67 protein-coding genes, 3 tRNA genes and 3 pseudogenes (2 of these 73 only partly in view) are annotated in these 56,219 nt (G+C 36.4%); 48 read left to right on the top strand and 25 right to left on the bottom strand.

Annotation, left to right across the window (positions count from 1 at the left end; translation table 11 throughout):
- Nucleotides 1–318, bottom strand: partial view of an endolytic transglycosylase MltG gene (mltG, locus tag MIDI_RS04645; protein WP_013951425.1) — the 5' end (the start) only. 708 nt of this gene lie to the left of the window's left edge; the window shows 318 of its 1,026 coding nt (coding positions 1–318); the start codon lies at nt 316–318; its stop codon lies off the left edge, out of view.
- Nucleotides 319–397: 79 nt separating this feature from the next.
- Here mltG and xseA point away from each other — a divergent pair, with 79 nt between their 5' ends.
- Genes xseA through MIDI_RS04630 form a run of 3 tightly spaced genes read left to right on the top strand, consistent with a single transcriptional unit; the run spans nt 398 to nt 4,582 of the window.
- Nucleotides 398–1,609, top strand: coding sequence for an exodeoxyribonuclease VII large subunit (gene xseA / locus MIDI_RS04640; RefSeq protein ID WP_013951424.1), 1,212 nt, complete (start codon nt 398–400; stop codon nt 1,607–1,609).
- 2 nt (nt 1,610–1,611) lie between these two features.
- Nucleotides 1,612–3,489: a heme lyase CcmF/NrfE family subunit gene (locus MIDI_RS04635; RefSeq protein ID WP_013951423.1), complete on the top strand. Its 1,878-nt coding sequence runs from the start codon at nt 1,612–1,614 to the stop codon at nt 3,487–3,489.
- Nucleotide 3,490: 1 nt separating this feature from the next.
- Complete coding sequence (locus MIDI_RS04630) at nt 3,491–4,582, top strand: LptF/LptG family permease (RefSeq protein WP_013951422.1); 1,092 nt, start codon at nt 3,491–3,493, stop codon at nt 4,580–4,582.
- Between the two features lie 824 nt (nt 4,583–5,406).
- On the opposite strand, the gene MIDI_RS08040 is transcribed toward MIDI_RS04630, so the two are convergent.
- Nucleotides 5,407–5,646, bottom strand: a complete 240-nt coding sequence (locus tag MIDI_RS08040) for a hypothetical protein (protein WP_041185509.1) — start codon at nt 5,644–5,646, stop codon at nt 5,407–5,409.
- Nucleotides 5,647–5,654: 8 nt separating this feature from the next.
- Here MIDI_RS08040 and MIDI_RS08690 point away from each other — a divergent pair, with 8 nt between their 5' ends.
- Nucleotides 5,655–5,831 (top strand): hypothetical protein, encoded by a 177-nt coding sequence (locus MIDI_RS08690; protein WP_160162270.1) that lies wholly within the window; start codon nt 5,655–5,657, stop codon nt 5,829–5,831.
- A gap of 218 nt (nt 5,832–6,049) precedes the next feature.
- Here MIDI_RS08690 and MIDI_RS04620 read toward each other — a convergent pair whose 3' ends face one another.
- Both MIDI_RS04620 and MIDI_RS04615 read right to left on the bottom strand, forming a co-directional pair.
- Complete coding sequence (locus MIDI_RS04620) at nt 6,050–6,235, bottom strand: hypothetical protein (RefSeq protein WP_148234156.1); 186 nt, start codon at nt 6,233–6,235, stop codon at nt 6,050–6,052.
- 13 nt (nt 6,236–6,248) lie between these two features.
- Nucleotides 6,249–7,445 carry an aspartate kinase gene (locus MIDI_RS04615; protein ID WP_013951419.1) on the bottom strand — a complete coding sequence of 399 codons (1,197 nt, stop codon included), beginning with the start codon at nt 7,443–7,445 and terminating at the stop codon, nt 6,249–6,251.
- A gap of 118 nt (nt 7,446–7,563) precedes the next feature.
- Here MIDI_RS04615 and MIDI_RS04610 point away from each other — a divergent pair, with 118 nt between their 5' ends.
- From MIDI_RS04610 to MIDI_RS09840, 14 genes and pseudogenes are all read left to right on the top strand, one after another.
- Entirely contained in the window at nt 7,564–8,976 is a 1,413-nt protein-coding gene (locus tag MIDI_RS04610) for a hypothetical protein (protein ID WP_148234155.1), read from the top strand.
- Nucleotides 8,977–8,992: 16 nt separating this feature from the next.
- Nucleotides 8,993–10,411, top strand: coding sequence for a flagellin hook IN motif-containing protein (locus tag MIDI_RS04605; RefSeq protein WP_041185506.1), 1,419 nt, complete (start codon nt 8,993–8,995; stop codon nt 10,409–10,411).
- A 9-nt stretch (nt 10,412–10,420) separates the two neighbouring features.
- On the top strand, nt 10,421–10,990 hold the full coding sequence (locus MIDI_RS04600) for a hypothetical protein (protein WP_013951416.1): 570 nt from the start codon (nt 10,421–10,423) through the stop codon (nt 10,988–10,990).
- A complete protein-coding gene (folK, locus tag MIDI_RS04595) occupies nt 10,990–11,484 on the top strand; it encodes a 2-amino-4-hydroxy-6-hydroxymethyldihydropteridine diphosphokinase (RefSeq protein WP_041185505.1) in 495 nt (164 codons plus the stop codon). Before MIDI_RS04600 ends, folK begins: the two co-directional genes overlap by 1 nt.
- Nucleotides 11,474–12,262: a dihydropteroate synthase gene (gene folP, locus MIDI_RS04590; RefSeq protein WP_013951414.1), complete on the top strand. Its 789-nt coding sequence runs from the start codon at nt 11,474–11,476 to the stop codon at nt 12,260–12,262. The genes folK and folP overlap by 11 nt, the downstream gene beginning before the upstream one ends.
- A 620-nt stretch (nt 12,263–12,882) precedes the next feature.
- Entirely contained in the window at nt 12,883–13,149 is a 267-nt protein-coding gene (locus MIDI_RS04585) for a hypothetical protein (RefSeq protein WP_013951412.1), read from the top strand.
- Between the two features lie 70 nt (nt 13,150–13,219).
- Nucleotides 13,220–13,504: a hypothetical protein gene (locus MIDI_RS04580; RefSeq protein WP_041185504.1), complete on the top strand. Its 285-nt coding sequence runs from the start codon at nt 13,220–13,222 to the stop codon at nt 13,502–13,504.
- Between the two features lie 347 nt (nt 13,505–13,851).
- Nucleotides 13,852–15,029: pseudogene (locus MIDI_RS04575) on the top strand (acetyl-CoA C-acetyltransferase).
- 21 nt (nt 15,030–15,050) lie between these two features.
- Nucleotides 15,051–15,592 (top strand): annotated as a pseudogene (locus tag MIDI_RS10375) (SDR family NAD(P)-dependent oxidoreductase).
- A gap of 1 nt (nt 15,593) precedes the next feature.
- Nucleotides 15,594–15,767 (top strand): SDR family oxidoreductase, encoded by a 174-nt coding sequence (locus tag MIDI_RS09400; RefSeq protein ID WP_237697342.1) that lies wholly within the window; start codon nt 15,594–15,596, stop codon nt 15,765–15,767.
- Between the two features lie 6 nt (nt 15,768–15,773).
- A complete protein-coding gene (gene bcp / locus MIDI_RS04565) occupies nt 15,774–16,232 on the top strand; it encodes a thioredoxin-dependent thiol peroxidase (protein WP_013951410.1) in 459 nt (152 codons plus the stop codon).
- A 1,274-nt stretch (nt 16,233–17,506) separates the two neighbouring features.
- Complete coding sequence (locus MIDI_RS04560) at nt 17,507–17,710, top strand: hypothetical protein (RefSeq protein ID WP_013951409.1); 204 nt, start codon at nt 17,507–17,509, stop codon at nt 17,708–17,710.
- Between the two features lie 305 nt (nt 17,711–18,015).
- Nucleotides 18,016–18,092, top strand: a tRNA-Pro gene (locus tag MIDI_RS04555).
- 275 nt (nt 18,093–18,367) lie between these two features.
- Nucleotides 18,368–18,502, top strand: coding sequence for a hypothetical protein (locus tag MIDI_RS09840; protein WP_272940947.1), 135 nt, complete (start codon nt 18,368–18,370; stop codon nt 18,500–18,502).
- A gap of 245 nt (nt 18,503–18,747) precedes the next feature.
- Here MIDI_RS09840 and MIDI_RS08030 read toward each other — a convergent pair whose 3' ends face one another.
- Nucleotides 18,748–19,206 (bottom strand): hypothetical protein, encoded by a 459-nt coding sequence (locus tag MIDI_RS08030; protein WP_148234154.1) that lies wholly within the window; start codon nt 19,204–19,206, stop codon nt 18,748–18,750.
- A 157-nt stretch (nt 19,207–19,363) separates the two neighbouring features.
- On the opposite strand from MIDI_RS08030, the gene MIDI_RS10605 reads away from it, so the two are divergent.
- Entirely contained in the window at nt 19,364–19,912 is a 549-nt protein-coding gene (locus MIDI_RS10605) for a transposase (protein WP_041185503.1), read from the top strand.
- Between the two features lie 72 nt (nt 19,913–19,984).
- Entirely contained in the window at nt 19,985–20,116 is a 132-nt protein-coding gene (locus MIDI_RS09835) for a hypothetical protein (protein WP_272940946.1), read from the top strand.
- Between the two features lie 33 nt (nt 20,117–20,149).
- Here MIDI_RS09835 and MIDI_RS10360 read toward each other — a convergent pair whose 3' ends face one another.
- From MIDI_RS10360 to mdh, 5 genes are all read right to left on the bottom strand, one after another.
- Nucleotides 20,150–20,209 carry a hypothetical protein gene (locus tag MIDI_RS10360; RefSeq protein ID WP_148234203.1) on the bottom strand — a complete coding sequence of 20 codons (60 nt, stop codon included), beginning with the start codon at nt 20,207–20,209 and terminating at the stop codon, nt 20,150–20,152.
- A 1-nt stretch (nt 20,210) separates the two neighbouring features.
- Entirely contained in the window at nt 20,211–20,312 is a 102-nt protein-coding gene (locus MIDI_RS10355; protein ID WP_148234202.1) for a hypothetical protein, read from the bottom strand.
- Nucleotides 20,308–20,403, bottom strand: a complete 96-nt coding sequence (locus tag MIDI_RS10350; RefSeq protein ID WP_148234201.1) for a hypothetical protein — start codon at nt 20,401–20,403, stop codon at nt 20,308–20,310. The genes MIDI_RS10355 and MIDI_RS10350 overlap by 5 nt, the downstream gene beginning before the upstream one ends.
- A 101-nt stretch (nt 20,404–20,504) precedes the next feature.
- Nucleotides 20,505–20,645, bottom strand: coding sequence for a hypothetical protein (locus MIDI_RS10345; RefSeq protein WP_148234153.1), 141 nt, complete (start codon nt 20,643–20,645; stop codon nt 20,505–20,507).
- Nucleotides 20,646–20,699: 54 nt separating this feature from the next.
- Entirely contained in the window at nt 20,700–21,653 is a 954-nt protein-coding gene (gene mdh, locus MIDI_RS04540; protein ID WP_013951406.1) for a malate dehydrogenase, read from the bottom strand.
- A 239-nt stretch (nt 21,654–21,892) separates the two neighbouring features.
- On the opposite strand from mdh, the gene MIDI_RS04535 reads away from it, so the two are divergent.
- From MIDI_RS04535 to MIDI_RS04515, 5 genes are all read left to right on the top strand, one after another.
- Complete coding sequence (locus tag MIDI_RS04535) at nt 21,893–22,444, top strand: nucleotide exchange factor GrpE (protein ID WP_013951405.1); 552 nt, start codon at nt 21,893–21,895, stop codon at nt 22,442–22,444.
- Nucleotides 22,445–22,601: 157 nt separating this feature from the next.
- Entirely contained in the window at nt 22,602–24,365 is a 1,764-nt protein-coding gene (gene recJ, locus MIDI_RS04530) for a single-stranded-DNA-specific exonuclease RecJ (RefSeq protein ID WP_160162268.1), read from the top strand.
- Complete coding sequence (locus MIDI_RS04525) at nt 24,349–25,338, top strand: NAD(P)H-dependent glycerol-3-phosphate dehydrogenase (protein ID WP_083809645.1); 990 nt, start codon at nt 24,349–24,351, stop codon at nt 25,336–25,338. Before recJ ends, MIDI_RS04525 begins: the two co-directional genes overlap by 17 nt.
- Nucleotides 25,339–25,395: 57 nt before the next feature.
- Complete coding sequence (locus MIDI_RS04520) at nt 25,396–25,719, top strand: hypothetical protein (protein ID WP_013951402.1); 324 nt, start codon at nt 25,396–25,398, stop codon at nt 25,717–25,719.
- A 92-nt stretch (nt 25,720–25,811) separates the two neighbouring features.
- Nucleotides 25,812–28,511, top strand: a complete 2,700-nt coding sequence (locus MIDI_RS04515; protein WP_041185501.1) for a hypothetical protein — start codon at nt 25,812–25,814, stop codon at nt 28,509–28,511.
- A gap of 1,085 nt (nt 28,512–29,596) precedes the next feature.
- Here the strand turns inward: MIDI_RS04515 and MIDI_RS04505 are convergent.
- The 3 genes from MIDI_RS04505 to MIDI_RS04490 all read right to left on the bottom strand — a co-directional run bounded on the left by MIDI_RS04505 (nt 29,597) and on the right by MIDI_RS04490 (nt 32,068).
- Nucleotides 29,597–29,971, bottom strand: a complete 375-nt coding sequence (locus tag MIDI_RS04505; RefSeq protein WP_013951398.1) for a hypothetical protein — start codon at nt 29,969–29,971, stop codon at nt 29,597–29,599.
- A gap of 640 nt (nt 29,972–30,611) precedes the next feature.
- Nucleotides 30,612–31,553: a methionyl-tRNA formyltransferase gene (gene fmt / locus MIDI_RS04495; protein WP_013951396.1), complete on the bottom strand. Its 942-nt coding sequence runs from the start codon at nt 31,551–31,553 to the stop codon at nt 30,612–30,614.
- A gap of 2 nt (nt 31,554–31,555) precedes the next feature.
- Nucleotides 31,556–32,068: an SspB family protein gene (locus MIDI_RS04490; protein ID WP_041185714.1), complete on the bottom strand. Its 513-nt coding sequence runs from the start codon at nt 32,066–32,068 to the stop codon at nt 31,556–31,558.
- 1,087 nt (nt 32,069–33,155) lie between these two features.
- On the opposite strand from MIDI_RS04490, the gene MIDI_RS08940 reads away from it, so the two are divergent.
- From MIDI_RS08940 to MIDI_RS04460, 8 genes are all read left to right on the top strand, one after another.
- Nucleotides 33,156–33,473 carry a hypothetical protein gene (locus tag MIDI_RS08940; protein ID WP_041185499.1) on the top strand — a complete coding sequence of 106 codons (318 nt, stop codon included), beginning with the start codon at nt 33,156–33,158 and terminating at the stop codon, nt 33,471–33,473.
- The gene (locus tag MIDI_RS10340; RefSeq protein ID WP_410517907.1) at nt 33,454–33,558 is read left to right on the top strand and encodes a transposase; all 105 of its coding nucleotides are present in this window, start codon (nt 33,454–33,456) and stop codon (nt 33,556–33,558) included. Before MIDI_RS08940 ends, MIDI_RS10340 begins: the two co-directional genes overlap by 20 nt.
- Before the next feature lie 13 nt (nt 33,559–33,571).
- Nucleotides 33,572–33,685, top strand: coding sequence for a transposase (locus MIDI_RS10335; RefSeq protein ID WP_013951378.1), 114 nt, complete (start codon nt 33,572–33,574; stop codon nt 33,683–33,685).
- A complete protein-coding gene (locus MIDI_RS08935; RefSeq protein WP_041185498.1) occupies nt 33,664–33,891 on the top strand; it encodes a hypothetical protein in 228 nt (75 codons plus the stop codon). Before MIDI_RS10335 ends, MIDI_RS08935 begins: the two co-directional genes overlap by 22 nt.
- A gap of 238 nt (nt 33,892–34,129) precedes the next feature.
- Nucleotides 34,130–34,579, top strand: a complete 450-nt coding sequence (gene rplM, locus MIDI_RS04475) for a 50S ribosomal protein L13 (protein WP_013951393.1) — start codon at nt 34,130–34,132, stop codon at nt 34,577–34,579.
- Between the two features lie 21 nt (nt 34,580–34,600).
- Entirely contained in the window at nt 34,601–35,041 is a 441-nt protein-coding gene (gene rpsI, locus MIDI_RS04470) for a 30S ribosomal protein S9 (protein ID WP_013951392.1), read from the top strand.
- 1,222 nt (nt 35,042–36,263) lie between these two features.
- Nucleotides 36,264–36,482: a hypothetical protein gene (locus tag MIDI_RS04465; protein ID WP_013951391.1), complete on the top strand. Its 219-nt coding sequence runs from the start codon at nt 36,264–36,266 to the stop codon at nt 36,480–36,482.
- A gap of 432 nt (nt 36,483–36,914) precedes the next feature.
- On the top strand, nt 36,915–37,103 hold the full coding sequence (locus tag MIDI_RS04460; protein WP_013951390.1) for a hypothetical protein: 189 nt from the start codon (nt 36,915–36,917) through the stop codon (nt 37,101–37,103).
- A gap of 264 nt (nt 37,104–37,367) precedes the next feature.
- On the opposite strand, the pseudogene MIDI_RS09395 reads toward MIDI_RS04460, so the two are convergent.
- The 5 genes and pseudogenes from MIDI_RS09395 to MIDI_RS04445 all read right to left on the bottom strand — a co-directional run bounded on the left by MIDI_RS09395 (nt 37,368) and on the right by MIDI_RS04445 (nt 39,723).
- Nucleotides 37,368–37,674, bottom strand: a pseudogene (locus MIDI_RS09395) (transposase).
- A complete protein-coding gene (locus MIDI_RS09390; protein ID WP_237697341.1) occupies nt 37,634–37,756 on the bottom strand; it encodes a transposase in 123 nt (40 codons plus the stop codon). Before MIDI_RS09390 ends, MIDI_RS09395 begins: the two are co-directional and overlap by 41 nt.
- Nucleotides 37,719–38,039: a hypothetical protein gene (locus tag MIDI_RS08925; RefSeq protein ID WP_052567706.1), complete on the bottom strand. Its 321-nt coding sequence runs from the start codon at nt 38,037–38,039 to the stop codon at nt 37,719–37,721. The genes MIDI_RS09390 and MIDI_RS08925 overlap by 38 nt, the downstream gene beginning before the upstream one ends.
- Before the next feature lie 321 nt (nt 38,040–38,360).
- The gene (locus MIDI_RS04450) at nt 38,361–39,275 is read right to left on the bottom strand and encodes an SPFH domain-containing protein (protein WP_013951387.1); all 915 of its coding nucleotides are present in this window, start codon (nt 39,273–39,275) and stop codon (nt 38,361–38,363) included.
- Nucleotides 39,276–39,282: 7 nt separating this feature from the next.
- Nucleotides 39,283–39,723 carry an NfeD family protein gene (locus MIDI_RS04445; protein WP_041185495.1) on the bottom strand — a complete coding sequence of 147 codons (441 nt, stop codon included), beginning with the start codon at nt 39,721–39,723 and terminating at the stop codon, nt 39,283–39,285.
- A 98-nt stretch (nt 39,724–39,821) separates the two neighbouring features.
- Here MIDI_RS04445 and MIDI_RS04440 point away from each other — a divergent pair, with 98 nt between their 5' ends.
- The 10 genes from MIDI_RS04440 to MIDI_RS04405 all read left to right on the top strand — a co-directional run bounded on the left by MIDI_RS04440 (nt 39,822) and on the right by MIDI_RS04405 (nt 46,542).
- Nucleotides 39,822–41,024, top strand: a complete 1,203-nt coding sequence (locus MIDI_RS04440) for a CCA tRNA nucleotidyltransferase (protein WP_013951385.1) — start codon at nt 39,822–39,824, stop codon at nt 41,022–41,024.
- Nucleotides 41,025–41,071: 47 nt separating this feature from the next.
- Nucleotides 41,072–41,470, top strand: coding sequence for a flagellar assembly protein FliX (locus tag MIDI_RS04435; protein ID WP_013951384.1), 399 nt, complete (start codon nt 41,072–41,074; stop codon nt 41,468–41,470).
- A gap of 83 nt (nt 41,471–41,553) precedes the next feature.
- Nucleotides 41,554–42,327 carry an AEC family transporter gene (locus MIDI_RS04430; RefSeq protein ID WP_148234151.1) on the top strand — a complete coding sequence of 258 codons (774 nt, stop codon included), beginning with the start codon at nt 41,554–41,556 and terminating at the stop codon, nt 42,325–42,327.
- 104 nt (nt 42,328–42,431) lie between these two features.
- Complete coding sequence (locus MIDI_RS04425) at nt 42,432–43,094, top strand: HdaA/DnaA family protein (protein WP_013951382.1); 663 nt, start codon at nt 42,432–42,434, stop codon at nt 43,092–43,094.
- Nucleotides 43,087–44,151: an SAM-dependent methyltransferase gene (locus MIDI_RS04420; protein ID WP_013951381.1), complete on the top strand. Its 1,065-nt coding sequence runs from the start codon at nt 43,087–43,089 to the stop codon at nt 44,149–44,151. The genes MIDI_RS04425 and MIDI_RS04420 overlap by 8 nt, the downstream gene beginning before the upstream one ends.
- A gap of 108 nt (nt 44,152–44,259) precedes the next feature.
- A complete protein-coding gene (locus MIDI_RS04415) occupies nt 44,260–44,970 on the top strand; it encodes a VirB8/TrbF family protein (RefSeq protein ID WP_013951380.1) in 711 nt (236 codons plus the stop codon).
- A 3-nt stretch (nt 44,971–44,973) separates the two neighbouring features.
- On the top strand, nt 44,974–45,753 hold the full coding sequence (gene virB9, locus MIDI_RS04410) for a P-type conjugative transfer protein VirB9 (protein ID WP_013951379.1): 780 nt from the start codon (nt 44,974–44,976) through the stop codon (nt 45,751–45,753).
- A gap of 230 nt (nt 45,754–45,983) precedes the next feature.
- Nucleotides 45,984–46,238, top strand: coding sequence for a hypothetical protein (locus tag MIDI_RS09385; RefSeq protein ID WP_237697340.1), 255 nt, complete (start codon nt 45,984–45,986; stop codon nt 46,236–46,238).
- The gene (locus MIDI_RS07280; RefSeq protein WP_320408583.1) at nt 46,148–46,336 is read left to right on the top strand and encodes a transposase; all 189 of its coding nucleotides are present in this window, start codon (nt 46,148–46,150) and stop codon (nt 46,334–46,336) included. The genes MIDI_RS09385 and MIDI_RS07280 overlap by 91 nt, the downstream gene beginning before the upstream one ends.
- Entirely contained in the window at nt 46,315–46,542 is a 228-nt protein-coding gene (locus MIDI_RS04405; RefSeq protein ID WP_041185493.1) for a hypothetical protein, read from the top strand. The genes MIDI_RS07280 and MIDI_RS04405 overlap by 22 nt, the downstream gene beginning before the upstream one ends.
- A gap of 272 nt (nt 46,543–46,814) precedes the next feature.
- Here the strand turns inward: MIDI_RS04405 and MIDI_RS04400 are convergent, their stop codons facing one another.
- The 3 genes from MIDI_RS04400 to MIDI_RS04390 form a co-directional block, all read right to left on the bottom strand.
- Complete coding sequence (locus MIDI_RS04400; protein WP_013951377.1) at nt 46,815–48,131, bottom strand: citrate synthase; 1,317 nt, start codon at nt 48,129–48,131, stop codon at nt 46,815–46,817.
- Nucleotides 48,132–48,360: 229 nt separating this feature from the next.
- Nucleotides 48,361–49,662, bottom strand: a complete 1,302-nt coding sequence (locus tag MIDI_RS04395; RefSeq protein WP_013951376.1) for an AarF/UbiB family protein — start codon at nt 49,660–49,662, stop codon at nt 48,361–48,363.
- Nucleotides 49,663–49,666: 4 nt separating this feature from the next.
- On the bottom strand, nt 49,667–50,431 hold the full coding sequence (locus MIDI_RS04390) for a cytochrome c1 (RefSeq protein WP_013951375.1): 765 nt from the start codon (nt 50,429–50,431) through the stop codon (nt 49,667–49,669).
- A 593-nt stretch (nt 50,432–51,024) separates the two neighbouring features.
- Between MIDI_RS04390 and MIDI_RS04385 the strand changes: the two genes are divergently transcribed.
- Together MIDI_RS04385 and MIDI_RS04380 are read left to right on the top strand one after the other, a co-directional pair.
- Nucleotides 51,025–51,101 (top strand) — tRNA-Lys (locus MIDI_RS04385).
- A gap of 661 nt (nt 51,102–51,762) precedes the next feature.
- Nucleotides 51,763–51,839 (top strand) — tRNA-Met (locus tag MIDI_RS04380).
- 259 nt (nt 51,840–52,098) lie between these two features.
- Here MIDI_RS04380 and MIDI_RS04375 read toward each other — a convergent pair.
- From MIDI_RS04375 to yajC, 4 genes are read right to left on the bottom strand one after another with little or no spacing between them, the layout of a single operon-like run.
- Nucleotides 52,099–52,632 carry a NuoB/complex I 20 kDa subunit family protein gene (locus tag MIDI_RS04375; protein WP_013951374.1) on the bottom strand — a complete coding sequence of 178 codons (534 nt, stop codon included), beginning with the start codon at nt 52,630–52,632 and terminating at the stop codon, nt 52,099–52,101.
- 6 nt (nt 52,633–52,638) lie between these two features.
- Complete coding sequence (gene ndhC, locus MIDI_RS04370; RefSeq protein ID WP_013951373.1) at nt 52,639–53,007, bottom strand: NADH-quinone oxidoreductase subunit A; 369 nt, start codon at nt 53,005–53,007, stop codon at nt 52,639–52,641.
- Nucleotides 53,008–53,020: 13 nt separating this feature from the next.
- The gene (locus MIDI_RS04365) at nt 53,021–53,353 is read right to left on the bottom strand and encodes a ferredoxin family 2Fe-2S iron-sulfur cluster binding protein (RefSeq protein WP_013951372.1); all 333 of its coding nucleotides are present in this window, start codon (nt 53,351–53,353) and stop codon (nt 53,021–53,023) included.
- Between the two features lie 2 nt (nt 53,354–53,355).
- Complete coding sequence (gene yajC, locus MIDI_RS04360) at nt 53,356–53,751, bottom strand: preprotein translocase subunit YajC (RefSeq protein ID WP_237697339.1); 396 nt, start codon at nt 53,749–53,751, stop codon at nt 53,356–53,358.
- 112 nt (nt 53,752–53,863) lie between these two features.
- On the opposite strand from yajC, the gene MIDI_RS06360 reads away from it, so the two are divergent.
- From MIDI_RS06360 to MIDI_RS04345, 3 genes are all read left to right on the top strand, one after another.
- Nucleotides 53,864–54,847: a peptidoglycan recognition protein family protein gene (locus tag MIDI_RS06360; RefSeq protein ID WP_013951370.1), complete on the top strand. Its 984-nt coding sequence runs from the start codon at nt 53,864–53,866 to the stop codon at nt 54,845–54,847.
- A gap of 29 nt (nt 54,848–54,876) precedes the next feature.
- Entirely contained in the window at nt 54,877–55,629 is a 753-nt protein-coding gene (gene ubiE / locus MIDI_RS04350) for a bifunctional demethylmenaquinone methyltransferase/2-methoxy-6-polyprenyl-1,4-benzoquinol methylase UbiE (RefSeq protein ID WP_013951369.1), read from the top strand.
- Between the two features lie 134 nt (nt 55,630–55,763).
- A protein-coding gene (locus MIDI_RS04345; protein WP_052567705.1) for an LD-carboxypeptidase crosses the window boundary here: on the top strand, nt 55,764–56,219 show its 5' portion. It continues 399 nt past the right edge of the window; 456 of the gene's 855 nt are visible here — the first part of the coding sequence; it begins with the start codon at nt 55,764–55,766; the stop codon falls past the right edge of the window.

Raw genomic sequence — 56,219 nt, 5'->3', positions numbered from 1 at the left:
TTTGTCTACTATTTGTAGCATATTCATTCCCTTGTTTATTTTATATTCGCCAGCAATTAGATATTCAGAATCAGTATATTTTTTGATTTTAGTCCAAAGTACGAAGACTCTTGCATCATTAATAATCTCTCTTTCCAATAAGAGTGCTGCTATTTTTTTGCCGCTATATCCTTTGGGAATAACCACTACTTCGTCCTTAGCCACGCGGTATTCATACAGGCTATAATTAAAATGCTGCTTTATTAAATAACCGCTTAAAGTGATTACCGATAATATTATTAAGATCCGAATAAATTTTTCAAGTATTATACCTATCATAAATATAATTAAGAGATAATTTTCATTTTTTATGCTAATCTAGCAGCAGTTCCAATTTCATAAACAATTTTATAATTAAATGTTTTACATCCAAACTGCTTCTATTAAAAGTTGTTTCAAAGTATCAGAAATATCAGTAATCTTAAAGCAACTTATTGAGGAAAACTTTTTTGATGTAAGAATTCAAGGAGAAATCTCAGGCCTTAAAGTTAGCTCTGCAGGACACAGCTATTTTAACTTAAAAGATGAGGACTCTCTTTTAAACTCTGTATGCTGGCGCAATACTATACAAAATACCTCAATAAAAATTGAAGATGGCATGGAAGTAATATGTTCTGGAAGAATTTCTATTTATCCCTGCCGGTCGAGTTATCAGCTTATCGTAGAAAAAATAGAAGTGGCCGGACAAGGCACCTTACTTGCGGCTTTGGAAAAAAGGAAGCAAGCAATGGCTGCAGAAGGCCTATTCGATAACGAACGGAAAAAGCAGCTACCGTTTCTGCCAAAAACTATTGCTTTAATTACTTCAGTGAATGGTGCTGTAATTAGAGACATTTTACATAGAATTAGTGATAGATTCCCGGTTGAAGTATTAGTTTGGGATGTGCCGGTCCAAGGAAACGACGCCTCTTACCATATTCAAAATGCAATTAATGGTTTTAATGAGTTACCGCCACATATTAATGGGCCTGATATAATAATCCTAGCAAGAGGTGGGGGATCCATTGAAGACTTATGGTGTTTTAATGAGGAAGAGGTTGTAAGAGCTATAGTTGCGTCTGAAATCCCTATTATTTCAGCAATAGGGCATGAGACGGATTTTACATTATCGGATTTGGCAGCTGATTTAAGGGCTCCAACTCCAACTGCTGCTGCGGAATTTGCGGTCCCGGTTTTGAAAAATTTGCAGGATTATATTAATTTTTCTTTTAATAAAATATATCAAATTTCTAAATCATTTTTAGAGGAGAAGGCGCTGAAGCTTGCTAGGTTTTCCTATATATTACTTGAACTAGAAAATATTTTAGAACTTAAAAAGCGCAAGTTAATAGAGTACAGTTATAAACTTAACTTTTTCGCACAGAAGTATTTTGACAGGAAGCAAACCTTATTATCAGTATTATCGCAATTACTAGAAAAATATGATCAAAAAAAGATCCTAGAGAGGGGGTTTGCTATTATATATGACAGTTCTAAAGGTTGCATCACATCATCTGTTCAACTGCTGCCTGATATTGAAGTGCTAGTAGAAATGCATGATGGTTACAAAAAGGCAATAATCAAAAAATAGTTATGCTGCCCGATATAGGAAATTTGTGTTTGTATATTGCGCTTTCTATTTGCTTATTTGTTTCTATCGCTCCAATTCTAGAAAAGCTAGGTTTTTCTTTGCAATATAAATACTATACAGTTGCTTGGCTTGCGGTGTTTATAGTGATTTTGATCTCTTTTTTTATTCTGATCTATTCCTATGTTATATCTGATTTTTCAATATTAAATGTAGTTAATAATTCTCATACCAGTAAGCCACTAATATATAAAATATCAGGTGCCTGGGGAAATCATGAGGGATCGATGCTACTTTGGATTACAGCAATTAATGTGTTTACAATCATTTTTTGCATAATGAATAGAGATGCAAGTCTTGGCAAACTCACGCTAAGTGTACAGGCAATATGTAATACATTTTTTATTGCATTTACCCTTTTCATTTCCTCTCCGTTTACAAGGATATTTCCAGCTCCCAAAAATGGATTCGGATTAAATCCAATATTGCAAGATATTGGTCTTGCAATGCACCCTCCTGTTTTATACTTAGGATATGTTGGATTTTCCATAAGCTATTCAATTACGATATCGGCTCTTATATTAAACAAAATTGATAAATTTTGGGCCGAAATAGTGCGGATTTGTTCTCTAATATCTTGGTGTTTTTTGACCGCAGGTATAGCGCTTGGCAGTTGGTGGGCATATAGAGAATTAGGCTGGGGCGGATTTTGGTTTTGGGACCCAGTTGAGAATGCTTCTCTCATGCCTTGGTTAAGTGCAACTGCCTTAATTCACACTATAAATGTTTACAGTAAAACAGGTAATTTAAAGCAGTGGTCAATAATTTTATCTATTGCAACCTTTATTTTAAGTACTCTTGGCATGTTTTTAGTGCGATCTGGAATAGTAACTTCTGTTCATGCATTTGCAGCTGATTCTTCCAGAGGAATTTATATCCTTTCTTTTTTGGCTCTGCTTTTGCTTGCTTCAACTATTATATATATGCTGAAGTTAAATATTACAAGAGAGGTTACTTTTCCAATCCTTTCGAAGCCGTTCTTTATAAGTATAAGTAGTTTAATTTTAGTGGTTGCAATTAGTACTATTATAATTGGTACAATTTATCCTATGATTCTAGAAATTCTAACTGGAACTAAAATTTCGGTTGGAGCTCCTTATTTTAATACAGTTTTTAATCCTATGGTTATAATGCTTACAGGTTCTTGCGCTATTGGATCTAACTTGTCCTGGGTAAAAAGTAAAAATTTCAAAAAGCATATTTTGATTTTTGGCCTGGCTCTCATAAGCACCTCTTTATTTAGTATAAAAATTAATTTGGCTGAAGAGGCCTTAGCAACTTTAGGACTTTTATTTGGACTATGGCTTTTATTTGCTAGTATTTCCCTATTATTTACCAGGGATAAAAAGGGCTCTAACTTTTATAACATGGTCATAGGCCATTTAGGATTTAGTATTATAGTAGTCTCTATTTCAATGAATGCAGCATTAAATAGGGAAACCCGAACGCAATTAAAGATTGGTGAAACGGTGAATTTTTTAGATTACGGCATCAGCTTAAGTAATATATACTATGAAAAAAAGGCCAATTACTTAACACAAATAGCTATTATTGGTATTAAGAGCGGTAACTTAAAGACCAGTGTGAAGCCTGAAGTGCGATTTTTTGAGGTGGAGCAACAACAGGTTGTTGAGCCAGCTATGTACAAAACTGTTTTTTCTGATTTATATATAACAATAGATAGAATATACTCAGACCAGGGCGTGCCAGTTTTAATATATTATAGGCCAATGATAGCATGGCTTTGGTTTGGGGCGTTATCGGTGGTCATCGCTATTTTGCGTTCTGCCATAATCTCTGTTGCTAATTATTTCAATAAATGATATGAATTTCATAATTCATCATTATATAGCAACACACTTTATAGGTTATACTATAACTGTTTTTTTTGCTATTTCAGGAATAGTTATGTTTTTTGATACTCTGGAATTAATTAGATTATCATTAAAAGTTGCCGAACTTAATTTCCAGAAAGTTATTTTAATGGCAATTATGAAGAATTATTATCATGCTAATAAAATATGGCCTTTCGTTATAGTGCTTGCTGGTGCATTTACTCATAAAAAATTGTCGGAAAATTTTGAGCTCTATATACTAAGGTCCGCAGGCTTTTCAACATTTCAAATTATATTTCCTATTACCTTACTATCTTTTGGTATTGGTATAATTCATATAACTCTTTTAAATCCAATAGGATCATATGGTATAGAAAAGTATCAACACATGGAGGCGATCAATCTACAGGGAAGAAAAAGCTTAATTGGCTTTTCGGAATCAGGTCTATGGCTTAAGCAAAATGGAGGAAATGGCAAAGAAATAATTTTTCATGCCTTACGCCTCTCTCAGCAAGAACAAGCTTTTTATGATGTAACTTTCTTTTATTATGACTATAATAATACCTTTGTTAAAAGGATTGATGCTAAAAAAGCTACAATAATTAATAATTATTGGCATATAAGCCAAGCTAAGACTATCAATTCTAAATATGTTGCGCACCAAGAAAAAGAAGTACGAATTAAGACGGATTTGACTTTTGATAGTATAATTGAAAGTGTAGTATCCCCTGAAGTACTTTCTTTCTGGCAGCTTTATAACTTTATTAGGATTAGTAAAAATACAGGGTTACCTGCTGTAAAACATCAACTATACTTCTGGCAGCTGCTTTTTATGCCGTTATTCTTCTCGGCCGTTGCGGCAGTAGGTTATGTATTCTGCACTAAAAATCCAAGAGCCCCGAAATCCAATAACATGACTATTATCGCCGTCCTAATTCAATTTTTCATCTACTTCGCTTCTGACTTTGTCTCCGCCTTAGCAATAGTAGGTACTATTCCAGTTATTATTGCAGCCTTGTTTCCGTTTGTGGTCACCACTATTATAGGGCTATATAGCATATTGCATTTTGAGTTTAGCTAGGCATTATCAAGTTAAATTTCAGTGTCTTACTATTAGTATTGCAAATCAACAAAAAAAATACTTTAAATAGTTGTTGACGCGAATTAATAAGCATAGTGCTAATCAACTTAGAGGCGCTACCTGTGGTGTGTGATCAAAAAAATAGCCCAAAATATTTAAAGGTGAGGTGACTTGGCTAATTGGGTGCTGTTGCTTACTTGAATGAGTTAACCTCTTTATGATTATTTATTACTAGGGTTAGGAAAAAGCGTTTGCAAATGCAGTAGTATATAGGGCGGGAGGGCGGCCTGGTGGAGTTGGTGTAGCCGATTTTGATAATGATGATAATCAAGGATATAGTTGTTACTGATTCTGGTGGAGAATACAGTGTCAGTGTTCTTGGGAGATGGATTTGGGGTAGTTTTGATAGCAAGGTAGACTCGGTATTGGTGCTGACTCCGGAGGTATTGCAATAGCAGATTTAGATAAAGATGACAAATCAGGATATAGTTATTACTAACTGCGGTTCACAAACAATTTCAGTACTATTAGGAAATGGCCTTAGTGGGTTTTGGTGTGCAGACAGACTTTACTGTTGGTTCCTGTGCTCGTGGTGTTACAGTAGCAGATTTAAATAAAGATGGCAATTAAGACGTAATTACCGCTAACCAAGGCTCAAATACAATTTCCATATTCTTAGGGAGCGGTCTTGGTAAGTTTTTACAGTAAAACAGATTTTGCTGTTAGTCCTTTTACTCATGGGATTACAGTGGGAGATGTGGGGATAGAGAAATAATCAGGATCTCATCGTGGCTAACGGTGATACACATGCAGTTTCAGTACTATTAGGTAGTGGTTCTTGGGAAGTTTAGTAATAGAGCAGATTTTGGTTCGGGGGGGGGATAGGGAGTGTGGCAGTAGGTAACGTAAATGGTGATGGTAATCAGGATATTAGTTGTGGTTAATGTTGATTCCAACACAGTTTCTGTATTGCTTAATACTTTGGCGCCGGTTACCACTACTACTGAACGGGCTACTGCAACTATTCCTACCATAACCACTACATCTTCTCTATGCACTTCCATTATCAGAAGTGCGATCCCATATTTTTGGCGCCCTAGCGCTTATTGGAACTATTAAAGTTATTATTGATGGTAAATATGGGTTTGAATATAAAAATGGAGAATTGAAAACTGCAATTGAAAGCAAGTTGCCTAACAGTGAAATCTCACTACATTTATTTTGGGGAAGGGAAGATTGGTTGCGCTGACGAAACTTGTAGTGGAGAAACAATTAATGCTCCAAATTCTGAGTTTTGTATCTATGATAATCTTGGGATTATGGCAAACGTTGCGAATGTGTTTGATTATCTGAGTTGTTAGTATTTAGAGAGTGACTTTAAAGTAATTTATTAGGCGCACGCCGGAATTGATTATAAGAGCGAGTGGGTAGTTGGAATAGTAGGTAGTGGTGTTTTTGCCAAGAGAGCTACACAAATTGATTACCAATTGGGCTGCGTCTTACGCAAGGAATAGGTCCTGGATAACTGCTGCTTTCTCCAAATTCAATACTTACACAAGGGCTTCTTAAATCATTGACTGATGGGTCCCCAGGCGCGCACGCAGTCATTAAAAAAACTGTTCCTAAAAGAATAAAAAGTTTTATACAGTTCATTATTCCCCCTATTTTAAATAGCATCAAGACCAAAGCCACTATGTAATTTAACGGTTGCGACGTCCTTATATTTAGCTTCCAACACAACAGACACACCAGTACCGATTGCGTTAGCACTAATTATATTTATATCCTCATCAGCTAGAATTTGAAACATTTTTTGCAAAATTATTGAATTTTCCGCTAATCCATTACCAACTATAGTAATTTTGGCTACTTCATCTTTAGTAATAAAATTCAAACCAAGATCTTTGAGCAGACCCCAAACTATTGATAAGCTATTTTTGGGAACTGTAAATTTAAAGCTAGGATCTGATTGGTGAGCATCAAAGAGAAGTTCTAACGGTATTGCTAAATCGCTTAATATGTCCAATACCTTATTTATAAAAATATTATCGGTGTGGATGTGGAAAATTGTAATAACGACAATATTACTATCGCTTACAACAGCCAGAATTGAGCCTCGCTCTATCCTGTCCTTTACTAATACAGTTCCAGGTGTATCAGAAAAACTTGAGAGAATGTGAGTTTCTAAGTGATGACTTAAAGAGATATCAACCGCTCTTGGGTGTATAACTTTAGCGCCGGCTGTAGCCATTATAAGCATCTGATTGTATGATATTGTTTCAATTTTTTTAGCTTTGGTAACTATTCTGGGATCTGCACTAAAAACTCCATCAACATCAGTAAATATATCACATCTAGCTGCACAAACTGCAGCAGCAACAGCAGTTGCAGTGGTATCAGACCCACCCCTACCCAGAGTTATAATACGTTCATTGCATACCCCTTGAAAGCCTGAAATCACCGGAACTTCTTCTTTTTTAATTGCTTCAATCAATTGAGTCGTTCCAACCGAGACTATCCTACCATTGGAGTATGCATTGTCCGTTACGATTGGTAGCTGCCAGCTAAGAAAAGAGCGCGATTTTATCCCAATCGATTGTAGGGTTAAGGCAAGTAAACCGGCGGTGATCTGCTCGCCAGATGAAAGTACCACGTCATATTCTGCCAATTCATTTTGCGACGAGAGAGAAGAGGAAGACTTTGCATAATTAGCCAGCTGATCAGTAACGCCAGACATTGCAGAAACAACAGCAATCACTGAAGAGCCTTTGTTTCTTTCTCTAGCTATTATTTCAGCAACTTTTTTAATCCTATCAATATTTGCAACAGAAGTGCCGCCAAATTTTTGAACTACAATAAACATAACTATTCTTCCAATTGAATAATAAGGTCGTAGCAGAAAAGTATATCGTAGACAATACAAAAATAAGTTGATGACAACTATAAAATTATTTTGTTAAACTTTGAGTTGTTTTCATGCATTGATTATTAGCACTGTGATCTATTCTTCAATATATAGAAGTCAGGCCAGCTGGTCTAACCCTTCAAAGACATTAAAGGAGTTATTAGACGTAACAGTGGAAAAGAAAATTAGTGAAATCTCCGAAGATGTAGCAAGTACTCCAGGTGTTGATCAGAGAATGGGTATTCAGCAGGTGAAAGCAAAATTAACTGAGCCGGTTACTAGACAGTCAAGGCATATAATACAGTTAGATACTCTCAACAACTTAGAACCCCAGTGGGAAGAGTTAAAATTACTCCTAGATAGTTTTCAGGAAGCTTCTTCTAAACTTAGAGGTACGTCATCTATAGATAGTAAAGAGAGAAGGGAAAGTGATGTCTTTCTTCAAAGGGACGTAGCTTTACCCGCGGCTTCACATAATAAGGGTTATTTTGAGGCTCAAGTAAGATTTGGATCAGATTTAGGAAGGCACTCTGTAGAGATAGTCGAACTCTCGGAAGGCGCAACTTGGAGTACCAAGAACTTAAATATCTCAGTTCATGCTCCGATAGTTAGGGTTGATTGTTCATCCTCAGCTGGTTCCTGCATCCAAGCTGGAGAATTGGAAATTGAAGTTAGGAATAATAGATTAGTTAGTAATATCGTTGCTGATACTGAAGAAGAAAATGTTACAAGTTTAACTGATGCTCCAGACAAATTTGGAGTGGGCACCTTTTATTTAAATAATGCTAAAATTGAGATTGAAGAGGGAGACAGCTTAGCCAGAATTGCAGAGAAGATCAACGCGGTTCAAGATATAACGGTTGCGAGCATTGAGAAGGATGAAGTAAATAACAGACATAAATTAGCGTTAATCTCTAAAAAATTAGGAATAGAGAATTCTGCTAATATTGAAGAAATTACTTCACGTATCTTTAAAGATAAACTAATTCCTGAACCACAATATGTCAAAATCAAATTAAAGGAAGGAATGAGCATAGAGGAGGTGACTGCTAATATTAATGCTTATAAGGAGGAGCATGGAGTAATTGCATCTTTTGTTGAGGGGTGTTTGACGTTACATTCTACGATAACGGGAGTTGGCAATAATATTAAGCTAAAAAATGAAGAGCAAATTTTTGGCGACTTATTTAAGAAAGATAATGGAGATAGGAATAAAATTGTTGAAGAAAGGGATGCAAAAATAAAGTTTGATGGAGTTGCAAAGAGTTTTAAAAGTAACGATTTTAGTGTTGAGTTTCCAGGTGGAGAAATATTCTTCAATTTATATGATAAACCGTCTACTCCTGGAGAAAAGCAAACTATTACTATAAAAGCGGCGCAAAAAGGTATTATTGATGCAGTAGATGAGCTATTAGTAAGTTATTATAAAATATTGAGCTTTTTGGCGATTAGAGAAAAAGAAAAAAAAATAATCGAGTGCACCTCTTGATAATATCCCCGAAGAAGTGAAATTTGATTCCTTAGTTAAGGCCTTTGGTGTTGATACAATAATTGGTAAAGCAAACTTTAAGGATATTGGTATTGATTTCAAACAAGAGAAGATTTCTGCATTTGAGGATAAGAATTTTAGCTATGTTCGCTCTACCGAAGAAATATCAAAGGGCCTAATATTTTTTGATAGGGCTAAATTCAAAGAGGCACTAGACAAAAATTTCGAGCAAGTAAAAAACCTGTTTGTCTATAGTGCTAAGGGTTCTAAGGATTTATATCCTTTAACCCAAAATAATAATATTAAATACGAGACTATTGAATCAGTAGATTTTAATATAGACAAAAATAGAATAACATTTAAATCGACTGTTAGTACGCCCTTGACTAATCAGCAGGCATTCAAAGCCGGCCAATTTTTCCTGAATGGCCAAATCGTTTATGTAGAGAGTGGAAGTGATATGGATGTGCTAGCTAGAAGCATTAATGAAGTAAAAGAATATAGTGGTATAGAAGCAAAGGTTATAGCGAATAATTCCTCTTATCAAATACACCTAACAAAATCAGATGCTTTTAGACGCCTTTATAATCCGGAAGTTAAATGGCCACCAATTCTTGCTGATTATGATAGAGTACTTGATGATATTTTTGATATTAAGCCAGAATCTTATAAAAGTGTTGATTTTGCTGATAAGGATATTGTAACAGTTTCTTCAAGCGCTCAAAGCCTTTTGATTGCCGGTTCTTTCTTTATAAATGGGATTAAGATAGAGATTAAAAGTGATGATACACTTCAACGCATTAGTGATAAGATTAATAGCGCTAAAGCAGGTGTGAGAGCATCTATAGCTACTAGTTCTTCGGGTGCTTATAATTTAGACTTAACCGCAATTACTGAAGCAAACATTAAAGTTTCTGATCCAGATAAGATTTTTAAAAGTATTTTCTCTACGGATTTTGAAAACCGAGGCAAAAGATTTTTAGATGTTTCTGAAATTGTTAAAGTTGATGTACTACAATTTGGAGAAAAATATCCTAAGAAAGCCTTATATATCCCCTCATCTTCAACTAGTCTTAAAGATAAAGATGTAGAAATCAAAATTTTAGATTGGCCCTCGGATAAGGAAGGATCAGTAGAAACCAAGGGATTACGAATGTTTTATTTTGGGGGCGGAGACGAACACGTAAAGCTAGAAATCAAGCAAGGTATAGCTGATAAATTCTATCATACTATAGAGAACTATTTATCTTTTAACGGTTTTGTTAAAAATGCCCAAGATAGATTAAAAACTCTTATTAGAGAGGAAACAGATGAAATTTACAGGATAGACGTTGAAGAGATAAAGAAAATAGAAGTCAATATAAAGAGGGAGCTAGCAAATATTGCGGGTATTCGCTCAAAATCCGCTCATATAAAATCTTTATTTAATCGGTAATAGGGAAGTATGTCTTTGTATCTTTTAAATATTGGTGAAGCTCAAGTCACTAAAAGTATTGGCTCCAAATACCAAACTGAAATCACAGGGGAGAATTATTTAAGTGTATGCATCAAGGCCATTGAAGAAGTCATTAATTCTTTAGAGATAAGTATTGATCATTGTAAAAGAATTACTGAGATGCAGTCTAATGATAAATTAGAGGCCAGCGAGGAGTTAATAAAATATAAAACAGATTTTGCAAAGGCTGTAATGAGAGCAAAGGAATTGATGGAAGCCTTTATTTATGAGTGTCAATCTATAAGGGGAGAAAAGGAAATCATAGATTACATAAGGTTTTTAAGAAATAGATTTGATGTGTTATTGGCCAAAATAAATTTTTTTTATTTACTGCAAAATGTTCAGCATGGTGAGGCGGCGTTAGAATTAAGTAAATTGTTATTGAATCTTTTTAAGAATTGTTTAAAAAACAATTCTAATGCGGATTTAACAAAGATAACAAATCGTGATTCTTACGATAAATTTTTGAAATCTGATCAAGAAACCAGAGATTTTGATGTGGAGGATAAAATAAAGTAGTGTACCAATACTTATTAGGTTTGGGTTCTAACATAGGTGATAGAAAAAAAAGTTTGGAGAAAGCTATTACCGAACTTGCTCAAATATTAGCTGATATTAAACAATCTTCATTATATGAATCAGAAGCGGTGCTCCTTGAAAATGCTCCAAAGGAATGGGATATACCTTATCTTAATATGTGTTTAACCGGCTGGTCGCCCTTAGAGCCTATCAAGATTTTTCCTCTGTTTCAAAAAATTGAAGAAAAAATTGGTAGAAGAACGAGCAAGGAACGGTGGGCCCCAAGATTTATAGATATTGATATATTGCTAGTAGATAATTTGTTTATTCAGCAAAGTAGTTTGCAGGTTCCGCACCCCGCGATGTTGTCGCGAGATTTTGTTTTGCTGCCAGCAGTCGAGATATGGCCTGATGCCAAGCATCCAATAAGTGGGGAATTTTTAAAAAATATTAAACCAAAAATTATTACCAATATAAAAAAATATGCAGACTAAAATCGTCGGAATTTTAAATTATACCCCGGATTCTTTTTCTGACGGAGGAAGTTTTTTCAGTTTAAAGACGGCTCAAAAACACTTTGAAGGAATGCTGGAAGATGGAGCAGATATTGTGGATATTGGGGCGAATTCGACAAGTTATAATAGAATTCTTTTAAGTGCAGGAGAAGAATGGAGCAGAGTTCAAGAACTATTACATATAATTGCGCCGAAATATGGGCATTTAATCAGCTTAGACACTTTTTATCCAGAAAATGCTGAGAAAGCTGTAGATCTTGGTGTACATATGATTAATGATGTTGGCGGTGCAAAAGATCAAAGAATACTTGATGTGATAGCAAAAAATAAACACGCTTTATATGTTTTTATGTATAGTCTTGCATTACCTGCCAATAAAGAAATAAGGGCCAAAAGTCGGGAGGAAATATATGATTTTGCCAAGAGTAAGTTAGATTTATTGCAAGCGAAAGGAATTGAGTTAGGCAGAGTAATTTTTGATCCAGGAATCGGTTTTGCAACTAATCCGAGTTTATCTTTGAAAGTTATCTCAGAGCTAGTGTTTTTCAAGTCATTAAATGTTCCAATCTATATAGGACATTCAAGAAAATCATTTCTTGAATCTATGACCAAATTCCCGCCCGAAGGCGGAGATATAGAAACTCTAGCGGCTTCCCTATATATGGTATTACAAGGTGTTGACTATTTAAGAGTTCATAACGTTAATATACATGCTCGTGCAATAAAAATTTGGGAAGCAATGCGCAGTTCACTATAGCATCGAGGGTTAGCGCGCTAACGCACCATCCAGTCGACGTTTCCGTGCTGAGCAATGCCTTTAAAGACCTTATTACGGCTAAGGCATTGCCCAATGTTTGGATAGGAGTTTCAAATCCAGCAAATGCCTATGGAAGAAGAGGGTAAGAGTAGCGCAAAGCATCCTCAGGAATTTGCTATAGTGCTTTGTTCTTCGACTTTTCTTGCACACAGCGCCTCCCCCCGTCCTTCGATCCATGAAGATATTTGGCTGTTATGGATTTCCAGTCAGTCTCTCTATCGTCCTAATCCCACAGTCCTCAAGGTTAAGTTTTAAGTCTATCACTCATCGTGTATTTCTACCGCTTATCACCTTCTCGGTAATTCTTTTTGCAATTCTTGCATCTATACCTCTGCTGTCCCTACACCACGCCATTCTTCACCTGCTCGCTAGAGCCGCAATATTTACACTTGATTGTCATTTCTACTCCCATTCTATTACGAAGATATCACACTCTCTCACTGCTGTCTATAATTACCAGGCAATGCAAAACCTTAATTGGTGGTATCTTCAGCGGTAGAGCTTACCTACCAATTAGGGGGTCCGTATAATCATTTAACCGAATTAAGTAATAGTATATTATGCTAGGTAATTTACCTGACATTAAACATCATACCACTAATTTGTTAGTGGCATCTTCAGTGAATGCTGTAGCGCGGTATCTCCTTGGCGCGAGCTACAAAGGACGGTTTCCAGAGAAGACCAGAATAATAAGTGATGGTATAAGCAATGGGATTCTTTGTAATGCTGCAATTAATTTCGCTGATAGCTTTATTTATGAAACTAGTCTACCGATATTTAAGGCTGCCACACTTATGCTATTGGTATGTGTTTATCCTTGGAATTGAGCAATACTATGAATGATTACACCACCCTGGAATCAAGCTTAAGCAAGAAGAGGCTGAAAAATTACCTGAGATGGTGATATATGGCGTTAGATACTTTATCAAGTCTTTTTTATATTTCTTGGTATGTAATAAGGACATAGATGAAATACATGGATTATGCGATGGTATGTTAATGAGCACCGTACTCTCTGGTATTACTTATTCAATCACATCACCAGCTCTTTATAATGATGAAGATATTTATGAGAATAAAAGTATATTTGTTGTTGTGGCTCGAAGCTCAGATTTCTGGGACGGATTCAGGATTTCAGCTGCTTATAATATAATTACTAAATTAGCCCCCAAAGGAATGTAATATTTAGATACCTATATAACTAATATCTTAAGTGTTACAGTTAAGTCATTAGATGAAGCATATAAATATAATAGGGAATATACCCAACACGAGAACCAGGAAATGGACTTTTATTCAGAAGGGGAACTGGGACCAATACCTGCTAGTTTGAATTTTGAATTATAATTTTTGAGCTAATAATTAATTGGATAAAGCTAAATCTTAGAGTTATTTTAAAATATTCTTAGTTGTGCACGAGAAAAAAGTTCCTCATAATTAACTATACTAGTTAGTATAAAGTTGCTTTTTATATAAGAGCCTACATTATTAATACTATGATTTTTATAGAATTATGGTGGTTTTCGGTGCTGCACGAAGAAATAGTAATAACTCAAGGATGTAGAACACCTATTGGTAATTTTAATGGTAGTCTAGCAAGATTTTCTGCGGCTGACCTGGGTGAAATAGTTTTAAAAAAGATATTAGAAACAAGCGGTATCGCTCCTGCTGAAATATCTGAAGTAATAATGGGGCAAGTCCTGACTGCTGGATGTGGTCAAAATCCTGTGAGGCAAGCTGCTATTAATGAGGGAATACCTGAGACTGTACCTGCTTGGCTTATTAATCAAGTTTGCGGCTCTGGTTTGAAATCAGCCATTCTAGGATTTGAAAGTATATTTTGTGGTAGGAATAATATAGTGATTGCTGGCGGTCAAGAGAGTATGAGCCAAAGTAAACATGCCGTACATATAAGGGACGGGAGTTAAGATGGGGCAGGCCTATCTTTTAGATACTATGATTAGCGATGGTTTAACTTACGCTCTCTCTCAAGTTCGTATGGGCATTACTGCTGAAAATATTGCTGAGAAATTTAATATATCGCGGCAAGAACAAGATGAATTTGCGCTTTCGTCGCAGTACAAGGCATTAGATGCGTAGAAAAAGTTTAGCGACGAAATAGTTCCAATCACACTTAGCTCTAAGTCTGAAGAAACTATATTTAATAAAGATGAATTTATTAAAGCGGATGTAAGCTTAGATAAGCTATCTCTCTTAAAGCCGGCATTTAAACAGAACGGGACTGTGACAGCTGGAAATGCTTCAGGGATTAGTGATGGTGTTGCTGCAGTTATGATAATGAAGCTTTCAGAAGCAAAGAAAAGAAATATCAAGCCATTGGTAACTATAAAATCTTATGCTATTTCTGGAGTTGATCCGCAAATTATGGGGGGTTGCACCCGTAACTGCCTCAAAGAATGCATTGGCTAAGTCTGGTTGGAAAGTTGATGAAGTGGAACTAATCGAATCAAATGAAGCGTTTGCAGTCCAAGCAATTTATGTAAATAAAGAAATGGGGTGGGACATTAATAGAGTTAATGTTAATGGTGGAGCAGTTGCTCTTGGCCACCCTATTGGAGCAAGTGGTGCTAGAATATTGGTAACCTTAATTCATGAAATGAAAAGAAGTCATGCTAAAAAGGGGTTAGCCACGCTTTGCGTTGGTGGAGGCATGGGAGTTGCAATGTGTTTAGAAAATATTGATTAATTAAAATTAAGGAGAGTTAATATGAGAAGAGTACTAGTAACTGGTGGAACAAGAGGCATAGGGTATGCTATTGCTACCTCCTTTAAAAAAGCGGGATACAAGGTTTGTGTGGCCTACATAGGAGGGCCTACAGAAGCTCAGAAAATAGAAAAAGATGATATAAGCGCAATCGAATGGGGTGTCTCGAATTTTGAGGTTTGTAAGGCCAATATTTCAAAAGTGGAGGAAAAGTTAGGTGGAAATATTGAGATATTAATTAACAATGCAGGTATTACTCGAGACGGAATGCTACATAAGCAATCAAGGGAGAATTGGGACCTCTTATTGATGTTAATCTCTCATCAGTGTTTAATATGTCTCGTGTGGTTATAGAAAAAATGAGAGAAAATAAATTTGGTAGGATTATTAGTATGAGTTCAGTAAATGCACATGGTATGCTAGGGCAAACTAATTATTCGGCAGCAAAAGCTAGTATTGAAGGGTTCACACAGGCTTTGGCTTTAGAAGGTGCTAGATATGGTATTACTGCAAATGCAATAGCGCCTTGGGTATGTAAATACTGAAATGGTTGCAGCTATGCCAAAAGAGGCGTTAGATAAAATAATTGAGAGGGTACCAATGGGACGCCTAGCAGAAGTTCATGAAATTGCAAGAGCTGCCTTATTCTTAGCTGCAGAAGATGCTGGATTTATGACGGGAGTTGTGTTACCTATTAATGGAGGATTAAGATTATATTAAGTATATATGTTAAAAGAAGGACAAAAAGCTGTAAATTTTTCGCTGCCAAGCAGCCTTGGTGAGGATATATCTTTAAAAGATCTAGGAGGCAAAAAAATTGTCCTCTATTTTTATCCAAAAGATAACACTCCAGGGTGCACCTTGGAGGCTAGAGATTTTCAGGCATTAAAGAATGAATTCGAGGAAAAAAATACCTTAATTTTAGGTATTTCAAAAGATACTATCGAAAGCCACAATAAATTCGCAGAAAAAGAGTGTTTGTCTTTTCCATTATTGTCAGATGAGAATTGTAGTACTTGTGAAGCTTATGGTGTTTGGGGCGAAAAAAGCATGTACGGAAAAAAATATATGGGAATTAATAGAACTACCTTTTTGATAAATGAAGAAGGATTTATAGAAAAGGTATGGAAGAATGTCAGTGTGACTGGCCATGCAGCCAATATTTTGAAGCACATTACTGGATAGAAAGATGACTGATACAGCTCATATAAATTCTTTTTTAGAAAATGGGTTGATATCAGTCTCTACCGGAGAGTGTCGTATTAATCAACGTTATACGGTTAACATACGGGAAAAGACCAGAAAAGTTTGATTGTTATAGGAGCAAAAAGGCTTGCCTAGCTCATTGTTCTAGTTATCCCCCCTTGAGTAGGACTGTATCGGGGCGGTATTTTAGGCCAGGCCAGTAGTTTAAAGAGAAAAGCGGGGGTAAGGATAAACAAACCTATTATGGGTTACTGTTTCACGGCAGTGACCATGGGGTGATGTTGCCAGAGATTGTTAGCTTGTAAAAAATCCTATTAAAGGAATGGTTAATCCTATTGAGATTGGATATATTCCAATCTCAAACACTAGGAAACTCCTAATGGTGTTTAATGAACCAAAAGGTCGTTCATTAAGGGACCAAATAGAAATGTTTAAAGAAAATATAGTGCTCCGTAAACACGGTTTATGGGTCTATTTGCAATATTTTAGAGCACCTACATAAAAGAGAGATTCAGCATGGCAATTTGAATCTCGATAATATATTTTTTGATGAGGTGGAAGGGGATTACCATTAGGGGAATTTATTTCAGGGCCTTGCGAAGCCTCACAAGAGTTGTTTTTTGAAACCCCATAGCAACCCAACTATAAATTTTCTAAGGACTTTTTAAAGCAGATTGTTATGCTTTAAGCCTAGTGCCCTTTAGTATTTATAATAATTATCAAGATACTATTCCAGATATTATAAAAGAAAACGCTTTACTTCCCAAAAATGTTGAGCTTGGAAATACTATAAATACAATTTGGATAAGCAAGATTAATGGAGGATTTGATTAGCAGCAATTATTCTTTACTTGGATAAACAGCCCTTAATTAGAGTTAAGAATTTATCCTTCAGCGATAGGTCAAGCCCTACAGCGGCCCGCAGTACTTGACTTAATAAAATCAAATTTTTTAGCTTTATTAAGGAGTCTATTACTGATGACACTCAAAAAAAGCATGCGAATATATAATTCACTGTAAGAAGTTTTTGAAAGAGGGATTCGGCACTGGCAGCAGTAGATTTATTTATAAAGTTTTAGGGCGTACCGCTGTTTAAGTCCAACAATAAGAATATCGATGGGGTCTTTACGATTTAAAAAGTATTTTAGAAGAAATAATAGGGGAGAGCACTAAAAATTTAAAGCGAGCTGCTGCATGACCCAGGTCTCATAAGTTTTTTAAGTTTTAAAACTGACTATAAGGATGAGTTAACTATGGTAAATAGTAATATGCAGCAAATAAATCAAGATAATTTGTTAGAGATAATTAATTTTATTAGCAAAGCCCAGTCGATTACCGAACAAAAGTATATCGCTATCTGTGAATTAATAGAAGACGAATTAACCCTAAAAGTAGAGAAGATAATTTATAATAATAACTTGAGAATTAATTGTAAAAACTCTAAGAAGGATTATTGAGAGGGGCATTATTAATAGTCATTTAAGGATTTTGGAGAAATATAATTATTTTCATAATGATTTATTGCAATATAGAACAGAAAAAATTGAATGATTTACAGGATCTTTTAAAAGACTCAGATTATACTTTAAAAAAAGTAGACAGGAGTACGGGGACAGGTGTTGCAATAACGGTGAGTTATCCTTTAATTTTTATTTCCTTTTTACATTTCATTATTAAATAGCGAAAAAAATATCTAGTGTTTAGCTATATTTTAGACTTGAAAGGTTCTATTAAATGATATAGAAAGGCCGTTGAAAGACCCCGGGGCATGGCGCAGTCCGGTAGCGCATCTGGTTTGGGACCAGAGGGTCGGGAGTTCGAATCTCTCTGCCCCGACCACTTTTCTTCAGCATTTCCTCAATCTCCAGCTTTCCTTACAAAATTCATATGCTGCTTATGTGCCCATGGATGATTTATGAATTGAATTGTTTATATAAATCAACGTGTAAGTGTTGGAGCTGTAAAATAATGCAAAAATATTATAAATAGTTGTTGACATAAATAACTCAAGAATATACTCGTTTTCTGGAGGCACTGCTTTTACTTCACCATTAAAAATACAACTACTCAGTGGCAGTAGTGGCTTTACTGTTAATGGTATTGGTGGAGGTGGTATGGACGGGGGATGGGTGAATGCCGGTGCTACAACAGGTGAGTATGTAAACGGAGAGATGGCGTTAGTGATTTTATCGTTGGAGCAGAATGGGCTACTCCAAGCAGGAGGAGAGATGCTGGGCGGGCGTATGTAGTATTTGGTAAATCATCTTTTACATCTCATCTGCTTTAGAACTTTCGGCTTTTTTAAATGGCTCTAACGGATTTAGCATAAATGGTGCCAATAGTGGTGATAGTGCAGGGGGTTCTGTCGCTATATTGGGAGGTATTAACGGGTGATGGACTTGATGATATACTTTGTGTTAGGTATTACGGAGTGCTGATCCAAGTAGTAGATCAGGAGCAGGTCAAGTCGCGGTGATACTTGGAAAATCTTCTTTTACTTCCTCTTTAAAATATCTAACTTAAATGGTTCTAATGGTTTTGTTATTAATGGTATTGCCGCTAGTGATGGATTAGGTGTTAGTGTTACCTCTGCTGGGGATGTTGATTTGGATTGGTAGAAATTGATTTTATCATTAATGCATATAATGCTTCTCCGGGGGAGAGCTGATGCTGGGCAAGCGTACGAGGGTGGTTTGGCAAATCCCCTTTCCTCCCTCTCTTTTGCTTCTCCTTTGGAGCTCTCACCATTAAATGGTAGTAATGGATTTATTATTAATACCTCAGTTTGACGTAAGGAGTATGCCCGTGAGCCTATTTTTCCATGAGATATATTGGGTTTGAAAACATAAGCCAAGAGCCCTGAGAAGAGGTTTGCCAAGAAATTGTTTGGCGAGCGATGCCGTGGGTGTGCTGGGTTTGGCAGATCTATTTCAATTGTCCGATGGCTGTTCAAATCAAGTGTTTTTGTTAACCCCAGTTTGAGATAAGTTTTAAAGAAATTATCTGATATGGTTTTAAAGAAGCTGTGTAACCATTAAGTTTCTCTCAATTTCACGATAAATAAGGAAAGCGGTTTCCCTAGTAGAAATATTTTGTTTGATTGATGATTTTTGCAAGCGACAACTCACGTACCAAAGATCCTTAAGAAACTCGCAGAGACAAAGGGAACGAGAGTCTGGGATGATGCTTTCCGAAGTTATAACGATCCTCGTTTTGTTTCATTTGAGGGCATTACCGGATTCAAAGATTTTTACCTAAACTGTTTTCAAATCTCTCTCAGAGAGGGATTGCCGAAGCTTATCAGCTACAATCGCTTTGTTGAGCTGGATGCGAGACGCGGTCATCCCGTTGGTCATTCTGCTGAATTGCTGCAAAGGGAAACAAACAGGTACGTTGACTCAACAAAAAGCTGGAGAAGGTTTGTCATAACTCACGTACTAGCAGTAATAAGATCCTTAAAGGCATCGCTCAGCGTGGGAAAACGTCGACCCGGATGGTTCTTTGGCCTCAATGATCAAGGAGAGATTATGTCATTCACACTGACTTCGGGTAATACAGATGATCGAGCCGCTGTCGAGAAACTGACTCAATATTTGACAGGCCTTCTATTCGGAGATCGGTGGTATATAAGCAAAAACACTGAGCAATCAAGGTATTGAGCTCATCACACGGCTTAAGAAAAACAAAACCCGCTTGCGGCTTTTAAACAACTGCTTCTTGCAGGGCGTGGATTGATTGAAACAGCCATCGGACAATTGAAAGAGATTTGCCAAATCCAGCACCACGGCATCACTTGCCAAACAATTTCTTGGCAGGGATCTTGGCTTATGTCTTCAAACCCAATATATCTCATGGAAAAATAGGCTCACGGGCATACTCCTTACGTCAAACTGAGGTTAGCTAATACCCTCCATTAGGCACCCATCGCCAGCAATTACATATGTTTTGTGATTGATGTTAAGTAAGTATTTCTGTGATTTTTGCTAAACGCTCTGAGATTGCCATTCCGATCGCATTGGCAAGCCCATGGCCAAGAGGACCGGTGGGGGTTGTTTCAATACCCTATAGGGTTTGGATTATATTCTGGGTGTCCTGGAGTTTTTGAATGGATTTGTCTAAAGTGTTTTGAGTCGTTGATTGAATAATTTATACCCGCTTAGAAAAAGAGCAGCGTAGAGTGAGGCAGAACCATGGCCGGCAGAAAGACCACCATATCCCGATTAGGCCATGTTAAGTCGTGAGGACTGAACTTTAAAAAATCCTTGAAAAAATAACACCATCATAACATAAGCAAACCACTAAAGGCAAACCAGGATGCCCCGAATTTTCTGACTCTACCATATCTAGCGAAAGTGCCCTAAGGACGTTCGCTAACTCTTTATTTTCAGGCACATAAGCGGATTAGATTATTTTTATCCACTTATAGCAAGGTAATTTGCCTTTGGGCTAGATTAACTTGTCTAAAGCTTCAATAAGCCCTTTAACTGCTTGAACCGAAGTATCAAATGCGGATTTCTCGCTTTCGGTTAATTCTAATTCGACGACTTTTTCTACACCATTTTGCCCAATAATTACCGGAACTCCGGCATAGATATTCTGATACCCATACTCGTTATTCAAATAAGCAGCACATGGTAGTATCCTACGCCTATTATTTAAATATGAATCAGCCATTTCTAACGCTGAAACTGCTGGAGCATAGAATGCCGACCCTTTTTGTAACAATTGTACGATCTCAGCTCCTCCGCTTCGGGTTCTATTAATAATAGAATCAAGCTTTTCCTGAGAGATTAAACCCATCTTTAATATTCCTGCGATGGGTATGCCTGCAACCGTTGTATATCTTGGTAGTGGAACCATACTATCTCCATGGCCTCCCAGTACGAAGGTATTAATGTCTTCTACTGAAATATCTAATTCGCGCGCTAAAAATAGTTTGAATCTTGCAGAATCTAAAACTCCCGCCATACCGACGACTTTATTATGAGGTAGGCCACTGAATTTTTGTAAAGCATAAACCATTACATCTAAAGGATTAGTAACAACGACAACAAAAGCGTCTTTAGCATAAGTTTTTATGCCTTCACCTACTATTTTCATAACTTCAGCATTAGTGCTTAGAAGATCGTCGCGGCTCATTCCAGGTTGACGAGGAATGCCGGCTGTTACAATTATTACATCCGCACCATTTATATCTTGATAGTTTGAAGTTCCAGTTATTTTAGTGTCGGTTCCTTCAATTGGTAAAGTGTGTTCTAAATCTAAGGCTTTACCTTTAGCGTAGTCAGCAGTTCTATCTAGTATTACAACATCACCTATGCCTCTAGAAGAAGCTAAATGAGCTAATGTTCCGCCTATATTACCACCACCAATTAGAGCAATTTTATTTCTTTTGACCATTAGGGCCCCCGGTTTTTAAAAGTTTTACTACAAAGAGATTTTATAATTATTTATCTGATTTCTGCAACAGGTTATTAGGTGGTTTAATAAAAACCTAAAGTATATTGGGATATTGTAGACTTTTCTTTATATCAGCTTTAATACCTAGAGGTTAATTATTTTAAATACTAAATAATCTCTTGAAAAAAAACTGAGTATAACCTATTTACCAAATTAAAATTAAATATTAGGTGAAAAGTATGGAGCAAGAAAATTTAACAGAAAAACAAGATGGCGTAAACGAACAAACTGTTGAGAATAAAAATGCAGTTGAGGAATCAAGCAATAAAGTAAAAGATCTAGAAAAATCTTTGATTACGTTAAATGATGCACTTTTAAGAGAAAAAGCAGAAAATGAAAACGTAAGGAAAAGAGCGGCAAAAGAATTGGAAGATGCTCACAAATATTCAATTTCTAATTTTGCTAAGGACTTAATAGAAGTATTAGAAAATTTACATAGGGCGACTGAAAGCATACAAGGTACGGGATCGATTGAAAATAAGCAAGTCAAAAGCTGTATTGAAGGGGTGTTGATAACTCAGAAGATTTTAAGTGCAGTTTTTGAAAAGCATGGGATTACAAGAATATACCCGTTAAATGAGCAATTTGATCATGACAACCACGAGGCTATAAATCAGGTAGAGGATGGTGAGAGAGAACCTAATACTATAGTACAGGTTATTAGAGCAGGGTACAGGATAAAAGATAGATTATTACAGCCAGCTATGGTTGCAGTAAGCAGAAAGCCTTAAGATTGTCAACAAAATATAAATGATATTAATTATATAGATATCTTTACTAAAAAGTGAAATTGGATTAACAATACGACTATGGGATGATCGTGCTAGGTTGATGTTGGAAGATTTTAGTTGTGAGGGAGGCTCTTTGTATTCAAGATCGGCCGCGGGGTTGAGTTGGAGGGTCCTGGAGCAGGATGATAGATTAGTGGCTGCTTTTTCACAAAAGCTTCGTGTGGATGGTGTGGTGAGTAGGGTTTTGCTTAACAGAGGGATAACCTCAATCGAGGAAGCCGGAAAGTTCTTGAATGGTAAGCTCAAGAGTGATCTGCCTAACCCGTTTTTGTTTAAAGATATGGAGAAGGCTGCCTTACGAATAGTAAGAGCAATATTAAATAAAGAAAAAATTACTGTTTTGGGTGATTATGATGTAGATGGTGCTACATCTTCTGCAGTCTTATATAAGTTTTTTAAGTCAATAGGAATTATAATAGACATATATATTCCAAATAGATTAAGGGAAGGCTATGGACCGAACGTCGAAGCAATGTATAAAATCAAAGAAAAACAAACTGATTTGATGATTACAGTCGATTGTGGTACCTCGTCGCACGAGCCTTTAAGGGTTGCAAAAGCTCTAGGGATGGATGTGATTGTGATTGATCACCATTTAGCTCCTACAGAATTACCAGAAGCATATGCAATTATTAATCCAAATCAGTTAGATGACGAGTTTCCTTTTAAAACTATTGCGGCTGTTGCTGTAGCATTTTTTACCATCATTGCAGTGCGGAAAAAGTTGAGAGAGATCAACTGGTTTAAAGATAACAATCTCAACGAATTGGATCTAATGACTTTGCTTGACTTAGTTGCTCTCGGCACAGTATGTGATGTTATGCCTCTAATCGGCATAAACCGGATATTTGTAAGATATGGACTCCATCTTATCGCTCAAAGAAATAACTTAGGTATTACAACCGTATTAGATATAGCTAAAATTAAATCTACTCCCAAAGCTCATCATTTAGGATATATAGTAGGTCCAAGAATTAATGCAGGTGGCAGAGTTGATGAAAGTAGCTTGGGAGTGTCATTGTTAATTGCTGAAAATTCTTGCGAGAGCTATAAGTTGGCTTCACAATTGGAGCTGTTAAATGAGGAGAGAAAAAATATAGAGAATGCTGCACTAAACGAAGCGTTTGATTATATAGAAAAAAATATTGATATAAACCACCCTGTAATATTTGCGGTAGGTTATAATTGGCATATTGGAGTGTTAGGGATTTTAGCAAGTAGAATTAAGGAGAAATATAACAAACCTGTTGCGGTGGTATCAGTTAATGACGGAGTGGGCAAAGGCTCGGCCAGATCTGTTGCCGGAGTTGATATAGGCTGTATTATCTCAGCTGCAAAGGAAAAAGGACTGTTAATAGACGGAGGTGGGCACGCTATGGCGGGTGGCTTCACCGTCAAAGAAGGAGCGATAGGGGATTTTATTAATTATGTCGTGAAAAATTTATCTAGAGATAGTGGCACAAGGCTTTTTATAGAACAAGCTTCTGAAGTTATCATAGATTCGGTTATTGCAGTGAGAGCTGCAAACTTATCGTTAGTGCAAGCTCTTGAAAAATTGGGACCATTTGGAAATATAAACCCGCCCCCTAGATTTGTTATTTATAAAGCAAAGTTGATACAGGTATCGGTTTTTTCTAAAAATAATTTATTGCTTTCAATAACTGACCACTTTTATGGAAATAGTAGTGAAATTCTAAAATGTATATTTTTTAGAGCATTTGAGAAGAAAATAGGACAGCTTCTAATGAAAAGCGAAGGTAGATGCTTAGACTTGATAGGAAATCTCCAAGAAAATAGAATAAACAGAAGAGGCGTTCAGTTTATAGTTGAGGATATAATTTTGCATGATGAAAAAGAGTAGAAAAAAGGTTAATAAAGTCTCTATTATAGGAGCAGGAGCATGGGGTACGGCGCTTGCTTACCTTGCTTCTAAGAATGTAGAAAACGTCATATTTTATAGTACAGATAAGGAAAAAATTAAGGAGTTTAATCAAACCCATATTAATAAGAACTATTTTCCCGATGTGGTAATGGCAGATAATGTGGTTGGTGCTTACGAAAATATCTATCTTGCTAACTCTGGTGCCTTCATTTTGGCGGTCCCAGTGCAGCACTTAAGAAGAGTGTTAATAAGTTTGGAAGAGGCGTTAAAATCAAGTATTCTAGCACCTATTATTATATGTTCTAAGGGCATAGAGAATCGCTCAAATAAGTTGATGAGCCAAGTTGTGAATGAGCTTAAGCTTCCAAATCCAGTAGTTATATTAGCTGGGCCAAATTTTGCTAAAGATGTAATTGAAAACAAAGCTTCAGCAACGACTATAGCCTCTTATAATCAACAGGCGCTAACAATTACCGAGGAGATATTTGCTAGTGATAAATTCAAATTAGAAAAGATATCTGATGTTATAGGATTACAAATATGTAGTGCAATTAAAAATATTTATGCAATTGGCGTAGGCATTGCTAATGGGCTAGATCTAGGAGAAAATTTTAGTGCAGCGTTTATAAAAATAGCGATTAATGAAATGCAATCCATGTTACGTTATTTGAATGCAGATTCTCAAACTGTTTCTACTTATGGTGGTGTTGGAGATCTGTTTTTAACTTGCTCAGGCCCTACTTCGAGAAATTTTGAGTTTGGTAGGTTAATTGCTAAAGATCATAATATCAAGCAGCTTACTAAGAAAAAGACTGTGGAAGGATATTATACTCTTTTTTCTATAAAAGCTCTTTTAGATCATTACAAAGGTGTTGAATTACAATTGATAAATCTGATTTATCAAATAGTTTATAATAATATGCCTCCGCTTATTATTGAAAAAATTATTTGATATTGGATCAACATCTATAATACAATCCAGGATGGATAGGATTCATTTTAGAGCATTATGGGTATTTTGTTTGAGGATACAGAAACGCAACTGGAAGCACCAACTGCTCCGCAATCTAATTCGGCCGCCGAGAAGGGGGATTATACTGTACTAAAGAGAAATTTAGCAAATATTATTAATTCAGTTAACTTTCAAAATATTATAGATAATATTAATGATGAAATTGATAAGAAGGGAAGTTTTAGTGTATTGAGTTGGAATGGTTTGAAGGTTGTATTTCAGGCTATTATTTTATCAGTCAAAGAATTACCTGCTCTTGTCAATGCTTTTAATGCATATAAAAAAGGTTTTTTGCCGACCCAGAGAATATTACGGATTTAATAGCGGATAAAAACATTGCTGAGGCCCTATCCAAAAAGGGGGCGGAACTTGGTACAATAACTGAAGCTTATTTAGGGGTTGATTCCGGAGTCGTGCCAAGTTTTGTTGAGGCACTGAAAAGCGACGCGGCTTTAAGGCAAGATTTAATAGATATCGGTAAGATTCTCACTCCTCCTTTGAGGGCTAGGGAAGGGGAAGCAGTAAAAGTTGATAATCAGCAGCTTTTAACAAAGGTCTTATCTTTATTATCAAAACCATCACTAGAACGGGCTAGAGATTCTGTCGTAAGCAGTTTATTCAAAGAGGATTTTGCTAAGAAAATATACGATTTAATGACGCCCGTAAAGAAGGAGCAAGAAACTAAAGAAGAAGCAACTATAAGAGAAGCACAAGAAAGAAATAGAGATACTGTTGGGGCCTTATTAGATAGTTTTAAAGAAAGAGACGTTTTTCAAAAGCTTTCTGAAGGAATGAAAAAGCATCCAGATTTGCAAGAAAAGCTGCAAGAAATAATTAATATAGCGACAGATAAGAATCAACCTGCTCCTGATGTAATGTTGATCGCTCAAAAGGCTGTGGATACCTTGGGTGATCCTACTTTAGCTGACTTTAGGGGCGCTCTAAAAGAAGCATTAAGAGCAGAAGACGCACATAAGGCGGTTACAGGGAATATAAGAGCAGCTTTTGCTCCAGCCGAACCTAATCCAGCTGTTAAAGGTGCACAACAGATATTTGTAGAAAGAGTAATGGAAGCGTTACCTGCATTGCTTGGGGCTTTAGACAATGTGGGAGACTTATCAAAAGTTATAGAGTCCTTAAGAGATAAGGATAATATAATGATTTGGGGCGGTAAGGTGGTTGATTTAATATTAAATAATCCTGAATTAAAAGCCGCTGTAATAAACGATCCAGAGAAGGTGAGTAACCTTTTGGTGGCCTTAACGCATGGTCCTTTAAAAGAATTGTCTGACTCATTAAAGTTTGATCCAGAAATACTAGATGTAGTAAAAGTTGCGTCGAAAGATCCAGATAATGTTAGAAAATTGCTGGGTAGTGTAGAAAAAGGTAATAATAAGGAGTTGTTTAGCTCCTTAAATAAAATTTTATTAAATGATTCTGAAACTGCTAAGGCTCTCCGAGAGTACTTGGAAAAAAATCCAGGTTTCTTAGAAAAGGTTAATAGGTTTGTAGCAAGTATTACGGTAGATATGCTTACCAATACTTCAACTATATTGCCGGAAATGTTGTTAGATTCAGAAGGTTTAAACAAGTTCAAGGATACCCAGCAAGCTTGGAAAGGCCAAATGGAGAAATTAACGGAAGCGATTGAAATAAGTCTACAACATCCTCAAAGTAAAATTTCTCAGCTTATTAAAGAAAGATTTGGTGAAAAGAATTTACCTAGTCTTCCAAAAATTCGTGAGACTTTCGATCTTGCGGAGAGTAAAAAACCAGAAATTAGAGGGTGGGTATGTAATTTGGATACTGAGACATTGAACGGTATTACGAATCAATTAGTAAAAGAAAATGCTTTAACTGTGGAAGGTGAGAAATCTATAAATCAAGCTGTACAAGTATTTAATCAAGAGAAAGATCAATTAAAGCAACCGTTAGAGGGACTTATAAATAAAATATCACCAACTCTTCTTGCAACGCTCGAGAAGCATCACGAGAATTTGCAAGGGATACTGAATTCTATCGATGAGAATTCTTTTACAGTGCTTGGAGCTAGAGACGAAAGTGTCGATGTAAAGCAAGAGAAAATACAGAAGGATTTAAAAGTAATTAAAGGAGCATTAGATTATTTAAAGGATAACCGAGAGTTAAGAGATTTAATAAAGGACGACACAGCAATAAGAAATACCTTTGAGAAACTATTTCAAAACAGATTCGCAAATATTGGTAAGGGAGGGTATGATCTCGGTTGGCTTAAGGAAAAAATAGGTATTGATGCGGCGCAGTTAGCAGTGAAGGTGTTAGATACTGCCGAGATTTTTGCGCAGGAAGATAAATTTAAGCTAATAGAAGATGCTTATAGTGCGGTCGTGAACTCAAACTATACACAGTTAGGTAAGGCGGCAATTGGCATAGGATACAACTCGGGTGTTTTAAATCGAGATACTGCAAAAGCATTAGGTAGTGTGGTTGGGGCGTTGGCATATGATGCAGGTGCTGTTTCTTTAGAATATGCGGCTGCGGTTGCATCTAAAACTGCCACAACCACATTAAATGCTGCAAGCGCTGTTGTAAGCCAGGCAGCGAATTTACTAAAAACACCGATGCAAATGCTTGCGGGGCAAGATGGAAAAGAAGAATTCTATGAAGCTTTTGAGGAACAAACTTTAGAGACTAAAAAAACGGTTATTTCTGAGGAATTATCTGCATTAATTGGGGAAGATTTATTTAGATCTGGTAAAGATTCTACTAGATCGGAGGATATGAAGTTAATCAGAAACCACATCACTGAAATCGTAAATGGCTTAGATGAAGATATGGTTAATAAATTAGCTCAACTTAATAATGAGCAGATGAAACAAATAGTTGGAACGCATAGCGGAAGAGTGAACAAATTTGTGAAAATGAGCCCAGAACAAGGAAATTCTTTGGCTCAAGCGTATTATACAGAGGCCACAGAGTCTACGAATATGGGATATCTTACTGGCGGGATAAGAGTTAAGGAAAGCGCTTTAAGTGACTCTGGATTTAAAAATAAAGTTGAAAATTTAATCAAGGATCACGAAAAGACACTAGAGGTCGCTTCACGACAGCATTCTTCGGGAATGCATATTTGAGTAGCTCGCCCATAATTGTGCTCAAATGGATTTTCTATTCTTACTAAATCTTGAGGCTCATGTTGCACATCAGTATCAATCTTAAGTAAGCTTTGGTCGATGCTTTCGTTCTCACTATTACGGTAAAAATAGTCCCATCCTGTTTTGGCTATAAAGCTTAGGAGCATAATCGTTTCAAAGTCACTTTTTAGGTTGTAATAAGCATTTACTGCAGTATTGAGGACCATTTTAGTTGTGGCATAACAAGTAGCGATTGCATAATACCCTTCATTTAGGGCAGTATAAAGAGCAATCAGATCAATATTAGGGGTGAAACGAATCGTTGCAGCAATACCAGCAACTGTTAATGAAGTGCTAATGGCTTGTGAGTTATTGTTTTGCTATTACCTGTTATAAAAGATTTTATTACTAATTTCCTTTTTTGCTGATAAGTAGCCAGTACCGGAAGATAACATAGTGTATATGTAATTAGTAAATTTTATTCCCTCATAATTAAATTCACTATAGAAAATTTTATATGAGTGTGGTTGTGTTCGCAATCAGAGGTTGTAAATGCGGTGAAGGCTGGTGGATGTTTATGGCCTTATATGTGATGGATATAATAAAATATATTTTTAATGCTCTATATAAAACTTACAAAATGATCGTAGATTATATTTTAAACACTCATTAAATCTGAAGGATCAATAAATGGATCAATAAATAGATACCTAATATCTTCTATAGCTTCGCTATCTGACTCTTCAGGCGGTCTATTTTCAGCAGGAGGTGTTCGTATTCTATATATTCTTCAGCTGCTGGGAATAAATGAAACTCCTGGCTTAGATCTATATCTTGGTCTTTTACTCCCAATTGAAGAGGTGTTCTGGCGGGAGAGAAAAATTTGCAAGCGATTCTAGGAAAAGATGTGTAAGCATTTTTCATTAGTGCTCTAATATTAGCGAGAGTATAGTACCCTTGTACATAAAGGTTATAAACTGCTGTTAAAGCTGCGTTTGAGTATGATGCAGAGCTAGCGAGGCATTTCGATTCTTCCTCTATAATAGGCTGAATGCTAGAGGTACTAACATGAAATAAAGAATTTGCTATTGGGAATTTTGAGTTGATATTAAATCATAATTTTGTGTGCTTGGCGCTGGGTCACTAACAACATAAATATGAGCAGGGTAAAGCTTACCTGAAGCTCCCCCTGTTTTACTGAATAAGAGTACTTCATGTATTATACTGATTAACTGTTTTCCTCTTATAGGAGTTGCAGAAATATACTTTTCTCTTGGGAGGTATGCCTCTTTGAAGGCGACTGAGGAAGATATAAAAGGATTTGAATTATCTTTTACTTCGTCGGATAGGTCACGGATGCACATTACAATATCCTTTGCTAGGCAGGGTGCCCATACAATATCAGTTGGATCCAGTACTTTTGTCTTAACTTGAAATGGCTCAGAGGATTGACATGCCATAAGTGGCAAACTTTCTTCTGGAGTATTTTTTGTTTAAGAAATCAATAATCGAGGAATCGATAGCCAAAAAAGCATGATTTGTTAGTAAGCGTATTTTATCTAAATTCGACCGCCTTGCTTTCAACTCGTAATAATTTTTTATTATTAAGCAGGTTAATGCTATTGTTGCTTGGCTTCGCTCAAGTAATTGTTGAAGGTACATAGGGTCGCTATAATTCGTAGAGCGTGATTGTTGATTGCCTATAAGCTTTGGTCTCTTTTTTGATTTTATATTTTTTTGAATGACGTAGTTAGAGGCATTTTTTGGCTTTAATTTGTTTCCCTTTGATATGAGCCGCACCACTAGGGGAACCACATCGTGTGAGTTTCTGATCCTTTGTTACTCATCTTGTTTTCCTCGGCTGGTGTTAATTTTATAAGGTAAATCCACCTTTAGGTAGAAATATATCCTCAAGCAGGTATACAAGATCTGCACTTTGCTCAAACCAACACACTTTAGCTTTAGCGCCCTCTTCTTTAGCGAATCAGCAAAACCCACACACCTTAGCCGTTTAAGTAAAAGTAAGGCTAGCTGAAGTATAATGGGAAGTCAATTACGGTTACGGCAAAATCGGTAAAAATTATATCTACAAATACCTATTTACTTGACTTTTACTTCTTTAGGTATAGGAAATCCCCGCAAAAAGGCCTCGGTGTGAATCATTTTTCTTCCAGGGCGTTGTAATAGAGTTGGTCGTATAAATTCAGAGCCGCATGCTATAGTGAGGTTATTATCCATTACTAAGCCTGGGATTACCTTGGTGGATTGCTGAGAATTGGTAGTATTTATATGAACTGCATCTATAACTTTAACGACTTCGTTATTATAGACAAAATAAGCCCCTGGATAAGGAGGAGAAAATGTACGAATCTGAGCTATGATTTCTGCAGCTGACCTCTGCCAATTAATCTTTTCTTCCGATCTATCTATTTTGTTAGCGTAAGTTACTCCTTCTTCTTTCTGTTTCTCATAAGTCGCTTCATCATTTTTAATAAGCAGCAGTGCGTCTAGTAACTTATCCGCACCCAGATTTGCTAGTATATTTTCTAATTCAGCGGCAGTTATGTTTTTTGGTATTTCAATTTTATGGCGTAAAATGACATCACCAGTATCTAATCCTTCATCCATTTTCATAATGCATACGGCGGTCTGTTTATCACCAGCCATTATAGTTCTTTGAATGGGGGCGGCACCACGCCATCTTGGTAAATCAGAAGGGTGTATATCGATACACCCGTATTCAGTTGTTTCTAATACAGTGGTAGGTAAAATGAGGCCGTAGGCAGCGACAACGATGATATCAGCTGCAAAACTCTTTAATTTATCTAAGACTTCACTATCTCTTAAAGTTTTAGGAGTAACAACTGGTATATTATGTGCTTCTGCTAGAACTTGTATTGGAGATTTAACTAAATTCATACCTCGACCGGAGGCCTTAGGCGGTTTTGTATACACTCCAACGACATTGAAATTAGGGTTTTCCAATAGCTTTATTAGTGCAGGAACGGCAAATTTTGGTGTTCCCATAAAAATAACCTTCATAACTAGTGCTTCAATTGTTTTTTTCTTTTATAATCAGCTAAGGATATAATATTATTCTTTCTTGGCGGATTGTAAGGAATCTTGGCGGGCTCCGCTAGCTCTGTATCTTTAGTATAGTGATTGTCTTCAAGATAAACTCGATTTGTTTCGTCAGAAATGAGATGGTTGCTTTTAAACTGCAAAGAAAAGGACACACTTGGGTCGGCGAAAACCTCTATAGCTGCAAATGGTACCACTATGTGTTCGTTAATTCCGTTAAAATTTAAAGAAACTTCAAAGTGTTCCTCCAGTACCTTTAAATTATCAAATTGATATTGTAACACTATTGTCATGTCTTTAGGATATTGGGCCGCTAATCTTTTTGAAAGTATAACTCCTGGGTGTTCTGTTGCGAACGAAATAAAAAAATGGTGATTACCTGGCAACCCATTTTTAGAAACTGAGGCAAGCACTTTTTTTACTATAACATACATAGCATCATCGAGTAACTTGCTATAATCTACGATATTCTGCATTGTAGAGAAACTCAAACCGTTTTTATAATTTAAATACATGAATGTTAATTAATTCTCAATAGATATGTTGTAGGAATAAAGATTAATATGGAATTATAAACGGGTTTATATTAGATAGAATCGCCGGAAATCCTAGTTTATAGAACATTTTGCGTGCAAGACTAGAAAAAAGTAACCGGATCTATGAGCTTATCGTTCTTTTTAACTAAGGGAAGGACGCTTTGTGTGGTATGACATTGTGGTACCTTAATATGTTTTTGGATGAAGTGACGCTATGTTATTGATATCGCGGATTAATTAAAAAATATTTTAAATGAAGTGTTGACATAAATTAACAGCAGTTGTACTCACTACTGGGTGCGCTTAAATGGCGCTATCTATGATTTCTCATCAAAAATATAGCCCGAAATTTTTAAAGACGAGGTAATCCTTGGCTAATGGAGGGGTTATGCTTCAGATTAATCTCTTAAAGTTAACAACTAAGTATGTATACAGAGCATAAATAAAGTGTTGGTTTATTTATAGTAGATTCAGTTGGGCTCAAGAATGATGGAGCGAGGTGAGTGAGAAGCCGCACAAAATCAATTTACCATAAAAATATTTGGAGGGTGAGTTCAGTAATTGACGACATGAGAGCGTGGGTGGCTGGGGGGCGTCGTTGGCTAATTTTGCAAATGCAAAACGCCAACACACGGAGCCACCCACGCTCGATTGGAGAGAAATTGCACATCTAATGTTTTATAAAACACCGACTTTTTATTTACCAATCATATAAGAAGCATACTTTTATTTTTGAGGAGTTTATTATGAGTGATATTTTTGCACTTACAGCAGCTGTAGCGCTGGTGAAGGTCTTGGTGAGGTAGTAGTTGCTGATGTAAGCACAGTGATGGAAAATTGGATATAATCATTAGTAATGACGGGCCAGAAAAGGTTTCCGTATTATTAACCCCAGTTTGAGGTAAGTTTAAAGAAATTATCTGATATGGTTTTAAAGAAGCTGTGTAACCATTAAGTTTTTCTCAATTTCACGGTAGATAAGAAAAGTGGTTCCCCTGGTAGAAGTATTTTGTTTGATTGATGATTTTTGCAAGCAACAACTCATGTACCAAAGATCCTTAAGAAACTCGCAGAGACAAAGGGAATGAGAGTCTGGGATGATGCTTTCCGAAGTTATAACGATCCTCGTTTTGTTTCATTTGAGGGCATTACCGGATTCAAAGATTTTTACCTAAACTGTGTTCAAATCTCTTTCAGAGAGGAGTTGCCGAAGCTTATCAGCTACAATCGCTTTGTTGAGCTGATGCGAGACGCGGTCATCCCGTTGGTCATTCTGCTGAATTGCTGCAAAGGGAAACAAACAGGTACGTTGACTCAACAAAAAGCTGGAAAAGGTTTGTCATAACTTACGTACTAGCAGTAATAAGGCCTTTAAAGGCACCGCTCAGCGTGGGAAAACGTCGACCCGGATGGTTCTTTGGCCTCAATGATCAAGGAGAGATTATGTCATTCACACTGACTTCGGGTAATACAGATGATCGAGCCGTTGTCGAGAAACTGACTCAATATTTGACAGGCCTTCTATTCGGAGATCGGTGGTATATAAGCAAACACTGAGCAATCAAGGACAAAACCCGCTTGCGGCTTTTAAACAACTGCTTCTTGCAGGGCGTGGATTGATTGAAACAGCCATCGGAGAATTGAAAGAGATTTGCCAAATCCAGCACAACACGGCATCGCTTGCCAAACAATTTCTTGGCAGACCTCTCTTCTCAGGGCTCTTAGCTTATGTCTTCAAACCCAATATATCTCAGGAAAAATAGGCTCGCGGGCCTACTCCTTACGTCAAACTGAGGTTAGAACACCAATGAAATAAAGGGTATGAAGATTCTTAAAGCACAAACGTGGTCATCAATTTCTCCTGTTACTGAAGTTGAATGGGGCAAGATATTAGAAATCGCTTCTTAGTTAAAGATAATTTGCTAAAGTTAATATCTCCTGTTGACAAAAGCGCCTTCTATACGCATAATCGTTCTCGTTTTAAAAAATTGATGAATATTTATGTCTTATACGGCTGGTACGTTTTTTGCAAATCCATCTTCTGTTGAGAAGAAGTGGCTTTTAATTGATGCAAAAGATATGGTTCTGGGTAGACTTGCTGCGAAAATTGCAAGGATGTTGAGAGGCAAGCATAAACCTTATTATACCCCCTTTATTGATTGCGGAGATAATATTGTTATTGTTAACGCTGCTCAAATTAAGTTAACAGGTAAAAAATTAGAACAAAACAAGTTTTATTGGCATACAGGCCATCCTGGTGGGATAAAAGAAAGGAGTTTTGGGCAAATCATTCAAGGAAGGTATCCTGAAAGGTTGTTGAAGAATGCGGTTAAGCGTATGATGCCAAAAGAAAGCCCGTTAGCCCGCAAGCAGTTTAAAAATCTTTATGTATATGCGGCAAGTGTTCATAAGCATGAAGCTCAACAACCATCTTTAATAGACGTTCGCTAATTTATTTTGATGAAGTTATATATGGCTACAAAATCAACGATTGTAATAAAAAAATCCCACTCTAGTAAGTCTAACCCGTCTCGTTTTTATGGAACTGGAAGGAGAAAAGAAGCGACAGCTAAATGTTGGCTTTCTCCGGGTTCTGGTAAAGTAGTTGTGAATTCTAAAGAAGTTGAGCATTATTTTGCAAGACCGGTTTTGAGAATGATAATCAATCAGCCTTTTGCTGCAACTGCAACTTTGGGGAAATTTGATGTAATTTGTAATGTAATTGGTGGTGGTCTTTCTGGGCAGGCTGGGGCCGTAAGACATGGTATAAGCAGGGCTTTAGATAAAGTGGATCCAAATTTACATAGTATATTAAGATCTGGAGATTTCTTAACTCGTGATAGTAGAGAAGTTGAGCGTAAAATGTATGGGCATAAAAAATCCAGGAAATCGTTCCAGTTCTCCAAAAGGTAGATTAATTGTTTTTGCTCTGAAGCCCAATTTTTCAAAAATTGGGCTTTTTTTGTTGTATATACCTCTAATAATGAAGAATTGAACAGCCTCCAGCAAGATGTTAAGAGATTATCTGCTGGAAGGCGGACCATACTTCTCCATTACAAACTCGCTTTAGCTATAGTTATCAACCCTTCAAGTTCGAGCCGTTGTCGAAAAAACTAAAGAAGTATACTCCGTTAACTCGAAATATTGACATAAATTAACAGCAGTTGTATTCACTACTGGGTGCGCTTAAATGGCGCTATCTATGATTTCTCATCAAAAATATAGCCCGAAATTTTTAAAGACGAGGTAATCCTTGGCTAATGGAGGGGTTATGCTTCAGATTAATCTCTTAAAGTTAACAACTAAGTATGTATACAGAGCATAAATAAAGTGTTGGTTTATTTATAGTAGATTCAGTTGGGCTCAAGAATGATGGAGCGAGGTGAGTGAGAAGCCGCACAAAATCAATTTACCATAAAAATATTTGGAGGGTGAGTTCAGTAATTGACGACATGAGAGCGTGGGTGGCTGGGGGGCGTCGTTGGCTAATTTTGCAAATGCAAAACGCCAACACACGGAGCCACCCATGCTCGATTGGAGAGAAATTGCACATCTAATGTTTTATAAAACACCGACTTTTTATTTACCAATCATATAAGAAGCATACTTTTATTTTTGAGGAGTTTATTATGAGTGATATTTTTGCACTTACAGCAGCTGTAGCGCTGGTGAAGGTCTTGGTGAGGTAGTAGTTGCTGATGTAAGCACAGTGATGGAAAATTGGATATAGTCATTAGTAATGACGGGCCAGAAAAGGTTTCCATATTATTGGGGAATGGCAATGGTAGTTGATGTAGAGTTAATGGCAATTACTTTTTAAATACAAGTCTCGGTATCACTGAGAAATGATTTTAAATCTGCTGTGGGAGGGGGTTTTCTTATTGTAGATCTTGGTTCTAGCGCAGCAGTAGCCGTAGGTGATTTTAATAAGGATAATAATTGGATATAGTAACTGTGGGTGAAGATGCTGCTTCTGTATTTAGGCAACGGAGATGGGAGAACTTTTTCAACCATTTGTTTCTTATGGCATGTTTCATGCTTGGGTTGGAATTACGGTGGCTGATTTTAATAATGATGATAATTAAGATATAGTTTTGCTCTAGTCTTACAAACGGAATTACCATGTTATTGGGTAATGGAGACAGGACTTTTCAACCAGCTTTTTCATATTGCTAATGTTTCACCAACGCCGACAACGACTACTATTTCAACTACTACTACACCTACAACCACTACTTCTACTGCTCAGCTGTGTACTTTGGAACAACCGATACTAAAAATACGTGATCCTGATGGATCTAATGGGTTTATTATTACTGATATTATAAGTGAGGAAGAAGGATTAGGAGTATAATAAGTTTGGGGGATGTAAACGGGGGGGATTTTATTGATGATTTTGGTATAGTACTAGTCTTAAAAACTACTGAGATAACGGTAACGGTCGAATATACGTGATACACGGTGGATCGCAAACTCAAGGAAACTTATCTATTTCTAGCCTTACCACACAAAACAGGGTTTTGCATCCATGATAATGCTATAAGGAATTCCGGCGCCGCTCTTGGGTATGTAGGTGACATTAGTGGACGGTATTAATGATATCCTTGGTGGAGCGCGGTTAATTGGAACGTTGAGCAGCCATATGCATTTGTATTTTGGCACCAGGAATACCAATAACTTTCATAAATATACCTTCTGAACCTAAACGGTAATTTAGGATTTATGATGGCCGGATCTCCTGGTATTGGAGCGGGTTTTACTGCTAAACCTGGTGATTTTAATGGTGATGGTATATAATCTTCCCGCTAGCTTTTGTACTGCTCAATTAAATGGTAATAACGGCTTTAAAATAGATTGTACTAAAAACGAAAGTTGGTGTAATGGAGTGTTTGGAGGAGATATCAATGATGATGGCATTAACGATATTATAATTGGTGCACACCCCCTTCCTTTGGGGCCTGGGAAGTATATATAGTATACGGCCAGCATGGCAGCTATGATAGCAGTCTTAGTGTTGATTTTTTAACGGGCAAAACGGATTTACTATCGTTGGGGCAAGTGGACCAGAAACCGTTGTAAGAAGTAAAATCTCATATAACCTCAGTTTGACGTTAAGGAGTATGCCCGTGAGCCTATTTTTCCATGAGATAATATTGGGTTGAAGACATAAGCCAAGAGCCCTGAGAGGAGGTCTGCCAAGAAATTGTTTGGCAAGCGATGCCGTGTTGTGCTGGATTTGTCAAATCTCTTTCAATTGTCCGATGGCTGTTTCAATCAATTCACGCCCTGCAAGAAGCAGTTGTTTAAAAGCCGCAAGCCGGGTTTTGTTTTTCATGTTTTTCTTAAGCCGTGTGATGAGCTCAATACCTTGATTGCTCAGTGTTTTTGCTTATATACCACCGATCTCCGAATAGAAGGCCTGTAGAATATTGAGTCAGTTTCTCGACAGCGGCTCGATCATCTGTATTACCCGAAGTCAGTGTGAATGACATAATCTCTCCTTGATCATTGAGGCCAAAGAACCATCCGGGTCGACGTTTTCCCACGCTGAGCGACGCCTTTAAGGACCTTATTACGGCTAGTACGTAAGTTATGACAAAACCCCTCTTCCAGCTTTTGTTGAGTCAACGTACCTGTTTGTTTCCCTTTGCAGCAATTCAGCAGAATGACCAACGGGATGACCGCGTCTCGCATCCAGCTCAACAAAGCGATTGTAGCTGATAAGCTTCGGCAATCCCTCTCTGAGAGAGATTTGAAAACAGTTTAGGTAAAAATCTTTGAATCCGGTAATGCCCTCAAATGAAACAAAACGAGGATCGTTATAACTTCGGAAAGCATCATCCCAGACTCTCGTTCCCTTTGTCTCTGCGAGTTTCTTAAGGATCTTTGGTACGTGAGTTGTCGCTTGCAAAAATCATCAATCAAACAAAATATTTCTACTAGGGGAACCACTTTCCTTATTTATCGTGAAATTGAGAAGAACTTAATGATTACACAGCTTCTTTAAAACCATATCAGATAATTTCTTTAAGACTTACCTCAAACTGGGGTTAACAAAAACACCTTCTCAGGGCTCTTTGTGTCTTCAAACCCGGTATATCTCATGGAAAAAACAGGCTCGCGGCGGGGCCTACTCCTTAAGTCGAACTGAGGCTAATTTAACTCGTGTTCCACTGAGGATATCCCAATTCTTCATTTATAAAGCGGTAGACATGGATAATATATAATAAATTTATACTTTTGATTTAATGTTATTAAACAGCGCCAATGCTTGCGCTATCATCCCACTTGCATCACCGGTGTTAGCAGGCACAACCACGGTATTAGTTGTCTTGGCTAACTCCTTAAAAGCGTTCACATACTGCTCAGCGATCTTTAGCGATGCTGCTTCAGTTCCTCCATCATTTTTAAGGGAAGCAGCTACAGAGGTAATCGCTGCAGCAGTTGACTCTGCAACCATTTTTATTGCTGAGGCCTCACCTTGAGCAAAATTCATTTTTTCGGTCATAATAGCTTCTGAATTTAGCACAACTTCCCTTTTCTTTGCTTCTGCTAAATTGATTGCAGCCTGCATTCTACCTTCTGACTCTAGTATTTCTGCCCTCTTCTGACGTTCTGCAGCCACTTGAGTCTCCATAGCTTGCAAGACATTTGCAGGCGGTTTGATATCTCTGATCTCATATCTCATACACTGAATTCCCCAAGTTGATGCAGCTTCATTAATCGCGTTGACTATCTGCGCATTTAAAAACTCTCTTTCTTCAAAGGTTCTATCTAAGGTTAACTTCCCTATCGCGGACCGCATTGAGGTTTGCGCTAATTGAGTTGCTGCATAATAAGGATTTTCCACTCCATAAGACGCATCAACTGGGTTAATTATCCTCACATACAAAACTCCGTTAAATAAAACTGAAACGTTATCTTTAGTGATGGCCGACTGCTCAAGGACATCCAACACTGTCTCTTTTAACGTATGCTTATATGCGACTTTCTCTACTATTGGGATGATAAAATTCAGACCTGGCTGCAGAATGCGATCATACTTACCAAGCCTCTCCACAATCCAACTCTCCTGTTGGGGGACCGCTTTAATCCCGGTCGCTACAATGATGACAAGAACGATAAGAAATCCCAACAAAGCTTCCATTTTTTTACTAAAAATTTTTCTTCACTAATAATATATTACTTCTTACATCTAAAATCACTACCTTATCGCCAACTTCTATTGAATCCTCTTCAGAACCCGAATGCAGCATCGCCTTACAAACAGTTCCAGACCATTTAACTAAACCAACTTCACCTTTCACAAGTTTTTCTGAGACAACGTGAGCCACTTGGCCAGCCATATTTTTGTAATTACCGCCCTTAAAGTGTTTAAATAAAAACCAATAAATCCCGCTACAAACTAAAGCACTAATAAAAAAAGTAGTCATTTGACCAAAAACATCTGAAATAACATTAAGTGATAAGAGAACGCTAACGATTAGCGATGCTGAGCCAAGCACAAAAAAGAAAACCACCGACCACCCCAGTATTATCTCTATCGCAATAAAAAAGACGGCGGCCACTACCCAAAGATTGATAGAACTATCCATTAATATGCTCAGCATTTAACCCCTACACGCACTAAGAATTGCAGCTTTATTATATATGATAAATCTGCTAGATTCTATCAAAAATTATGTTTTCATAAATGAGCACTATAAAAATTCATATAAATACCATCTCTATATTAAAAGAATTATTATGTTTATATAATTTATTGCAAGCTCACGGTGACGTTAAGTTAGTAGGAGGTTGCGTAAGAGATATGCTTCTAGGCTTAGCTCCTAAAGATATCGATCTTGCTACAACAATTTTGCCTCAAGAAGTAATGAGGATTTTATCCCTAAATCAAATCAAATGCATCCCTACAGGCCTTGAATTTGGAACGGTTACTGCAGTAGTTAATCATATTACTTTCGAGATTACTACTCTTAGAAAAGATATCAAGACCTATGGCAGAAAAGCAGAAGTTGAGTTTACAGATGAATGGCTAGAAGACGCTAAAAGGAGAGACTTCACTGTCAACGCAATGTACGCTTCAATTGATGGAACAGTGATGGATTTTTTTAATGGCATTGAAGATTTAAAGAATAAAAAAATAAAATTTATAGGCAATGCGGAGCAACGTATCAAAGAAGATTTTTTAAGAATATTAAGATACTTTAGGTTTATCTCCTATATAGGTGGAAACAGTATAGATGAAAATAGTTTAATGGCTGCTATTAAGCTAAAAAGTGGTTTAGAAAAGATATCAGGAGAGAGAATTAAAACTGAAATGTTTAAACTACTCAGCAACCCATTTGCTAAAAAAAGTATTCGGTTATTTGAAAAAACAGGAATAGATCAATATGTAGGTATGCCTGAAATATATAACCTTCCGGAATTAAACTTTATCATAGGTAATGCTACAGTTAATTTAACTCTAATTTTAAAAGCGTTAAAAATTTCTGCAGTAGAATTAAACGGATTATTTAAAAGATGGAGATTATCAACACTTGAGAAAAAGGAATTAGCTTTCCTAAGAGAGTACCAGTATCCATGGCCGTTAAATGCTGAAATTAAACTTCACCAAAGAGAATTTTATAGACTGGGCGCTTACTTTAAAAATGCAATTTTAGTTAAAGCAAGCACTGAAGAGCAGTATACACTGGCAGAAGAGTTTATCTTAGCTTCTACTACTTGGCGTTATCCAGACTTCCCGCTGAAGGGAGAAGATCTTATAAAGCTTGGCGCTATTGGCCCTAAAATCGGTCAAATAAAGAACCTTCTTTTAGAAACTTGGATTGAGAACGATTTTTTGTATGATAAAGATGAGCTATTAGACATTGCCACTAAAATAAGTTTAAAATAATAATCTATTACTACAAATTTTATGTATGTTGATTTCTGGAATTAAGCATGTTGATCTTGTTAAGAAAGCAAAAAAAAACTGAAAAAAAAATAAAACATGTCATAAACAAATTTGAGTCTATATCTGATATAGATGACACAAATACTGACAAAAAAATTTTTAATGCTCAACCAACGGAGCAAACCTTATTTCTTTTGCAAGAAATTGATGATAACAAGAGCGAGGAAGAAATTTTAGAAAAAGCTAAAGAGCTGCTAATGTTATTAGAGCAGTACAGAATTGGTACACTTTCAGATGAAGTTAATCTAAAGCAGTTAAAGTATATTGTAAATTATATAAGAGAAATAAAAAAGGATATTTTTAATCCCAATATTTTAACTATACTTAGCAGAATTGAAACTTTATCAACCGTCGAACTTGCTAAGTCGACGTTAAAAAACAATTAACAAAGACTATTCGTATGGAAATGTTAAACTTCTTTAGTGCGTATGCAAAGTTGGCTCCGCTTTATTTATTTGTAATAATTGGCTTGATTGCTGGAAAGATGAAAGTCGAACGGCATAGCATAGGAACTCTCCTTATCTTTCTAATAACCCCAATTACATTTTTTAATATAGGCATCAATACTTCAAGCCAACCCCACCATCTGCTCCTTCCCGTATTATCATTTTTATTATCAGTTGTTCTTTGTTTTTTGTATCTGTTTATTTCTGGCAAAATTTGGGAAGATAAAATCAAAAACTTATTAGCCTTTGCAGCAGGCGCTAGTAACAACGGATACTTTGGGCTTCCGGTAGTTATGGTATTCTTTGATCAAGAAGTTGTGGGTATATATATGCTCACCATTATAGGCATTGCTATATACGAATACACAATCGGCGCTTATGTGATGGCAAGAGGCAGTTATAGCATCAAACAATCACTCAACAAAGTGTTAAAGTTACCCATGGTACATGCATTTATTCTTGGCCTTGTATTAAATAAGCTGAACTTCAAGGTGCCACCTGTAATGAAAAGTTTCTTTGAAAACACCCAAGAATGTTATGTTGTATTAGGTTTAATGTTAATAGGAATAAGTCTATCAAACCTTGCAAGGTTAAAAATAGATTGGAAATTTGTTTGGGTTTTACTGTCTGCTCGGTTTATAGTTTCACCGGTCATTACAGGTATATTAGTTTTTTTAGATCTCAAGTTTTGGAATTTTTATTCTAAAGAGGTTAACTACGCTATGTTAATCCTATCTTTTATGCCTCCAGCTGTTAACACCGTGGTATTTGCAACTGTTCACAATAATAGTTTATGAAGAAGCAGCTGTTTCTGTTATACTTGGCATCATAATGGCTATGATTATAATACCACTGTCGCTTTTTTGTGTATTGCCTGTGCGTTTTTGATTAGTTTTAACTGATGCAACAAATAATTTTACCTATTATTAACGATGACTCCTCTTATAACGTTTCAGATTTTGTAGTTTCCTATTCTAACTTAGAAGCCTATAAGGCGGTTACGTCAAATATTATGTGGCCACAAAATCGTTTGTTAATTATAGGAGAAAGTGGCTCTGGTAAAACTCATTTAACAAAAATTTGGCAACAAAAAAGTGGGGCACATTATATCAAAGATTTATCTCAGCTAGTAGCTTTAAAAGAGAGTAGCGCATTCATTTTTGAAGATCTACAAAACTATCCAGAAATTGAAATATTAAATATTATTAACACGGCCTTTGAACATAAGAAAAAATTATTGCTCACTTCTAGTCATTATAACCATGTAGAACTTAAAGATTTAAGATCAAGATTTAACTCTACTTATAAAGTTTTGATTAAGGATCCTGATGAAAATATGGTACAGGTTTTGGTCGGTAAAATGTTGCATGATAAACAGGTTAAGGTAAATAAGGAAGTTTTAAACTATATTACTGTCAGGGTCAAAAGAAGCTTTGTTGACATTAAGACTTTTGTTATCCATTTAGATAAACTATCTTTAAGCCAAAAGCGCAATATCACTATTAGACTGATCAAGGAAGTCTTAGAGAAATTAAAGTTAGTCAATGAGAAAATCAATGATTAGTATTGAATCCTTAATTAAAAAAGACATTCTAGAACAGGGTTACATTACTCTAGATCATTTTTTATCGCTGGTAATCCCCTTCTATTATAGTAGTCAAGAAAGTGTGGGCAAACATGGTGATTTTATAACGGCACCAGAAACTAGCCAGCTCTTTGGCGAAATGGTAGGAATATATACTGCTAATTACTGGCTAAAAAATTGCACTAATAATAATATAACTGTAGTTGAGTTAGGGCCAGGCCGAGGTTATCTAATGTCTGACTTCTTAAGGGCCACAAAACATATACCCGGCTTTCATAATTCAATAGATAAAATCATTCTCTATGAAATGAGTCCCAAGTTAAGAAGTTATCAACAGCAAAACCTAACTGCTTATATCGGTAAATGTGTATGGCTGGACCGGCTCCAGGAATTAGAGCAATACATAAGCAATAATCATTGTATATTCATAGCAAATGAATTTTTTGATGCTTTACCTATTAAACAGTTTCAATTCATTAATGGGCATTGGTATGAATTGTGTCTAGTATTAGATCAATTTCAAAAATTTAAAGTTGCGCCTCTAATAAAAATGGACTCTACATCTATACAGAATAATTTTTCAAAAAGCGCAGCTAAATCAGAATTTTTAGAATACTCTCCTTCTGCAAAATACTATTTAGAGATCATAGCTAACTCTATTCTTACTAACCACGGCCTTTTCTTATTGATTGATTATGGCCACACTAATATGGTTCAAAGCAGTACGTTGCAAGCTATCAGGAATCATAAAAGAGTACACTTTTTGGATTGTATAGGTAAAGCAGATATTACCTATTTAGTTAATTTCTCTCGGCTGCAAAATTATTTTTTAAATAAAAATCTGAAATGCACTTTAACAAGCCAAAAAGATTTTCTAGAGAGCTGTGAAATACAGCAAAGAGCAGAGCAATTAATTAACAAATATGGTGCAGATAAGCAAAAAATAAACTCCCAACTAGAAATACTCTTATCTCCAAAAAAAATGGGAGAATTATTTAAATGTCTAATAGTAAACAAATATTCATACAAAAAATAAGTTAATAAGTTTCTGAGGGTTAACTTACCATACTCGTCTTGTAAATTAAACTGAAAGAATATATCGTATTCATAGATAGGATAAATTTATTAATGTATTTGTAGAGAAATGATTACCGAGTTGCATCAGCAAATAGAAAGTGGTGAATATTTTGAAAAGGCTCGTAACTGGTATGCTGACAGATATCTTGGCGTCAATACCCAAGTTATTGCTTCATCTATATTTTTGCTAATCATATCAACAGGAGCCTATTTTGTGGTGGATTCAATGATGGATAAGTATTTCGCGGTTAAGTATCCGGTTCCTATATATGTTGATGATCAGGTGGACTTTCAATCCAGGATAAAGTCGCTAGCGCAAGGTTATGAATCCATAGACACTTCAGTGGTTAGGTATCTAATCGCCTACTATGTAATCAATAGAGAAGAATACAGGTATAATGGCCTTAACCAAGATATAATCCAAGAAAAACTTTTATCTATAAGGTCAACCTCCTCCAGGCGAGTTTATACAAATTATTTAAATTATATGGATCCTCAAAAAAATCCAGATAGTCCTATATTGAAATATAAATTACAGATAGAAAGAACTATCTCTATAGAATCAATAAAATTTCCAGAAGGAGTTAATAGGCCAAATACTGCGCATGTGATCTTTAAAGCTATAGAAAAGAATTCCACTAAAGAAAGTGCTTCATATTGGCTTGCTGAAATAAACTTTAGTTTGAATAGTATAACTAATGTTCTAGACTATAAGAGTAATTTAAATTTTATTGTCACAGCTTATAAAACCATGAAAAAAACAGATTACAAAGGTTAGGTAATGTTAAGGTTGATGATATTTTTAGCATTTTTTCTCCAAGTTGTGCCTTCTAAAGCGACTACTGTACCTAGAGGAATTGGAAACGAAAATAGGATTAAAATAATTAATTATAAGCCCAATACGGTTTTTAGGTTTGTAGGCCATTACACTTACCAGTCTATAATAGAATTTGGTTTAGACGAGGAAATTAATACTATCTCTATGGGCACCCCAACTCCTTGGCAGATTGTCCCTGCCGGCAACCGAATATTTTTAAAGCCTATAGAAGACGATGCAACAACTAATATGACTGTTATTACTAACAAAAGAATGTATTTTTTCGAAATGCATGCAGAAGATGCAGCAGATATTGGTGATGATAATTTATCTTTTGTGGTGAAATTCGTTTATCCGGATGATGGAATTTATTCATCTTTTGCCGTGAACAGCAGCAATAGCGGAGCTTCTCAAGCAATCAGAACCCTTTCTTCTTATCATGGCCCAGATTTAACTCACCCTGAACTCTACAATTTTAATTACAAAATTAGCGGAAAAAAATCAGATATCGAGCCCTTACAGATTTTCGACGATGGAGAATTTACTTATTTTAAATTCCGCGATATCAATGCTGAAATCCCAGCTATATTCTTAGTTGATTCGGATAATCGTGAAGGAATTATTAATTATAGAATAGCCGGTAAATATGTGGTTGTTGAAAGAGTAGCTGCGAAGTTTACACTAAGACATGGTAAATCTACAATTTGCGTGTTTAACGAATCATATAATTCTATATATTACTAATTGTTTACTATTAAGGAGGCATGCTTTCTGTTAAAGCAATACACTTCTGTTTAAAAGCACAGCAGCTAAAGCACCTCGAAACGCAAGCTTCTTTGAGATAACGCGATCCTAAATTAACCCCAGTTTGAGGTAAGTTTAAAGAAATTATCTGATATGGTTTTAAAGAAGCTGTGTAGCCATTAAGTTCTGATTTTTACCTAAACTGTGTTCAAATCTCTCTCAGAGAGGGATTGCCGAAGCTTATCAGCTACAATCGCTTTGTTGAGCTGGATGCGAGACGCGGTCATCCCGTTGGTCATTCTGCTGAATTGCTGCAAAGGGAAACAAACAGGTACCTTGACTCAACAAAAAGCTGGAAAAGGTTTGCCATAACTCACGTACTAGCCGTAATAAGATCCTTAAAGGCATCGCTCAGCGTGGGAAAACGTCGACCCGATGGTTCTTTGGCCTCAATGATCAAGGAGAGATTATGTCATTCACACTGACTTCGGGTAATACAGATGATCGAGCCGTTGTCGAGAAACTGACTCAATATTTGACAGGCCTTCTATTCGGAGATCGGTGGTATATAAGCAAACACTGAGCAATCAAGGACAAAACCCGCTTGCGGCTTTTAAACAACTGCTTCTTGCAGGGCGTGGATTGATTGAAACAGCCATCGGACAATTGAAAGAGATTTGCCAAATCCGGCACCACACGGCATCACTCGCCAAACAATTTCTTGGCAGACCTCTTTCTCAGGGCTCTTGGCTTATGTCTTCAACCCAATATTATCTCATGGAAAAATAGGCTCACGGGCATACTCCTTAACGTCAAACTGAGGTTTCTTACGAAGTATCAAAGAGAGCCCTCCCACATTTTATTCATCGCTTGGTAAAGATTTTATCATCTTTGTGGTCTTCTTTATAGAGGATTTTTTCAGATCACCAAGTTATAGCGAAATAATATAGCATTGCTTGTGCTATTTAGGAGATAAATGCAAGGCCGGCCCATACTTTTTATATCTAAGTTAAGTTCTTATAATTTACCTACTAAGGTATGGGTTTTATTACTTTAGCAACCTACTTGCCAAAAGGGGTATCACGCAATTCCCTCTTTGTTTGACCCACATATAACTGTCTTGGTCTGCCAATTTTTTGTTCTGGATCATCCATCATTTCTTTCCATTGAGCCATCCAGCCTGTTGCCCTTGCCACCGCAAACATCACTGTAAACATTTGAGTTGGAATACCAAGCATTCTATATATAATACCAGAATAGAAATCTACGTTTGGATAAAGCTTGCGTTCTATAAAATAAGGATCATTTAGGGCGATCTCTTCTAATTTTAGAGCGATATCTAAAAGATGATCGTCCTTAATTCCTAGTTCTTTTACTAGTTCATAGCAAGAAGCTTTAAGCACAGTAGCTCTTGGATCATAATTTTTATAAACTCTATGACCGAAGCCCATTAATCTAAAAGGATCACCCTTATCCTTCGCTTTGTTTACATAAATTTGTATTCGAGAAGCGTGCCCTATTTCTTCTAGCATTTTTATTACAGCTTCGTTAGCCCCGCCGTGTGCAGGCCCCCAAAGAGAAGCAATACCTGCGCCTATGACCGCAAACGGGTTAGCTCCAGAAGAGCCAGATAGCCGCACGGTAGAAGTGGAAGCATTTTGTTCATGATCAGCATGCAAAATAAATAATTTATTTAAAGCATCTGCCATGACCGGGTTAACTTTATATTTTTCAGCCGGAACTGCAAACATCATGTGTAAGAAATCTTCACTATAGCTTAAGTTGTTATCAGGATAAACAAAGGGCTGTCCTATAGAATATTTGTACGCCATTGCAGCTAACGTTGGGATTTTAGCAATTAACCTAATTGCAGAAATTTCTCTTTGGGTGCGGTCTCTGACATCTAAATAATCGTGATAGAATGCTGATAATGACGCAACGGCGCCTACCATTACTGCCATAGGGTGGGAGTGGCGCGGAAAACCCCTATATAAAAAATGCAGTTGTTCATGCACCATAGAATGCTGCTTTATCTCTGTAGCGAATTTTTCTGCTTCGCTTTTATTAGGCAACTCTCCATATAATAGCAAATAGGCCACATCCGTAAAATTTGCGGAAGTGGCAAGATCGGTAATATCATATCCTCGATGCCTTAATATCCCATTGTCTCCATCTATATAAGTAATTGTTGACCTACATGAGGCGGTCGACATGAAGCCTGGGTCGTAGGTGAAAAGGCCAGTTTTTGCATACAGCTCTCCTATATCTATAACACTTGGTCCTTCTGAGGCTTGTATTACAGGCAGTTCAATCTCTTGATTTGTAAAGGGAACACTTATCCTAACACTAGCACGATTGGAGACGTTATCTTTTGCCATAAAATGAATATTTTAGTTTGCCTATATTAATAAATTTAACGTAGACTATGTTGCGACGCAACAAGCATTACTGGGATTTCAAACTATAAGTCGCACTTATAATCTTAAAAGTCAAAATATTTTTCAGTAAAGTTTTTGAGACTTAGTGTGCTTCTGCTGCAATCTAATCAGGTGCTTCTTTCCAAGCGAAACTATATCCACAATGTCTTTAACAAAATTCTCTGCATTGTTAGTATTTTTGGAGCAAGCGCCCTCTAATTCCAAGATTTGATTTAGCCCATTTCTTTATCCACGGTTTGATCAATAACCAAATATTAGTCTGATCATCCAAGTAAATACTAATGCCTTCAACTGTCATCATGGTTTTTTGTAATAAAAGTAAAGGAGCTTGGATTTCCATATTAAAGTTTTTCGCGGTTTCAAATAGCTGCTTCAACAGAGCTGATATCGAAACTTGATTTGGGGGCTTATTTAAAACTGTTTCACCAATACTACGACAACTGAGTGCAAATACATTGATGGATTCGGATTTTGGAAAATATCCTGCCTCTAGATGCAATTTAGCAACTAAATCATAATTGCGCTCCAAAAAACTTTTGAGAATTTCAGCAATGAATAATTTATTCATATGGTCAAGGTGCCCCATTATACCAAAGTCTAGAAATATTATATCTTCATTGGCGTTAACTAAAACGTTGCCTGGATGTAGATCAGCATGGAAAAACCCGTCCCTATAAGCTTGATTGAAGAAAGTAACAGCAAATTTTTTAACAATACTTTCTATATTAAAGCCTGCAGACAGGAGACGCTCACGGTCATACAATGGTATACCGTCGATCCACTCTAACACAAGAATGTTATTAGTGGTATATTTCCAAAATATTTTGGGGACGTAAACATTTTCATCATGAATTAAATTTTCCCTTAATTTGTCAGCAGACGCGGCCTCTATCCGCAGGTCCATTTCAAGTAATGAGGTTTTTTCTATTCTTGAAATAACTTCCTCAATTTTTAACCTTTTTACATTAAAGATCTTTTGAGTTAACCTTCCTACAAATCTAAGCAAAGATAAATTACTCTTAAATTTTGCCTCGATACCTGGCTTCAGCACCTTGATTGCGACTACCTCATTATTTATGGTTTCAGCTTTATGAACTTGCGCTATAGAAGCTGCTGCTACTGCAACATGGTCTATATATTTAAATTCATTGATTGCAATAGATTTAGAAAGAATTGCATTTATTTGACTAAAATCGCAAGTTGGAAGGCTATCTTGAAGTTTCTCTAAGTTTCTACTTACAATATCTCCCACTATATCTGGCCTTGTAGCTAAGAATTGGCCAGTTTTTATAAAGGCTGGACCAAATTTTGGTAAGATGGAGACAATTTTCTTGCTTATTTTGTCGAGGAGTATTTTTTTTCCTTCTGGAGTTTTAATACGCTTTAATCTGATAAAATCAATAAGCAAACCTTCTGTTACTATGGTAAAAATGAGTGAATATAATCTGAAGGTGTTTAACAAGACTTGCATTAAATTACTTAACGTTTTTCCAGATACGCTTCTTAGCCAAGTAAAATAAAAATGTAAATATTGCAAGGAATATCATAACACTTATTCCTATATTTTTTCGTTTTTCCATTTCAGGCTCAGCTGCCCATTGTAAGAAGTTTACTACATCCTTTGCCATTTGCTCTATAGTTGCCTCCGTTCCATCAGAATAAGAAACTTGTCCATCTTTGGTTAGGGGAGGGGCCATAGCAAGCTGGCTACCGCCACCTGCAAAATAAGGGTTATAATACATATTCTCACCTAAATGAAAGCCTGCTGGAGGAGTGCTAAAACCAGTTAAAAGGGAGTATACATAATTCGCTCCATCAGCTCGTGCTTTGATTATCAATGACAAATCAGGTGGATATGCGCCATTATTAGCAGCTCTTGCCGCCTTTTCATTAGCATAAGGACCTGAGATTTGGTCTGAAGGTCTTGCGGGTCTTTCAAACATTTCGCCATCATCGCTAGGCCCGTCATTCACTGAGTATTCGGCAGCTAGCGATTTGATTTCGGCCTCAGAAAACCCTATTTCGGCAAAATTCCTAAACGCTAGTCTGTCTACCGAATGGCAGGCAGAACACACCTCTTTAAAGACTTTAAAGCCTCTTTGAATGGACTGTCTATCAAATGTTCCAGTTATTCCGTCAAAAGGCCATTCAATTTGTTTTGGCTTCGCAACATCCTCCATTGCATTGGCGTTAATACTGAAGATGATAAAAAGTAGATAATAAAAAATGTTTTTTGCCATTTTAAATTCAATAAATATTCATTAGGTGTTATTTAGTATATTATTTTAATGGAGAGGAAAAATTTTCATATTGCATTGCAGCAAATTGTAGTATGATCCTATATGTATGTTTTCTAAGAATTGGTAAAAATTATGATTAATGCTTACGCAAATTTTGCTCAAGAATTTATTTGAGGCATATAGCAATAAAATGAATATGGCCACTGACGGATTTGAGAAGGCAAATAAACAGAAATAATTCCGGCTATGTATGTTTATTCTAAATCTGCTAGAGCAGTAAGGAGGGGGAGTTGTGCTTTGGTAATTTGAGCTATGTCTTTTTTGTCGTGTCTGGTGTTTTTAATTCACTATAAGGTGTTGAAGTGCTGTCTTGGTCAGGGTTTTCTTTTAAAGTTTAAAGCTTTCTCGATAAAGGAGATCGCAGTGTAGTTCAAGTGTGTGAAGATGTATACGTTGGCTTATTATGTATAAATCCCAAAAGAGTAGGTTTTTTTGGGGGGGGGGTGTGGTAAAAAGTCAGAGAAATTTGCCTTTATAGCTAAAATAAACTTGTGTTATTGTTTTGAAGTTGTTATAAAGGCCAGGCCAGGTTTGATCCCGTAGCTCAGGCCGGTAGAGCAACTGACTTTTAATCAGTAGGTCACGCGTTCGAATCGCGTCGGGATCGCCACATCTCTGTGCATCTCTATACATAAAATGGAAAGACTCAAATTAGCAGTGTGGTTATTTTTGGCGTCCTTATCTTTTATAGGAGGGGCTTTCGTTTTAAAAGAAAGGACAATTATTTGACTGAGCTTGGGTGCTAAAAAGGTTCTGTTGGAATTTACCTAGTCAATTTAGATAGAGCTCAAGGTAGGTTGCGAAAAGTTCTGCCATTAATAGAAGTTGTGGGTTTTCCTGTAACTAGAATTTCCGCGGTTGATGGCAAAGAATTGCCTAAAGAGTATATCGACTCAGTGGTGGATTATAAATTATAAATCTTATAGAAATTTCATTGCTCATTATCCGGAGCCCGGGACTGTAGGTTGTTATTTGAGCCACTTAAAAGCCTGGGAAGAAGAGTTGGATCTCAAGTTTACCGGCGTAGAAGCAAGAATAGTCTACCAAACCTTTTGGGATTCTTACATAAAGGACAGCACGTTATAATTCATAGGGCTACATATGAAATAAAATCCGCTATAATGCGTTTCGTGCACAGCTTTATATAATACCTTTAATAACCTTACGTTGCAGAGAAGGAAAACAAATCTTATAAAAATTAATAATAAATATTCAAATAATACTTCTTGATAGAAGGCCCTTTCAGTGATATAAGTTCCTCACCTAATTGACGCGGGGTGGAGCAGCTTGGTAGCTCGTCAGGCTCATAACCTGAAGGTCGCTGGTTCAAATCCAGCCCCCGCAACCAGATTTCACTAGGGTTTCAAGAAAAGTCTACATCTCAAGAAATAATTTCCGTTGCCGTGGGCACCGTTGCAGCTTGTCTGATATGGTTTTAAAGAAGCTGTGTAACCGTTAAGTTCTTCTCAATTTCACGATAAATAAGAAAAGTGGTTCCCCTAGTAGAAATATCTTGTTTGATTGATGATTTTTGCAAGCAATAACTCACGCACCAAAGAGGATCTCTAAGAAACTTCGCAGAGACAAAGGAAACGAGATGAATTATATTACCGCTGGATTATAGAACCAGCTCTTTTAATTTTGCGTTGCAACACAAATAACCCATATAAGAGTGCCTCAGCAGTTGGTGGACAACCTGGAACATATACATCCACTGGAACTATCCTGTCACACCCTCGAACCACTGAATAGGAATAATGATAATAACCTCCACCGTTAGCGCAACTGCCCATTGAAACAACCCAACGGGGTTCAGGCATTTGATCATAAACTTTACGGAGCGCAGAGGCCATTTTGTTAGTTAGCGTTCCAGCAACAATCATAACATCAGATTGCCGAGGAGTTGGTCTGAAAAGCATACCGTATTTATCCATGTCATACCTGCTTGCTGCTGTTTGCATCATTTCAACGGCGCAACATGCAAGCCCAAAGGTCATGGGCCATAAAGACGAACTCCTCGCCCAGTTAGCGACCTTATCTATTTGAGCAATAATAAACCCCCGATCCTGAATTTCTTCAACCGCTTGGTTCAGCATCGTATCTTGTTGTTTTTGAATAAAAAATTTCGTTGGATTTAACATAAAAACCTACTCCCAATCAAGAGCCCCTTTTTTCCATTCATAAATAAAACCTATGGTTAAAATAAACAGAAAGACCATCATAGAAACAAAACCCACGATCCCAATTTGTTGCATTACTAAGGCCCACGGAAACAAAAATGCGATTTCTAAATCAAATATAATAAAAAGAATTGAGACCAAATAAAACCTCACATCAAACCGTGACTGTTTGTTAGGGTCAAAAGTCTCAAATCCGCACTCATACTGAGATAACTTTTCCTTATCATCCCTTATCGAAGCTGCAAAAAATGGAACTATCAATAGAGCAAAGGCAAGGGCGAAAGCGATAACCAGAAATATTAATATCGGCATGTATTGGTATGGCAGGCCACTCATATAAACTCCTCCTCTAACCAAGCATTATATTCTTCGTTGCCGCTGGCAATCTAACAGTTATTCCATCCAGCTTTTCGGTCATTATAATCTGACAACCTAACCTAGAAGTTTTTGTTAACCCAAAGGCAAAGTCTAACATATCTTCCTCCTCTTCTTTCGCTGGGTCAAGCTTTTTTATATCTTTTTCGTCAATTATTACGTGACAAGTAGAACAAGCTAGAGACCCTTCACATGCTCCTTCTAAGTCTACCTTATGTTTGTGAGCAATTTCTAATACAGAAAGCCCTACAGGGGCTTCCACCGTTGAAATGGAACCATCCTTGTTTATAAAATTAACTCTTGCCATACCTATTTTTTTGCTTTTTTCCCTACTAGTTTCTCTTCTGAAGCAACAAGTTTCTTCGCCACTTCATCTTTAATCAGTTCAGTAACGGACTCTCGACGGATCCTTATTTTAACATCTGGAGCAATCTCAACGCTTAATATATGCTCTTCATCACTTTTTACGATTGTCCCAATTATTCCACCACCAAAAACCATGGTGCTGCCTTTTTCTAAGGCCTTTATCATATTTTGATGTTCCCTCATTTTTTTCTGTTGAGGGCGTAGTAATAAAAAATAAAAAACAATCATTATTAAAGCAATTGGCATTAAATTGCTTAAGAGAGAACCACTTGATAATGACGCGGCCTCTGCAGCAAAAGCTTCAACAACGAACAAATTTAGCATAAACTTATTACCCAATATATTAAACATTACCTCCGCATTCTATTAAAATAGAATGAAATGGGCAAGAAAATTTTTCCTATCAAAATAATTTTTGCTATGATCTAGCAGCTACTACAGAAATATTTTTATGCACACATTCGACTTTTTAAAGAGAATAGTACCCGATTTTGCCAAAAATTTAGACCTTGACTGGCAAATGTTTCATGTACCTTCGCTAAACTTTAGTGAAAAATCCGCAAGCGAATTAAAAAAATATATCATTTTACACCACACAGAAACAACACAGGAGCAAGATTGCAATTTCCATTCACTATACTTATTAACAAACTCAGACCGCCCAGACGGGGTTAGTTCTCATTACTTAATTTTAAGAGCTGAGGAGTCCGTGAAATATAAATATATAGCGGGAATAATAAATTTAGTGGGTGATGGTAAAAAAGCTTGGCATGCTGGAAGTAGCGAGTGGGCGGACGACATTAATCTTAACGATCTTTCTATTGGCATAGAAATTAATAATAATGGTTTTACTGAAGCTTTTTCTAATGCACAGATGGCCTCTCTTATAGTTTTACTGCATGGTTTAAAAAAGGCCTATGATATTAGCCCATTTAATCTTTTGGGACATGCAGAAATCGCTCCAAATAGAAAATCAGATCCAAGTCATCACTTTAACTGGAAGCTTTTAGCCGACTATGGCTTGGGTTATTTTCCTTTAAAAAGAGGCACAGACGAAATACTGTGTAAAGAAGAAGATAATAATGAAACTGTAAGAGCGGTTCAAAATGATTTATTAATGTGGGGCTATAGGTACTTAAAGGCAGATGGTATTTTTGATGAAGGAATGAAATCGATTGTAGAATCTTTTCAAAGAAGGTATGCACCTGATGAATATATAAATAGCGCGCTGAAAGGCTGTTGGACTAGCAATAGTCAAGTGATTATAAATGAGCTATTAAAAGCAAAAGAAGATTATGCTAACTGTAAGCTAAAAATCGAAATAGATACAGAGAAAATCAAAAAATATAATCCTTTACGGGCGTACTTCTCTCCTTATAAAGATATTTTAGTTGCAATGGGCATGGATTATCTAATAAATATAGAAAAAAATTAAATAAATTAAATCTTTTCCAAATTAAATCTATGGCAGAAGAAAAAGAAGTGAATTTTGGCTTTCAAATCGTTAAGGAAAGCCAAAAGCAAGAAAAAGTGCAAAAAGTATTCAGTGATGTTGCAAAGAAATATGATTTGATGAATGATTTGATGAGCTTCGGGTTGCATCGAATTTGGAAAGAAAAACTTATATCAGAACTCCGACCAGGAAGAGAAGAAATATTATTAGATCTTGCAGGAGGTACGGGGGACATTGCTCTTAAATTTGTTCAAAAGGGTGGCAAAAAAGCTATAATATGCGACCTAAACCAGGAAATGCTGGAATATGGCAACAAGAAACGCTTCAATAAAGGGTTGTATGATTTACCATTAGAAACCATTTATGCGAATGCCGAAGATCTGCCTTTTCAGGACCACACATTTGATTGCTGTACAATTTCGTTTGGAATTCGAAATTTTACCAATATACCAAAAGCTCTAGAGGAGGTGAGGAGGGTTCTAAAGCCCGGGGGAAGGTTCTTATGTTTAGAGTTCTCTCAAGTAGATAATGAGCTTTTACGCAGATTTTATGAATTTTATTCCTTTAATATAATTCCTAAAATAGGTAAATTAGTTGCAAAAAGCGAGGGCCATTATTTATATCTCTCAGAAAGTATAAAGATCTTTCCCAAAGCACAAAAGTTCGCTGATATGATTGAAAAAGCTGGCTTCGAATTTGTTAAGTTCTCTCGTTTAACGTCTGGGATTGTAGCGATACACCTGGGCTATAAAGTCAAAATTTAAATTAAATGTATGTATATGTTTTCCATAATATATATTATCATGTTTTTTGAGGCGCTAGCCGCAATGCACCTCTTTTAAAACCTTAATTAAAAATTTAATTTTAATGCAATTTTAAATGCCCATGATAAGAGTATGTGTATGTTTATAAGAGTGGTTGCTCTCAGCAGTTATTTAGAGAACCAAAAAAGCTTAACTGGCTCTTTGAAGGTTATGGAAAGCATGGGTATAAAAGCTATATAGCTAAAGATATTTTTGCTCCTACCCTTTTTTGTGCAAACACCAGTGAATACCGATTGAATAACTTAGTTGAAACAGTTAATGATACTACTTTTCAGGTTATATGGTGTTTGAGAGGCGGCTACGGCTCAGCTCGGATCTTTACCAAATTAGATGAATTAGTAGAAGAATTAAAGCAACGCCCAACAAAAATTTTTGTTGGATTTAGTGATGCTACCGCTATTAGCTTGTTTTTATACCAAAAGCTTGGTTGGAATACAGTAATTCATGGATTAAACTATAATCAAATATCTGACTCAATGGATGGAAAAAATAATGCAAGAACTTCCAAAGAAATTGTTGGAAAAATTACT

Origin of the sequence: Candidatus Midichloria mitochondrii IricVA, from assembly GCF_000219355.1 — a bacterium.
GTDB lineage: Bacteria > Pseudomonadota > Alphaproteobacteria > Rickettsiales > Midichloriaceae > Midichloria > Midichloria mitochondrii.
Note: the sequence above shows the minus strand (reverse complement) of the source record. Positions and strands in the feature narration are given on the sequence as shown.

Excerpts from the sequence above, each read along its gene's own strand:
- xseA (WP_013951424.1), top strand. The coding sequence starts at position 398 with ATGTTTTACATCCAAACTGCTTCTATTAAAAGTTGTTTCAAAGTATCA.
- MIDI_RS04635 (WP_013951423.1), top strand. The coding sequence starts at position 1,612 with ATGCTGCCCGATATAGGAAATTTGTGTTTGTATATTGCGCTTTCTATT.
- MIDI_RS04630 (WP_013951422.1), top strand. The coding sequence starts at position 3,491 with ATGAATTTCATAATTCATCATTATATAGCAACACACTTTATAGGTTAT.
- MIDI_RS08040 (WP_041185509.1), bottom strand. The coding sequence starts at position 5,646 with ATGGAAGTGCATAGAGAAGATGTAGTGGTTATGGTAGGAATAGTTGCA.
- MIDI_RS04620 (WP_148234156.1), bottom strand. The coding sequence starts at position 6,235 with ATGAACTGTATAAAACTTTTTATTCTTTTAGGAACAGTTTTTTTAATG.
- MIDI_RS04615 (WP_013951419.1), bottom strand. The coding sequence starts at position 7,445 with ATGTTTATTGTAGTTCAAAAATTTGGCGGCACTTCTGTTGCAAATATT.
- MIDI_RS04600 (WP_013951416.1), top strand. The coding sequence starts at position 10,421 with ATGTCTTTGTATCTTTTAAATATTGGTGAAGCTCAAGTCACTAAAAGT.
- folP (WP_013951414.1), top strand. The coding sequence starts at position 11,474 with ATGCAGACTAAAATCGTCGGAATTTTAAATTATACCCCGGATTCTTTT.
- MIDI_RS04585 (WP_013951412.1), top strand. The coding sequence starts at position 12,883 with ATGCTAGGTAATTTACCTGACATTAAACATCATACCACTAATTTGTTA.
- MIDI_RS04580 (WP_041185504.1), top strand. The coding sequence starts at position 13,220 with ATGGTGATATATGGCGTTAGATACTTTATCAAGTCTTTTTTATATTTC.
- MIDI_RS09400 (WP_237697342.1), top strand. The coding sequence starts at position 15,594 with ATGGTTGCAGCTATGCCAAAAGAGGCGTTAGATAAAATAATTGAGAGG.
- bcp (WP_013951410.1), top strand. The coding sequence starts at position 15,774 with ATGTTAAAAGAAGGACAAAAAGCTGTAAATTTTTCGCTGCCAAGCAGC.
- MIDI_RS04560 (WP_013951409.1), top strand. The coding sequence starts at position 17,507 with ATGGTAAATAGTAATATGCAGCAAATAAATCAAGATAATTTGTTAGAG.
- MIDI_RS09840 (WP_272940947.1), top strand. The coding sequence starts at position 18,368 with ATGGACGGGGGATGGGTGAATGCCGGTGCTACAACAGGTGAGTATGTA.
- mdh (WP_013951406.1), bottom strand. The coding sequence starts at position 21,653 with ATGGTCAAAAGAAATAAAATTGCTCTAATTGGTGGTGGTAATATAGGC.
- MIDI_RS04535 (WP_013951405.1), top strand. The coding sequence starts at position 21,893 with ATGGAGCAAGAAAATTTAACAGAAAAACAAGATGGCGTAAACGAACAA.
- MIDI_RS04525 (WP_083809645.1), top strand. The coding sequence starts at position 24,349 with ATGATGAAAAAGAGTAGAAAAAAGGTTAATAAAGTCTCTATTATAGGA.
- MIDI_RS04520 (WP_013951402.1), top strand. The coding sequence starts at position 25,396 with ATGGGTATTTTGTTTGAGGATACAGAAACGCAACTGGAAGCACCAACT.
- MIDI_RS04505 (WP_013951398.1), bottom strand. The coding sequence starts at position 29,971 with ATGGCATGTCAATCCTCTGAGCCATTTCAAGTTAAGACAAAAGTACTG.
- fmt (WP_013951396.1), bottom strand. The coding sequence starts at position 31,553 with ATGAAGGTTATTTTTATGGGAACACCAAAATTTGCCGTTCCTGCACTA.
- MIDI_RS04490 (WP_041185714.1), bottom strand. The coding sequence starts at position 32,068 with ATGCAGAATATCGTAGATTATAGCAAGTTACTCGATGATGCTATGTAT.
- MIDI_RS10335 (WP_013951378.1), top strand. The coding sequence starts at position 33,572 with ATGTCATTCACACTGACTTCGGGTAATACAGATGATCGAGCCGTTGTC.
- rplM (WP_013951393.1), top strand. The coding sequence starts at position 34,130 with ATGTCTTATACGGCTGGTACGTTTTTTGCAAATCCATCTTCTGTTGAG.
- rpsI (WP_013951392.1), top strand. The coding sequence starts at position 34,601 with ATGGCTACAAAATCAACGATTGTAATAAAAAAATCCCACTCTAGTAAG.
- MIDI_RS04465 (WP_013951391.1), top strand. The coding sequence starts at position 36,264 with ATGGAGACAGGACTTTTCAACCAGCTTTTTCATATTGCTAATGTTTCA.
- MIDI_RS04460 (WP_013951390.1), top strand. The coding sequence starts at position 36,915 with ATGGTATATAATCTTCCCGCTAGCTTTTGTACTGCTCAATTAAATGGT.
- MIDI_RS04450 (WP_013951387.1), bottom strand. The coding sequence starts at position 39,275 with ATGGAAGCTTTGTTGGGATTTCTTATCGTTCTTGTCATCATTGTAGCG.
- MIDI_RS04445 (WP_041185495.1), bottom strand. The coding sequence starts at position 39,723 with ATGGATAGTTCTATCAATCTTTGGGTAGTGGCCGCCGTCTTTTTTATT.
- MIDI_RS04440 (WP_013951385.1), top strand. The coding sequence starts at position 39,822 with ATGAGCACTATAAAAATTCATATAAATACCATCTCTATATTAAAAGAA.
- MIDI_RS04435 (WP_013951384.1), top strand. The coding sequence starts at position 41,072 with ATGTTGATCTTGTTAAGAAAGCAAAAAAAAACTGAAAAAAAAATAAAA.
- MIDI_RS04425 (WP_013951382.1), top strand. The coding sequence starts at position 42,432 with ATGCAACAAATAATTTTACCTATTATTAACGATGACTCCTCTTATAAC.
- MIDI_RS04420 (WP_013951381.1), top strand. The coding sequence starts at position 43,087 with ATGATTAGTATTGAATCCTTAATTAAAAAAGACATTCTAGAACAGGGT.
- MIDI_RS04415 (WP_013951380.1), top strand. The coding sequence starts at position 44,260 with ATGATTACCGAGTTGCATCAGCAAATAGAAAGTGGTGAATATTTTGAA.
- virB9 (WP_013951379.1), top strand. The coding sequence starts at position 44,974 with ATGTTAAGGTTGATGATATTTTTAGCATTTTTTCTCCAAGTTGTGCCT.
- MIDI_RS04400 (WP_013951377.1), bottom strand. The coding sequence starts at position 48,131 with ATGGCAAAAGATAACGTCTCCAATCGTGCTAGTGTTAGGATAAGTGTT.
- MIDI_RS04395 (WP_013951376.1), bottom strand. The coding sequence starts at position 49,662 with ATGCAAGTCTTGTTAAACACCTTCAGATTATATTCACTCATTTTTACC.
- MIDI_RS04390 (WP_013951375.1), bottom strand. The coding sequence starts at position 50,431 with ATGGCAAAAAACATTTTTTATTATCTACTTTTTATCATCTTCAGTATT.
- MIDI_RS04375 (WP_013951374.1), bottom strand. The coding sequence starts at position 52,632 with ATGTTAAATCCAACGAAATTTTTTATTCAAAAACAACAAGATACGATG.
- ndhC (WP_013951373.1), bottom strand. The coding sequence starts at position 53,007 with ATGAGTGGCCTGCCATACCAATACATGCCGATATTAATATTTCTGGTT.
- MIDI_RS04365 (WP_013951372.1), bottom strand. The coding sequence starts at position 53,353 with ATGGCAAGAGTTAATTTTATAAACAAGGATGGTTCCATTTCAACGGTG.
- MIDI_RS06360 (WP_013951370.1), top strand. The coding sequence starts at position 53,864 with ATGCACACATTCGACTTTTTAAAGAGAATAGTACCCGATTTTGCCAAA.
- ubiE (WP_013951369.1), top strand. The coding sequence starts at position 54,877 with ATGGCAGAAGAAAAAGAAGTGAATTTTGGCTTTCAAATCGTTAAGGAA.